General features: G+C 74.5%; 41 protein-coding genes. 20 read left to right on the top strand and 21 right to left on the bottom strand.

Features of this window, described 5'->3' with window-relative positions; genetic code table 11:
• The coding region (locus ACRYR9_RS09975) for an MFS transporter (RefSeq protein ID WP_432540188.1) at positions 1-1,191 on the bottom strand (1,191 nt) is incomplete at its 3' end.
• Between the two features lie 95 nt (positions 1,192-1,286).
• Complete coding sequence (locus ACRYR9_RS09970) at positions 1,287-1,670, bottom strand: STAS domain-containing protein (RefSeq protein WP_432499129.1); 384 nt, start codon at positions 1,668-1,670, stop codon at positions 1,287-1,289.
• A 445-nt stretch (positions 1,671-2,115) separates the two neighbouring features.
• On the opposite strand from ACRYR9_RS09970, the gene ACRYR9_RS09965 reads away from it, so the two are divergent.
• The 3 genes from ACRYR9_RS09965 to ACRYR9_RS09955 all read left to right on the top strand — a co-directional run bounded on the left by ACRYR9_RS09965 (position 2,116) and on the right by ACRYR9_RS09955 (position 4,078).
• Positions 2,116-2,310: a hypothetical protein gene (locus ACRYR9_RS09965; protein ID WP_432499132.1), complete on the top strand. Its 195-nt coding sequence runs from the start codon at positions 2,116-2,118 to the stop codon at positions 2,308-2,310.
• Positions 2,311-2,982: 672 nt separating this feature from the next.
• Positions 2,983-3,549 (top strand): dihydrofolate reductase family protein, encoded by a 567-nt coding sequence (locus ACRYR9_RS09960; protein WP_432493920.1) that lies wholly within the window; start codon positions 2,983-2,985, stop codon positions 3,547-3,549.
• A gap of 316 nt (positions 3,550-3,865) precedes the next feature.
• A complete protein-coding gene (locus tag ACRYR9_RS09955; protein ID WP_432493922.1) occupies positions 3,866-4,078 on the top strand; it encodes a hypothetical protein in 213 nt (70 codons plus the stop codon).
• Between the two features lie 17 nt (positions 4,079-4,095).
• On the opposite strand, the gene ACRYR9_RS09950 is transcribed toward ACRYR9_RS09955, so the two are convergent.
• The gene (locus ACRYR9_RS09950) at positions 4,096-5,544 is read right to left on the bottom strand and encodes a phosphotransferase (RefSeq protein ID WP_432493924.1); all 1,449 of its coding nucleotides are present in this window, start codon (positions 5,542-5,544) and stop codon (positions 4,096-4,098) included.
• Positions 5,541-5,750, bottom strand: a complete 210-nt coding sequence (locus ACRYR9_RS09945; protein WP_432493926.1) for a helix-turn-helix domain-containing protein — start codon at positions 5,748-5,750, stop codon at positions 5,541-5,543. Before ACRYR9_RS09945 ends, ACRYR9_RS09950 begins: the two co-directional genes overlap by 4 nt.
• Before the next feature lie 164 nt (positions 5,751-5,914).
• On the opposite strand from ACRYR9_RS09945, the gene ACRYR9_RS09940 reads away from it, so the two are divergent.
• Positions 5,915-6,256, top strand: coding sequence for a hypothetical protein (locus ACRYR9_RS09940; RefSeq protein WP_432493928.1), 342 nt, complete (start codon positions 5,915-5,917; stop codon positions 6,254-6,256).
• On the opposite strand, the gene ACRYR9_RS09935 is transcribed toward ACRYR9_RS09940, so the two are convergent.
• Positions 6,166-6,960, bottom strand: coding sequence for a universal stress protein (locus ACRYR9_RS09935; RefSeq protein ID WP_432493930.1), 795 nt, complete (start codon positions 6,958-6,960; stop codon positions 6,166-6,168). The two genes, ACRYR9_RS09940 and ACRYR9_RS09935, sit on opposite strands and share 91 nt — an antisense overlap.
• A gap of 147 nt (positions 6,961-7,107) precedes the next feature.
• Between ACRYR9_RS09935 and ACRYR9_RS09930 the strand changes: the two genes are divergently transcribed.
• Both ACRYR9_RS09930 and ACRYR9_RS09925 read left to right on the top strand, forming a co-directional pair.
• Complete coding sequence (locus ACRYR9_RS09930) at positions 7,108-8,643, top strand: APC family permease (RefSeq protein ID WP_432493932.1); 1,536 nt, start codon at positions 7,108-7,110, stop codon at positions 8,641-8,643.
• A gap of 20 nt (positions 8,644-8,663) precedes the next feature.
• The gene (locus ACRYR9_RS09925) at positions 8,664-9,755 is read left to right on the top strand and encodes a CDP-glycerol glycerophosphotransferase family protein (protein WP_432493934.1); all 1,092 of its coding nucleotides are present in this window, start codon (positions 8,664-8,666) and stop codon (positions 9,753-9,755) included.
• 35 nt (positions 9,756-9,790) lie between these two features.
• On the opposite strand, the gene ACRYR9_RS09920 is transcribed toward ACRYR9_RS09925, so the two are convergent.
• From ACRYR9_RS09920 to map, 4 genes are all read right to left on the bottom strand, one after another.
• Complete coding sequence (locus ACRYR9_RS09920) at positions 9,791-10,900, bottom strand: calcium:cation antiporter (RefSeq protein ID WP_432493936.1); 1,110 nt, start codon at positions 10,898-10,900, stop codon at positions 9,791-9,793.
• A gap of 15 nt (positions 10,901-10,915) precedes the next feature.
• Positions 10,916-12,058, bottom strand: a complete 1,143-nt coding sequence (locus ACRYR9_RS09915; protein WP_432493938.1) for an N-acetylglucosamine-6-phosphate deacetylase — start codon at positions 12,056-12,058, stop codon at positions 10,916-10,918.
• A complete protein-coding gene (locus ACRYR9_RS09910; RefSeq protein ID WP_432493940.1) occupies positions 12,055-13,098 on the bottom strand; it encodes an SIS domain-containing protein in 1,044 nt (347 codons plus the stop codon). The genes ACRYR9_RS09915 and ACRYR9_RS09910 overlap by 4 nt, the downstream gene beginning before the upstream one ends.
• Before the next feature lie 80 nt (positions 13,099-13,178).
• On the bottom strand, positions 13,179-13,946 hold the full coding sequence (map, locus tag ACRYR9_RS09905) for a type I methionyl aminopeptidase (protein WP_432493990.1): 768 nt from the start codon (positions 13,944-13,946) through the stop codon (positions 13,179-13,181).
• A 64-nt stretch (positions 13,947-14,010) separates the two neighbouring features.
• Here map and ACRYR9_RS09900 point away from each other — a divergent pair, with 64 nt between their 5' ends.
• From ACRYR9_RS09900 to ACRYR9_RS09880, 5 genes are all read left to right on the top strand, one after another.
• Positions 14,011-14,289: a helix-turn-helix domain-containing protein gene (locus ACRYR9_RS09900; RefSeq protein ID WP_432493942.1), complete on the top strand. Its 279-nt coding sequence runs from the start codon at positions 14,011-14,013 to the stop codon at positions 14,287-14,289.
• Between the two features lie 59 nt (positions 14,290-14,348).
• The gene (locus ACRYR9_RS09895; RefSeq protein WP_432493944.1) at positions 14,349-15,599 is read left to right on the top strand and encodes an MFS transporter; all 1,251 of its coding nucleotides are present in this window, start codon (positions 14,349-14,351) and stop codon (positions 15,597-15,599) included.
• A gap of 63 nt (positions 15,600-15,662) precedes the next feature.
• The gene (locus tag ACRYR9_RS09890; RefSeq protein ID WP_432493946.1) at positions 15,663-15,899 is read left to right on the top strand and encodes a hypothetical protein; all 237 of its coding nucleotides are present in this window, start codon (positions 15,663-15,665) and stop codon (positions 15,897-15,899) included.
• Between the two features lie 61 nt (positions 15,900-15,960).
• Entirely contained in the window at positions 15,961-16,653 is a 693-nt protein-coding gene (locus ACRYR9_RS09885) for a GNAT family N-acetyltransferase (protein WP_432493948.1), read from the top strand.
• Positions 16,654-16,774: 121 nt separating this feature from the next.
• Positions 16,775-17,059, top strand: coding sequence for a hypothetical protein (locus tag ACRYR9_RS09880; RefSeq protein ID WP_432493950.1), 285 nt, complete (start codon positions 16,775-16,777; stop codon positions 17,057-17,059).
• A 3-nt stretch (positions 17,060-17,062) separates the two neighbouring features.
• Here the strand turns inward: ACRYR9_RS09880 and ACRYR9_RS09875 are convergent, their stop codons facing one another.
• From ACRYR9_RS09875 to ACRYR9_RS09850, 6 genes are all read right to left on the bottom strand, one after another.
• Positions 17,063-18,352 carry a globin domain-containing protein gene (locus tag ACRYR9_RS09875; RefSeq protein ID WP_432493952.1) on the bottom strand — a complete coding sequence of 430 codons (1,290 nt, stop codon included), beginning with the start codon at positions 18,350-18,352 and terminating at the stop codon, positions 17,063-17,065.
• Positions 18,353-18,501: 149 nt separating this feature from the next.
• Positions 18,502-19,737 (bottom strand): MFS transporter, encoded by a 1,236-nt coding sequence (locus ACRYR9_RS09870; protein ID WP_432493954.1) that lies wholly within the window; start codon positions 19,735-19,737, stop codon positions 18,502-18,504.
• Between the two features lie 39 nt (positions 19,738-19,776).
• Entirely contained in the window at positions 19,777-20,526 is a 750-nt protein-coding gene (narI, locus tag ACRYR9_RS09865; RefSeq protein ID WP_432493956.1) for a respiratory nitrate reductase subunit gamma, read from the bottom strand.
• The gene (narJ, locus tag ACRYR9_RS09860) at positions 20,523-21,239 is read right to left on the bottom strand and encodes a nitrate reductase molybdenum cofactor assembly chaperone (RefSeq protein WP_432493958.1); all 717 of its coding nucleotides are present in this window, start codon (positions 21,237-21,239) and stop codon (positions 20,523-20,525) included. Before narJ (ACRYR9_RS09860) ends, narI (ACRYR9_RS09865) begins: the two co-directional genes overlap by 4 nt.
• Positions 21,236-22,957 carry a nitrate reductase subunit beta gene (narH, locus tag ACRYR9_RS09855; protein ID WP_432493960.1) on the bottom strand — a complete coding sequence of 574 codons (1,722 nt, stop codon included), beginning with the start codon at positions 22,955-22,957 and terminating at the stop codon, positions 21,236-21,238. Before narH (ACRYR9_RS09855) ends, narJ (ACRYR9_RS09860) begins: the two co-directional genes overlap by 4 nt.
• Positions 22,957-26,655, bottom strand: a complete 3,699-nt coding sequence (locus ACRYR9_RS09850; RefSeq protein ID WP_432493962.1) for a nitrate reductase subunit alpha — start codon at positions 26,653-26,655, stop codon at positions 22,957-22,959. Before ACRYR9_RS09850 ends, narH (ACRYR9_RS09855) begins: the two co-directional genes overlap by 1 nt.
• 300 nt (positions 26,656-26,955) lie before the next feature.
• Here ACRYR9_RS09850 and ACRYR9_RS09845 point away from each other — a divergent pair, with 300 nt between their 5' ends.
• On the top strand, positions 26,956-27,450 hold the full coding sequence (locus ACRYR9_RS09845) for a hemerythrin domain-containing protein (RefSeq protein ID WP_432493964.1): 495 nt from the start codon (positions 26,956-26,958) through the stop codon (positions 27,448-27,450).
• 38 nt (positions 27,451-27,488) lie between these two features.
• On the opposite strand, the gene ACRYR9_RS09840 is transcribed toward ACRYR9_RS09845, so the two are convergent.
• A complete protein-coding gene (locus tag ACRYR9_RS09840; RefSeq protein ID WP_432493966.1) occupies positions 27,489-29,189 on the bottom strand; it encodes a sensor histidine kinase in 1,701 nt (566 codons plus the stop codon).
• Between the two features lie 91 nt (positions 29,190-29,280).
• On the opposite strand from ACRYR9_RS09840, the gene ACRYR9_RS09835 reads away from it, so the two are divergent.
• Complete coding sequence (locus ACRYR9_RS09835; protein ID WP_432493968.1) at positions 29,281-29,520, top strand: hypothetical protein; 240 nt, start codon at positions 29,281-29,283, stop codon at positions 29,518-29,520.
• Positions 29,521-29,774: 254 nt separating this feature from the next.
• Here the strand turns inward: ACRYR9_RS09835 and ACRYR9_RS09830 are convergent, their stop codons facing one another.
• Positions 29,775-30,224, bottom strand: coding sequence for a pyridoxamine 5'-phosphate oxidase family protein (locus ACRYR9_RS09830; protein ID WP_432493970.1), 450 nt, complete (start codon positions 30,222-30,224; stop codon positions 29,775-29,777).
• Positions 30,225-30,316: 92 nt separating this feature from the next.
• Between ACRYR9_RS09830 and ACRYR9_RS09825 the strand changes: the two genes are divergently transcribed.
• Entirely contained in the window at positions 30,317-30,955 is a 639-nt protein-coding gene (locus ACRYR9_RS09825; RefSeq protein ID WP_432493972.1) for a response regulator, read from the top strand.
• Positions 30,956-31,016: 61 nt separating this feature from the next.
• On the opposite strand, the gene ACRYR9_RS09820 is transcribed toward ACRYR9_RS09825, so the two are convergent.
• Positions 31,017-32,294, bottom strand: coding sequence for an MFS transporter (locus ACRYR9_RS09820; RefSeq protein ID WP_432493974.1), 1,278 nt, complete (start codon positions 32,292-32,294; stop codon positions 31,017-31,019).
• A 260-nt stretch (positions 32,295-32,554) separates the two neighbouring features.
• Between ACRYR9_RS09820 and ACRYR9_RS09815 the strand changes: the two genes are divergently transcribed.
• The 6 genes from ACRYR9_RS09815 to ACRYR9_RS09790 are packed head-to-tail and all read left to right on the top strand — an operon-like array spanning position 32,555 to position 40,447.
• Positions 32,555-36,259, top strand: a complete 3,705-nt coding sequence (locus ACRYR9_RS09815) for a nitrate reductase subunit alpha (RefSeq protein ID WP_432493976.1) — start codon at positions 32,555-32,557, stop codon at positions 36,257-36,259.
• On the top strand, positions 36,259-37,920 hold the full coding sequence (gene narH, locus ACRYR9_RS09810) for a nitrate reductase subunit beta (RefSeq protein ID WP_432493978.1): 1,662 nt from the start codon (positions 36,259-36,261) through the stop codon (positions 37,918-37,920). Before ACRYR9_RS09815 ends, narH (ACRYR9_RS09810) begins: the two co-directional genes overlap by 1 nt.
• 32 nt (positions 37,921-37,952) lie before the next feature.
• Complete coding sequence (gene narJ, locus ACRYR9_RS09805) at positions 37,953-38,669, top strand: nitrate reductase molybdenum cofactor assembly chaperone (protein WP_432493992.1); 717 nt, start codon at positions 37,953-37,955, stop codon at positions 38,667-38,669.
• On the top strand, positions 38,666-39,412 hold the full coding sequence (narI, locus tag ACRYR9_RS09800) for a respiratory nitrate reductase subunit gamma (protein ID WP_432493980.1): 747 nt from the start codon (positions 38,666-38,668) through the stop codon (positions 39,410-39,412). Before narJ (ACRYR9_RS09805) ends, narI (ACRYR9_RS09800) begins: the two co-directional genes overlap by 4 nt.
• A gap of 39 nt (positions 39,413-39,451) precedes the next feature.
• The gene (locus ACRYR9_RS09795) at positions 39,452-39,808 is read left to right on the top strand and encodes a carboxymuconolactone decarboxylase family protein (protein WP_432493982.1); all 357 of its coding nucleotides are present in this window, start codon (positions 39,452-39,454) and stop codon (positions 39,806-39,808) included.
• A gap of 57 nt (positions 39,809-39,865) precedes the next feature.
• On the top strand, positions 39,866-40,447 hold the full coding sequence (locus tag ACRYR9_RS09790; RefSeq protein ID WP_432493994.1) for an MBL fold metallo-hydrolase: 582 nt from the start codon (positions 39,866-39,868) through the stop codon (positions 40,445-40,447).
• Positions 40,448-40,462: 15 nt separating this feature from the next.
• Here the strand turns inward: ACRYR9_RS09790 and ACRYR9_RS09785 are convergent, their stop codons facing one another.
• From ACRYR9_RS09785 to ACRYR9_RS09775, 3 genes are read right to left on the bottom strand one after another with little or no spacing between them, the layout of a single operon-like run.
• Positions 40,463-41,815: an MFS transporter gene (locus ACRYR9_RS09785; RefSeq protein ID WP_432493984.1), complete on the bottom strand. Its 1,353-nt coding sequence runs from the start codon at positions 41,813-41,815 to the stop codon at positions 40,463-40,465.
• 32 nt (positions 41,816-41,847) lie between these two features.
• Positions 41,848-42,648: an SDR family NAD(P)-dependent oxidoreductase gene (locus tag ACRYR9_RS09780; protein ID WP_432493986.1), complete on the bottom strand. Its 801-nt coding sequence runs from the start codon at positions 42,646-42,648 to the stop codon at positions 41,848-41,850.
• 44 nt (positions 42,649-42,692) lie between these two features.
• The gene (locus tag ACRYR9_RS09775; RefSeq protein ID WP_432493988.1) at positions 42,693-43,463 is read right to left on the bottom strand and encodes an SDR family NAD(P)-dependent oxidoreductase; all 771 of its coding nucleotides are present in this window, start codon (positions 43,461-43,463) and stop codon (positions 42,693-42,695) included.
• Positions 43,464-43,606 lie beyond the last annotated feature (143 nt).

Below are 43,606 nucleotides of genomic sequence, written 5' to 3'. Positions count from 1 at the left end.
CCCACTGCTCCACAGCGGGCGTCCGGCGTCTGCGGGGTGGGGGTTGCCCGCCGCCGCGGGGGGGGGGGGGGGGGGGGCCCGGCCGGCGCCGCCCCCCCCCCCCCCCCGCGGCACCCACGCCGCCAGTCCCGCCGCCGCCGCGAGCGCCAGCACCGCCACCCCGCCGCCGGCCACGGCCAGCGTGGCGGCGCCGGCCAGCGCCCCGACGAGGACGGGCCCGGCGGCCACCCCGGTGTCGGTGACCATCCGCCAGGCGCCGAGGAACCGCGCCCGCTGCCCGGGCGGTGCCGCGTCGGCGCCCAGCGTCATCACCAGCCCGGCCCCCATGCCGTTGCCCAGCCCCATGAGCGCGCCGACGAGCGCCACGCCGGTGCCGGTGTGCGCCAGCGGCAGCAGCGCGTGGGCGCCGCCCAGCACCAGCATCGAGGGCACTGCCGCGACGCGGCGGCCGAAGCGGTCCATCACCGCCCCGGCCGGGTAGAACAGCGCCGTGTCCACCGCCCCGGACAGGCCCACGACCAGGCTCGCGCCCGTGGCGTCCAGGCCGATCTGCTCGCACCACAGCGGCAGGACCGTCTGCCGGGACTGGCGCACCGCCTGCACCGCGAGGGCCGCCGCACCCAGCGTGGACAGCAGCCGGGCGTGCTCGCGCAGCACGGCGAGGGCTCCGGCCCGGGCGGGCGCCGCGGCGCCCGCCCCCGGTGCGGGGGCGGCGGGGTCCGGCAGGACGAGCACGACGACGGCCGCGGCGAGCACCACCAGACCGGCGACCGCGTAGGCGCCGGCGCGGCCGAGCAGGGCGGTGCCGGCGGCCCCGGCGAAGGGTCCGGCGAACAGGCCGATGCGCCCCACCCCGCCCAGGGTGGACAGCGCCCGCGCCCGCAGCCGCACCGGCGCCGCGGCCGTCAGGTACGACTGCCGCGCCAGGCCCCACACCCCCGCGGCCAGGCCCAGCGCCAGCACGCACAGCGCCAGCACGGCCACCGAACCGGCCAGCGCGGCTCCGGCGAGGGCCGCGGCGGAGACGGCGGCGGCCACGAGCATCGCCCGGCGCTCCCCCGCCCGGGCGGTCAGCGCCCCCGCGGGCAGCGCGCCGGCGACCTGCCCGATGCCCAGCAGCGCCACGACGAGCGCGGCGACCGCCACGGGGGCTCCCACGGCGCGCGCCGTGAGCGGCAGCACCGGCAGCACGGCGCCTTGGCTGGTGCTGAACAGCGCCGCGGGCGCGTAGACGGCGACCAGGGCGCGCCGGGAACCGTCCCAGCCGGTGTCAGCCAGCGCGCGCCTCAGCCCTCGACGGCCTCACCGAGGCGCAGCAGGAGGAAGACGTGACGGAGGAAGGGCCGCACCTGCCGCAGGCGCAGCTCACCGCCTGCGGCGAGGAACCGGGCGCGGGCGGTGAGCACCGCGTCGATGCCGCGCACGTCGCAGAAGGTGACGTCGGCGAGGTCGACCTCGAGCTCGAGGCACCCCCGCTGCAGGGCGCTGTCGACGACGCCGAGGAACAGGTCGGCGGTCGCCGCCTCGAGCTCCCCCGAGACCTGCAGCACCGCGTGGCTGGGAGCGAGGTGCAGCGAGAGGCCGAGGTGCGCGACGTCGCAGTCGTCGGCGTGCTGGGTGGTGCGTTCAGCGGTGGTGCGTTCAGCGGTGGCCAGGACGGGAAGACTCACGGGCACCCCCCGGGTGCTGCGGAGACCGGGGCCTCGTCGGCCCGGCGTTCCTGCGGAGGCTGACGGTACAACCGCGGCCACCGTAAGCCGCCGGGCACGCAGGTGTCGAGGGGCGTCCGGAGCTGCGGGCGTGCGAGCAGGCGGTCTGCGTGCAGGTCACCCCCACCGCGATCGACGCCGACCAGGGGTTCCCCACCGGGGGCACCGACCGGGAGGTCACGCGAGTCCTTGCTCGGGCCACGGCGCCCGCTCGCTCCTCAGCACGACCGCACGACCGCACGACCGCACGACCGCACGACCGCACGACCGCACGACCGCACGACCGCACGACCGCACGACCGCACGACCGCACGACCGCACGACCGCACGACCGCACGACGAGCGCGTCACCAGCGGGCGTCGCCGCGAGGAGCCCGCTGTCCGAGGGCGCCCCCACGGTGCCGCCGTGATCGCGAGCGTGGCGTCGAGCTTCCTGCCGGTCCGTGACACCGCCGCTGCTGCAGCCTGGTACCAGGCGCACTCCGGTCTCGACGTCGTGGACGTCCACGAGCACGCCGCGGTGCTGCAGGACCGCCACCAGCGCCGGGTGGCGTTGACGGGCCCGACCAGCGGCACCGCGGTGAAGCCAAGCAGACGCTGACGACGACGTCGTGCCGGACCACGGTCGCGCACTCAACGCGGGACGACCGTGCCGATCGAGGTGCCGTTCCAGTCGGCCTCGGTGGGGGCTCACCGAGGCCTCAGCCGGAGATGGCTCAGTGGTCGTCGTCCAGGGTCGTGGTCAGGTCGTCTCCGCTGGTGGGGATGGGCTCGTGCGGTCCTCCGAAGTCCTGGGCAGGCTCTTCACCGCTGTCAGTACGTCGTGGTTCCGCTTGCTTCAAGCGCCAGATGTCAGCTTCGTCGCTGTGATCGTCGTCGGCGTAGGTAGGGGTGTGGGCGTCGCCAGCCACCAGCGACCGCGCGCACAACGCGGGATGACCGCGCGTTCGGACCCGCGGTGGACAGCGGTGCTGCAGGCGGGAGCGAACACGCCGGGGTGGGCCGTCACCGCTCGGGCGTGTCGGTGGTGGTCTGCAGCGAGACCGTCCGGCAACCTGTGGTGATCTTGCACGGTTGAGCCCTCAATCGTGCAAGATCACCGCGGGAGGGAACGTCACGACATCGGCAAGACCGTGAAAACACCGACCGCGGTGATCGGCCCGGATCGCCGTCGTGGCCGTGCGACGGGATGTTCGGTGACCTCTCCGTCGGCGCCCTTGCCGGTGCTGCCGTGACGCTGCACGCTGGAGCTCCCTTCCGGGTGGAGGAACCCATGGGCAAGCTGATCTACGCGGCCAACACCTCGCTCGACGGTTACCTCGAGGACGAGACCGGCTCCTTCGACTGGTCCGTGCCCGACGACGAGGTGCACGCGTTCTGGAACGAGCACGAGCGGCACATCGGCACCTCGCTCTACGGGCGCCGGATGTACGAGACGATGCGCGTGTGGGAGGACGACGACTGGTTGTCGACCGAACCGGCCGTCGTCCGCGAGTACGCGGGGATCTGGCGCGACGCCGACAAGGTCGTCTACTCCTCGACGCTGGAGGATGTGTCGACGGCGCGGACGAGGATCGAGCGGCGGTTCGATCCCGAGGCGGTGCGGCGGCTCAAGCAGGCGTCCACCTCGGACCTGAGCATCGGCGGCGCGGCCATCGGGGCCGAGGCGTTCCGGCACGGGCTGGTCGACGAGTGCGTCCTGCTGCTGTGCCCCGCGCTCGTGGGCGGCGGCAAGCCGGCGCTGCCTCGAGGCGTCCGGATCGACCTGGAACTGCTGGAGCACCGGCGATTCGGCAACGGCGTGATCCACGTGCGCCACGCGGTGCGGAACGCGACCTGACCACCTGACCCAGCGCGCTCACCGGGAGCCACGAGCGGTGGATCGTCGTCGCGTGCCGGCATCGGCTCGTGCCGTGGAGTCCGCCGCCGTTCGAGGCCGCAGGGTCACCCGTGGTGGCGGCGCTGGTCCGCGCCGTTCCACCTGGTCGACGGTGGTGTGCGGGGAGACGACGAGCTGTCGGCCTCCCGTCAGGAGCACGAGGTCCTGCTCGGGACCGGGCCGTGTGGACGCCGGGTGCGCACCTGCGCGGTCCGCTCCGTGCTCGTGCTCTCGGCTGCTGCACTGGAGCGGTGAAGAGGACCCCCTCCTGATCGCCGTGGCGCTGAGCGCCGCGGCGCTCCCCGCGTGCGGCGGCTCACCGGGAGAAACCCTCGCGCAGGAGCACGCGCAGGCGTTCCTCGTCCCGGTGACCTTCGAGCTGCGCGGGGCGGACACGTCCGTGCCGGACGGCCCGACCGCCCGGGGCTGCGCCCTGGTGCGTGACGGCGAGACCGAAGCGTGGCGCATCGCCGGTGCGGGCAGCGCGTGAGCTGCGCCGGGACGAGGTCAGCCGGCCCGGTCAGAGGCGGAGGCGGTGCTGAACCAGCTCGTCGCCAGCGCCTCCAGGGTGGGTCTGGGCGGCGCCGGCAGCAGGTCGAAGAACGCGGCAGCGTTGCCGAACCGGTGCAGGAGGGTCCACGCGAGCAACCGACGACTGAGGTCGTCGTCGAGCTGTTCGGTTTCGAAGCCGTAGGCGATCAGGCCCTCTCGCAGGACGGCGGGGTCGCCCTCGGCCATGAAGACGGCGACGGCGACGAGTTCGTACTCGTGGCTGCCGCGCATCGCCGGTTCGAAGTCGCACAAGCCGGAGAGGAACCACCGGCCGCTCGCGCCCTGCGTCGCGAGCAGGTTGGCGGGCATGACCTCGGTGTGCAGCAGCACCTCGGGCCGGGTGGTGAGGGGGACCTGGTCCAGGAACGCGTCGACCTGGCTCAACCAGGGTTGCGGGAGCCCCCACCGGTGGTGGCGCTCGACCGCGGTGGCTCGCTGGTCGGCCAGGAAGGCCGGCCAGTCCTGCGGCCACCAGTCCTCGATGGTCGGTGGTGCGATCTGGTGGAGCGCCCGGGACAGCGCACCTGCTCGGGCAGCCAGCCGACGGCGCTCGTCACGGGGCAGGTCCTTCCACACCGATGACAGGTCCACCCCGGCGAGCCGGTCCATGAGCACGTACCGCCAGCCGTCGTGGGCTCCGGCGGCGCGCACCACGGGGGTGGGGACGGGCAGCCTCCCGGCCACCGCCGTCAGGACGCCGGCCTCGACGGGGGCCGCGGCGGCGTGGACGGGTGGGAAGAGCTTGAGGACGAGGTGCTCGTCGGCGTAGACGGGCAGCGAGCCGTTCGGGAGCCGTCGCAGCTCCCCGGTGTCCAGGCCCAGGTTCCCGGCGAGGACGTCGACGCCGGGGCGAAGCGCGGACTCGTCACGCACGACGGCGTGCAGGTCGTCCTCCGTGGCGGCGGGCGGGAGTCGCTCGGCTCGGCTCACGACGTGGATGGTGCCGTGGACGTCGACGCCACGACGAGGCGTTTTCCACCGGGCGAGGGTCGCTCCCGCCCCGCCGCTGCTCGGCACCGGCGTCTCGGTCGTCGGCGAGGTCGCGAGGCCGGGGCCCACCGGCGCCAGGAGCACGCAGTCGGAGTCGGAGCACGCGAACCCGCTGCCCGGCGGGGCCGGTGGCCGCTCGAGCGAGGTCAGTGTGTTCAGGGCGTCGTCCTGCGTGGTCCCACCGCTCAGCGCGTGACCGCGCGCCGTCAGCAGGGCGGTGCAGTCGGGCACTCCGCCGGTGCGGTGCAGCAGGTGCTCGAGGTGGGTGCCCTCGGCCCACCCCGGCAGTCGTGGCAGCCGCGCCCCGGCGGGGTCGTCCAGGCTCAGCGCCCCGTCCTGCGCGAGGAGCAGGACGACGGTCGCGATCACCTGCCTCGGGACCGACGCGACGTCGAAGAGCGTCGCGGTGGTCACCGGCGCACCTGAGCGGCGAACTCCTTGTGGACGGCCTGGGCGCTGACACCCGGTGCCTGACCGATCTCGGACCAGGTCCGCCCCTGGGCGGCGGCTTCGGCGACGGCTGCCGCCTCGAGCTGACCGGCGAGGCGGCGCAACGCCACGACCGCGGCGAGAGCGGCCTCGGGGTCCTCCGGCGAGGGGATGTCGATGGACGCCGGCACGCCATCAACCTGAGTTGGTGGCACGGCTCCCGTCAACGCTGGTTGATGCCGCAGCGCTCGACCGGCCGGGGTCGTGAGCACGCGGTCGGCCTCGAGCCCGGACCCCGGCGCACCGCGCGACACGATCGTCGAACACCCGTTCGACGTCGTGCCATCCTGGTCGGGTGCCGGGCGGTCGCTGGAGCCACGCGTACGAGGAGCGGTACCGCGCGGCCCGCGCCCGCGGCGAGCCCTCCCCCTTCGACGACCCCGCACCCGCCCCGCCCGGCACACCTCCCCCGCCCACCCCTCCCGCCCCGCCCGGCGAGCGGACCGCGGTCACGCACTGCTGGGTCCTCACCCCGCGCGACGGCGCCCGGCCAGGGCTGCTGCTGGCGTGGCGGCGCGAGGACGGCGGCTGGCTGGGCCGGGTGGCCTACGTCCTGCTGGACCCGGCGGGGCGGCCCGTCCTCGTCGACAGCTGGGTGCCGGCGGCCGTGCTGCGCCCGGGGGCGCGGCCCGCCTGAACCCCGGCGCCGGCGGTGTCGGGCAGCACGACGGTGCGCGAGGACGGCGGCAGGAACGCGACCGGGGCGCGCAGCGTGCGCAGCGGCAGGGTGCCGGCGTCCGCGGCGGCGGCGACCACGAGGTCACCGACGTGCACGGCGCGGGCCACCGCGGCACCCGAGGTGCCGGTGCGCGCGACGCCGATGCTCCCGATGCCTCCGGCGCCGGCGCCCCCGGCGCCGCGCACGGCGAGCAGGCGCCGCGGGTCGGCCAGGACGGCCTGCGGCCCGACGAGGACGACGGGCGCGGGGCAGTGCGCCAGGCAGCGCGCCAGGACGTCCCCGTCCCCCGTCCCCACCGGCCCGACGCCGCGCCCGCACCCCAGCACGAGCCACCGGCTGCCGGAGGCGGCCACGAGCAGGGCGGTGGCCACGTCGCCGGTGACGACGGAGGTGCTCACCGGCGGGCAGCGCCCGGGCAGCCGTTCCAGCTCCTCGGCCAGCGCCTCGGGCAGGGCGGTGGAGGGCGGGGCGGTGGAGGGCGGGTCGCCGGGTGACGGCGGGTCCACGGCCACGACGTGCACGGCGCGGCCGGAGGCGGCCGCCTCGCGCAGCGCCCAGCGCAGCGCCCGGCGCGAGGCGCCCGAACCCGACCAGCCGACCGCGGTGCGCTCGCGCGCGGAGCCGCCGGGGCGGGTGCCGTCGTCGTTCCGGTCGCCGTTCACGCCACCGCCTCCTCGCGGCCGGGAGCGGGCGCGGCCGTGCGCCCGTGGCCCCGATGGTCCGCCCGGACGGGTGTGCGCACAACAGGACGGAGGTCCTGCGGCGGTTACGCTTGCCGGCTGGATCGGCCCCGGAGCGCGAGGAGCGGCATGGCGGAGCGACAGGGTGCCGACGGCGCCCTCACCCTGGAGGCGGGCAAGGGCCTGCGACCGGCGGCCCTGGGGCTGTGGGGCAACACGGTCATCGGGCTGGGCGCGACGGCCCCGGCGTACAGCCTGGCCGCGACGCTGGGGTACGTGGTGCTGGCGGTGCACGACAAGGCGCCGGCGATGTTCCTGGTGGCGTTCGCGCCGATGCTGCTGGTGGCGTTCGCCTACCGGGAACTGAACCGCGTCGCCCCGGACTGCGGCACCACGTTCACGTGGGGCACCAAGGCCCTGGGCCCGTGGGTGGGCTGGATGGGCGGCTGGGGCGTGGCCGTCTCGGCGATCATCGTCCTGGCGAACGTGGCGGAGATCTCCGCGGTGTACACGCTGCGGTTCCTGGGCGCCGAGGGCCTGGCGGACCAGCCGGTGCTGCGGGTCGGGCTGGGCGTGGCGTTCATCGCGGGGATGACGTGGGTGAGCTACCGCGGCATCAAGATCTCCGAGCAGCTGCAGAACGTCCTGGTGATCGTGCAGTTCGCGGTGCTGGGGCTGCTGGCGATCGCGGCGCTGTACCTGGTGCTCGCCGGGGACGCCGGGCCCCAGGCGGTGGTGCCGCAGTGGGACTGGTTCTCCCCGTTCGGGGTGAGCGCGTCGGCGCTGGCGGAGGCGGTGATCCTCTGCATCTTCATCTACTGGGGCTGGGACGCCTGCCTGGCGGTCACCGAGGAGACGCGGGACTCCGGTTCCACGCCGGGGCGCGCCGCGCTGCTGTCCACGGTGATCCTGCTGGTGACGTACGTGCTGGTGGCGGTCGCGGTGCAGGCGTACGCGGGGTTCGGCACCACCGGCATCGGGCTGCGCAACGAGGCCAACGCCGACGACGTGCTGACCATCCTCGGCGACCCGGTGGGCGGGGCGGTGGCGTCCTCACTGCTGCTGCTGACGGTGGCGGTGTCCGCGGCGGCCTCCACGCAGACCACGATCCTGCCGACCGCGCGCGGGACGCTGTCGATGGCGGTGTACGGCGCGCTGCCGAAGCGCTTCGCGCGGGTCCACCCGCGCTACCGGACGCCGTCGTTCGGCACGCTCGTCATGGGCGCCTCGGCGGTGGGTTTCTACCTGGTGCTGAGCGTGGTGAGCCAGAACGCACTGCAGGACTCCATCGCCTCGCTGGGCCTGGCGGTGGCGTTCTACTACGGGATCACGGCGTTCTCCTGCGTGTGGTTCTTCCGCCGCACCCTGACGCGCTCGGTGCGCGACGCGCTGATGCGAGGGGTGTTCCCCCTGGTGGGCGGCCTGGCGATGCTGTGGGCGTTCGGCCAGAGCGCGGTGGACATGCTGGACCCGGAGTACGGCTACACGCGCTTCGGCTCGGTGGGCGGCGTGTTCGTCATCGGGGTGGGGATGCTGGCGCTGGGGGTTCCGCTGATGCTGCTGTGCGCGGTGCGGCTGCGGGCGTTCTTCCGCGGTGAGACGCTGCGCGAGGACACCCCGGTCCTCGTGCCGGACACGGGGGAACCGCCCGTCGGCGGTCTGTGACGGGTGCGAGGGGGACACCGGTGAAGATCGTCTACAACGCCTTCAACGGCCGGTACGCCGACAACCCGCGAGCGCTGCACGAAGCGCTGCTCGCGCACCGGGGTCCCCTCGGCGGTGCGCGCGGCGGCGAGGTCGAGCACGTCTGGCTCGCCGACCCGCGCCACGCCGCGGCCTTCCCGCCCGGCGCGGCGACCGTGCCGATCGGCACGCCGCAGGCCGTGGCGGAGCTGGAGTCCGCCGACGTCCTCGTGTCCAACACGCACGTCCAGCTCGACCGGTGGCGCAAGCGGCCCGGCACGACGTACCTGCAGACGTGGCACGGCACCCCGCTCAAGCGGATCCACCGGGACGCGGTGTTCCTGCCCCCGGAGGAGGTCATGGCCGCGCTGGACGAGGACATCGCCCGCTGGGACCTGCTCGTCACCCCCGGCGGCGAGGGGACGCGGCTGCTGCGGGCCGCGTTCGGGTACTCGGGCGCGGTGCTGGAGACCGGCTACCCGCGCAACGACGTGCTGCTGGCCCCCGACCGCCACGCCCGCCGGGCCCGCGTGCGCGAGGCGCTCGGCGTGCCGGACGGCGCGACCGCCGTCCTGTACGCCCCCACGTACCGCGACGACGAGGTCGCCGCGGGCGGCGGCGCACCGCTCGGGCTGGACGTCGAGGCGCTCGCGCAGCGCCTCGGCGACGACGCCGTCCTGCTGCTGCGGCTGCACCACTACGCGGGGCGCCGGCACCGTCCCGCGGGTGGCGCGCGGGTGCGCGACGCCTCCGGGCACCCGGACGTCTCCGACCTCTACCTCGCCGCCGACGTCCTGGTCACCGACTACTCCTCCTCGATGTTCGACTTCGCGGTCACCGGGAAGCCGATCGTGGTGTACGCGTACGACCTGGAGCACTACCGCGACCGGCTGCGCGGGTTCACCCTCGACCTGCGGGCCGAGGCGCCGGGGCCGGTCCTGCTCGACCAGGAGTCGCTCACCGGGGCGCTGCTGGACCTGCCCGCGGTGGCCGCGGCGCACGCGGACCGGCACGCCCGCTTCGTGCAGCGCTACTGCGCGCTGGAGGACGGGCGCGCCGGCGAGCGCGTGCTGGCCGCGCTCCGGGACCGCTGAGCGGCGCCCGAGCGCTCAGGCGTCGACCACGGCGCTCACGGGCTGGCGGCCAGGAACAGGAACGCGGCCAGCAGCACCAGGTGCACCCCGCCCTGCAGCCGGGTGGCGCGCCCGGGCACGACCGTCAGCACCCCCACCACGACCGTCAGGGCCAGCAGGACCAGCTGGGTCGAGCCGAGGCCCAGCAGCAGCGGCCCCTCCAGCCAGATGGACGCCACCGCGATCACCGGGATGGTCAGGCCGATGCTGGCCATCGCCGAGCCCAGCGCGAGGTTCAGGCTGATCTGGGTGCGCCCGCGCCGGGCCGCGTTGGCGGCCGCGATCGTCTCGGGCAGCAGGACCAGCAGGGCGATCACGACGCCGACGAAGGACTGCGGCAGGCCCAGGGCCGCCACACCGGCCTCGATCGCGGGGGACTCCACCTTGGCCAGCCCGACCACGGCCACCAGCGACACCAGCAGCAGCGCCAGGCTGGCCACCGCCGCGCGGGTGCTCGGCGGGGCGGCGTGCTCCTCCTCCGCCAGGGGCCCGCCGCCGGGCGCCACCGGCAGGAAGAAGTCCCGGTGGCGCACCGTCTGGGTGACGACGAACATCGCGTACAGCGCCAGGGAGGCCACGGCGGCGAAGGCGAGCTGCGCCGGGGAGAACTCCGGGCCCGGCCGGGCGGTGGTGAAGGTGGGCAGCACCAGGCTGAGGGCGGCCAGGGTGGCCACGGTCGCCAGGGCCGCACCGGTGCCCTCGGCGTTGAAGACGGTGGTGCCGTAGCGCCGCGCCCCCAGCAGCAGCGACAGGCCCAGGATCCCGTTGCAGGTGATCATCACGGCGGCGAAGACGGTGTCGCGGGCCAGCGAGGAGGCCTGCGGCCCGCCGGCGGTCATCAACGTGACGATCAGGGCGACTTCGATCACCGTGACGGCCACGGCCAGGACCAGGGAGCCGTACGGCTCACCCACCCGGTGCGCGACCACCTCGGCGTGGTGCACCGCCGCCAGCACGGCCGCGGCCAGCACCACGGCCACCAGCGCGACCACCACGCCGCCCGGGTACCGCCCCCAGGTGAGGGCCAGCACCACCAGGGCCACCGGCGGGGCCAGCGACGTCCAGCGGGTCAGGTGGGGGCGCAGAGCGGGGGGCACGCCCCCCATCGTGCCCGGTGCCGTTCAGGCCACGACCCGCAGCACGCGCAGCCCCTCGTCGAGCACGACCGCTCCCCCGGTCGCGCCCGGCTCCAGGTGGCCGCGGTCGGCCCGGCCCAGCAGCGCCGCGGGGACGGTGGTGACGGCGGCGAGGGCGTCGTCGAGCGCGATCCCCGCGGCCGTGACGGCGAAGCGCAGCGCCCGGTCCAGGGTCAGGGTGCTGCCGGCGATGGCGCCGCCGCCGGCGGCGAGGCGGGCGACGCCGCCGGTGACGGCGGTGTCCAGGCCGCCGAGGCGGTAGGTGCCGTCACCGGCGCCGGCGGCGGCCATGGCGTCGGTGACCAGGGCGGTGCGCGCCGGGCCGGCGGTGCGGGCGGCGTGGGCGAGGGTCAGCGGGTGCAGGTGCACGCCGTCGGCGATGAGCTCCACGGCGACGCGCTCGTCGTCCAGCAGCGCCAGCACGGGGCCGGGGCGGCGGTGGTGCACCGGCGGCATGGCGTTGAACAGGTGGGTGGCCAGGCGCGCGCCGGCGTCCACGGCGGCGCGGGTGGTGCTCTCGTCGGCGCCGGTGTGCCCGACGGCGGCGAGCGCGCCGTGCCCGGTGACGCGCCGCACGGCGTCCAGCCCGCCGGGCAGCTCGGGGGCGAGGGTGACCACGCGCACGAGACCGGTGCCGAGCAGCCGGTCCACGTCGGCGGGTTCGGGGGTGCGCAGCAGCGCGGCGTCGTGCGCGCCGCGGTGCTGCGGGCTGAGCCAGGGGCCCTCCAGGTGCACGCCGGCGAGCACGCCCTCGGCGACGAGCCCGGCGAGCGCGGCCAGGGTGCCGGCGAGCTCGGCCACGGGCCGGGTGACGAGGCTGGCCAGCAGGGTGGTGGTGCCGTGCGCGCGGTGCGCGGCGGCGACGGTGCGGGCGGCGGCGACGGCCGCGTCGCCGGTGCCGCCGAAGGAGGCACCGGCACCGCCGTGGCAGTGCAGGTCCACGAACCCCGGCACGACGAGGTGCCCGGTGGCGTCGAGGACCTCGGCGCCCGGCGCGTGCGGCGGCTCCCCGGTGCCGGTGGCGACGACCCGCGCGCCGCGCAGCAGGACCCACCCGCCGGGCAGGGCGCGCCGGCCGGTGCGGACGTCACCGCCGCGCAGCAGGACCGTGCCGGCGGGGGCGCTCACCGCGTCCGCGTGACCTTGCGCAGCCCGCGGGGCGCGTCGGGGTCGAGCCCGCGGGCGAGCGCCACCTCCAGCGCCAGGCGCTGCAGGGGCACGATCTGCAGCACCGGTGCGAGGTCCTCGCGCACCCCGGCGGGCACCGCCAGGCGCACGGTGGCGTCGGGGGCCAGACCCTCGGGCGCCACGGCGCACACGTCGGCACCTCGTTCGCGCAGGGCGTGCAGGACGGGGGCCATCGCCTCGCCGCCGGGGCCCTCGGGCACGACGGCGATCACGGGCCGGTCGGCGTCGACCATCGCCAGGGGGCCGTGCACGAGGTCGGCGGCGGAGAACGCCTGGGCGGACAGGTAGGAGGTCTCCATGAGCTTGAGCGCGGCCTCGCGGGCGGTGGGGTGGGAGTAGCCGCGGGCGGTGAGGACGAGGCGGTCGGCGAAGCGGTAGCGGGTGGCGACGGCGGCGACGTCGTCGGCCTCGACGGCCCGCTGCAGGAGCCCGGGCAGGGCGTGCGCGGGGCCGGTGCCGCCGCCGCGCCAGGTGGTCACCAGCAGCCAGAGGGTCAGCAGCTGGGCGGTGTAGCTCTTGGTGGCGGCCACGGCCAGCTCGGGCCCGGCGTGCACGTCCAGGTGCAGCTCCGCGGCGGCGGCGAGCGCCGAGGCGGGGTCGTTGGTGACGGCCAGGGTGAGGGCTCCGGCGCGGCGGGCGGCGGCGGTGGGCTCCACGAGGTCGGGTGAGCCGCCGGACTGGCTGACGGCGATCCACAGCACGCCGGTCAGGTCGGGGCGGGCCCCGTAGACGGTGAGGGTGGAGGGCGAGGTGAGCCCGGCGGGCAGGCCGAGGCCGACCTCGACCAGGTACTTGGCGTACAGGGCGGCGTGGTCGCTGGTGCCGCGGGCGGTGAGCAGCACGGTGCGCGGAGCGCTCTCGCGCAGGCGGGCGGCCACCTGCGCCAGTTCCCCGCCGGCGGCGGCGAGGACCCGTTCGGCGACCGCGGGCTGCTCGGCGATCTCGGAGCGGACCAGGTGGCCGCGGGGCGGGGTGCTCACGGTGCCTCCAGGGGCGGGCCCGACCGGGGCGGGCCGTCGACGCGACGCTACACGCGCGGGGCCCGGTGGCGGGGTGGTCCTCAGGGCAGGGTGAGGACCACCGGGCCGTCCTCGGTGACGGCCACGGTGTGCTCCTCGTGGGCGCCGGGCAGGCCGTGGGCGCTGCGCAGCGTCCAGCCGTCCTCGTCGATCGCGTACTCCCCGCGCCCGCCGGCGAAGAACCACGGCTCGATCGCGACGACGAGGCCGGGGCGCAGGGTGAGCCCGCGCCCGGCCCGCCCGTCGTTGGGCACGGCCGGGTCCTCGTGCATGGTGCGGCCGATGCCGTGCCCGCCGAAGTCGGTGCTCACCCCGCACCCGCGCTCGCGCGCCACGGCACCGATGGCGGCGGAGACGTCGCCGATGCGCGCGCCGGGCACGGCGGCGGCTATCCCGGCGGCGAGGGCGTCGCGGGTGGCGGCGACCAGGTCGGCGTGGCCGGGGCGGGGCTCGCCGACGCTGAACGTGGTGGCGGAGTCCCCGGCCCAGCCGTCGAGCAGCGCACCGCAGTCGACGCTGAGCAGGTCGCCGGCGCGCAGCGCGTACGGGCCGGGGATCCCGTGCAGCACCGCGTCGTCGACGGAGGTGCAGATCACCCCGGGGAACGGGGTGGGGGCGAACCGGGGCCGGTAGCCGAGGAACGGGGAGGTGGCGCCGGCGGCGGCGATCACCTCGCGGGCCACGGCGTCCAGCTCGTCCAGCCGGACCCCGGGGGCGGCGGCGGCGCGCACGGCCGCCAGCGCGTCGGCGACGACCTTCCCCGCCGCGCGCACCGCCTGCACCTCACCGGGCGTCTTGAGCTCCACCACCGCTGCCTCCGAGGTTCGTGGTGTTCCCACCTTGGTATTCCTATCCCGGTATTACTATCACGACATGGTGCGTCCCCCGTTGACCGAGGAGGCGCGCGAGCGCGGTCGCCGGCTCGGCGAGCTGCTGCGCCGCGCGCGCGGCGAGCTGAGCGTCGCGCAGGTCTCCGCGCGCTCCGGCGTGCCCACCGAGACGCTGCGCAAGATCGAGGCGGGCCGCGTGCCCACCCCCGCGTTCTTCACCGTCGCCGCGCTCGCCACCGCGCTCGAGGTCCCCCTGGAGGAGCTGGTCGCCGCCTGCCTCGAACCGGTGCCCCGCGCCGGGCTCGGGAGCCTGAGCGCCTGACGGCCGCGCCGGCGGGGGAACCGGCGGGGCCGGGCCTGGCCCCGTGGCAGGGTGTCGCGGTGCCCCGCCTCCTGGAAACCCTGGTCCCCGCGCGCCTGGGCACGGGTTTCCGCTGGCTGCTGGCCTCCAGCTGGTCCAGCAACCTCGGCGACGGCATCGCGCTGGCAGCCGGTCCCCTGCTGGTCGCCTCCACGACCGACGACGCGTTCCTCGTCGCGCTGGCCGCGACCGTGCAGTGGCTGCCGCCGCTGCTGTTCGGCCTGTGGGCCGGGGTGCTCTCCGACCGCCTGGACCGCCGCCTGCTCGTCGTCGCCGTCGACGCCGCACGGTCCGGGGTGCTGGTGCTGCTGGCCCTGGCGCTGCTCACCGGCAGGGCGCCGGTCGCGGTCGTGCTGACGGCCCTGTTCCTCGTCGCCACCGCCGAGGTGTTCGCGGACAACACCACCGGCACGCTGCTGCCGGTGCTGGTCGACCGCGACGACCTCGCCCCCGCGAACGCCCGCCTGCAGACGGGTTTCATCACCGTCAACCAGCTCGCCGGCCCGCCCCTGGGGGCGGTGCTGTTCACCGCCGGGACGTTCCTGCCGTTCGCCACCCAGGCGGCGCTGGTGGGGGCGGGGGCGGTGCTCGTCAGCCGGCTGCGGTTGCCCTCCCGCGAGCGGGTTCGTGCGCGGACGCGGGTGCGGCACGACGTCGCCGAGGGTTTGCGCTGGGTCGCGGGCCACGCCGCCGTGCGCACGCTGGTGCTGACCATCTTCGTCTTCAACATCACCTTCGGCGCGGCCTGGTCGGTGCTGGTGCTGTACGCCACCGAGCGCCTCGGCCTCGGCGAGGTCGGGTACGGGCTGGTCACCACCACCAGCGCCGTCGGCGGCCTGCTCGGGACCCTGGCGTACGGGGCGATCACCCGGCGCGTCAGCCTGGGGAACCTCATGCGGATCGGCCTGGTCGTGGAGACCCTCACCCACGCCGCGCTGGCCACCACCACCTCGCCCCTGGTGGCGTTGCCGGTGTTCTTCGTCTTCGGCGCGCACGCGTTCGTCTGGGGCACCACCTCGATCACCGTGCGGCAGCGCGCCGTGCCCGCCGGGCTGCAGGGCCGCGTCGGCGCGGTGAACGCCGTGGGGACGTTCGGCGGCCTGGTCGCCGGTTCCGGGATCGGCGGGGTCCTGGCGCAGCACCTCGGCGTCGCCGCGCCGTTCTGGTTCGCGTTCGCCGGCTCGGCGGTGTTCCTCGTGCTGATCTGGTCCCAGCTGCGGCACGTGGCCCACACCGACGGGGAACCCGCCGCCGGCGCCCCGCTCACCTGACCCGTTCGGGCGGCCGCGGAAAAGCCGCACGCCGCCGCACCGCCGGTGGCAGGATCCGGCGCCGTGAAGCAGTCGCCCGCCGCCCTGGCCGCCACCGCCCTCGCGACCCTGACCCTGACCGCCTGCAGCGGGACCAGCCCGTGCGCCGAACTGCCGGCACCGAGCGCCGAGCAGCTCGCCGCCGCGTCCCAGCAGGTCCGCGGGCTCGCCGTGGAGGTGGAGGTGGAGCACGAGGGCGTCGACTGCTTCGTCGACCCCAGCACCGGCCGCTGGACCGAGGAGCTGGAGGAGGGTTCCTGACCCGGGCCCCGGACCGGGAACCCGCTCACCGCCCCGGGGCGCCGCGGCCCGGTGGGGCAGGATGGGCGCCGTGCCGCACGAACCAGCGCCGGGAGCGCTCCCGGGGGGGCAGCCCTCCACCGAGCTCCGCCTGCGCCCGTTCGACCCCGCGTCCCCGGCGGACCTGAGCGGCTTGTACGACGTGTGCCTGCGCACCGGGTTCCACGGCGAGGACGCCACGGACCGCTGCGCGGACCCGCTGCTGCTGGGCGACGTGTACGCCGGCCCCTACGCCGCGCACGACCCCGCGCTGGTCACCGTCCTCGACGACGGCGCGGGGGTGGCCGGGTACGTCATCGGCTGCGCCGACACCCTGGCGTTCGAGCAGTGGGCCCGGGAGCGGTGGTGGGCCGGGGTGCGCCGGCGCCACCGCGAGCTCGTGGCCGGCGGCGTGCGGCCCACCGAGCTGGACGCCGCGCTGCTGCGCTCGCTGGACCGGCCGACGGGGCCTCGGCCGTACCTGCACGGGCGCACCGCGCACCCGGCGCACCTGCACATCGACCTGCTGCCGCACGCACAGGGGCGCGGGCTGGGCCGCCGGCTCGTGGAGCACCTGCTGGTCCAGCTCGGTGCGCGCGGGGTGCCGGGCGTGCACCTGGGGGTCTCCACCCGGAACCCCGGCGCGGTGGCGTTCTACCGGCGGCTGGGGTTCCGCGAGCTCGTGGAGCCCGAAGCGGGTGCGACGGGGCTGACGATGGGCCTGCGGCTGCGCTGAGCGCACCACCTCCCCCACGGGGAGCAAGCTTGCGTCACCGTCCGTGTTTCACCGTGGGCCGTGACGGTCGTCCGCCACGCACCGGCGGGCGGATCGGCGCGAGAGGGGCCACCATCGTCGGGTGGCCGTCTGGACGTCGTTCATGGACCTCGTGCACGTCGTGGGCGCTGTCGGTTCCGCCGCCCTGGTGGCGGGGTTCGCCGCCGACGGCGAGGCCGCCCGCGCCGTGTTCTACGCCGTCGTGGCCCTGGCGTTCGCCGCGGCCCTCGTGCACCGGCGCGCGCAGCGCCGCGCCGCGGCCCCGGCCGGTCCCACCGTGGTGGACCTGCGGGCGGGGACGACCGTGCGCACCGCGCGGGCCGGGTTCGGCGACGCGGAACCCGGCCCGCAGCGGCCCGCCGCCTGAGGGTCAGACGGCCACGCGCTCCTGGCGGGCCTCCTGGCGCGGCACCGGCTGCGCCTGCTGCGCCGGCTCGGGCGCGGCGCCCCACAGGTCGGGGCCGAAGACCTCGTAGCGGATGGCGGAGGCGGGCACCCCGCGCGCCAGCAGGGTGGCGCGCACCTGCCGCATGAACGGCAGCGGCCCGCAGGTGAACACCTGCACGCCCTCCGGCAGCGGGACCTCGGACAGGTCCATGAACCCCTGCCGGGAGGTGGTGTCGCCCGGTTCGGGCTGCTCGTACCAGGCCAGTGCCGTGAAGTCGTCCAGCTCGGCGCCGGCGCGCAGCACCGTCTCGCGCAGGGCGTGGTCGGCGGCGGTGCGGTCGGCGTGGGCGACGACCACCTGCCGGTGCGGCCGGGTGCGGGCGACGTGCTCGACGATCGAGAGGACCGGGGTGATGCCGGCGCCGGCGCTGGCGAGCAGCAGCGGCGCGTCGGTGTCGTCCAGGACGACGTCACCGGCGGGGGTGCTGACGTCCAGCAGGTCGCCGACGGCTACGTGGTCGTGCAGGAACGAGGAGACCTGCCCGTCGGGGGCGCCGTCGCGACCGCGCACCCGGCGCACGGTGATCTGCAGGCGGGTGCCGCCGCGGGCGGAGGAGACGGTGTACTGCCGCGGCTGGCGGGCGCCGTCCGGGAGGTCGGCGAACACCGACACGTACTGGCCGGGCTGGACCGCCGGGAGGGGCTCGCCGTCCGCGGGTTCCAGCACGAACGAGACGACCTCCGCCGTCTCCTGCACGCGGCGCACCACCCGGTACGGGCGCACCGGCACGGCCGGGTCCACACCGGCCAGGTGGTAGAGGCGCGCCTCCTCGGCGATGAGCTGGGTGGCGAACAGCCAGTACACCTCGTCCCAGGCGGCCCCCACCTCGGGCGTGACCGCGTCGCCGAGGACCTCGCCGACGGCGGCCAGCAGGTGGCGCCCGACGATCGTGTACTGGTCGGGGCGGATGCCCAGGGAGATGTGCTTGTGGGCGATGCGGCGCAGGACGTGGTCGAACGGCGGCGCGTCGGGGTCGATGAGCTGCACGGCGTAGGCGACCACGGCCGCGGCCAGCGCCTTGCTCTGCTCCCCGGTCGCCTGGTTGCCCGTGTTGAAGACCCGCCGCAGCTCCGGGTGGGCGGTCAGCATGCTCGGGTAGAAGCGGGCCGTGATGGCCTCGGCGTTCGCGGCGACGGCGGCTGCCGTCGCGCGGACCACCTCCTGCGAGCCCTCCGACAGCAGCGGGGTGCGGTGCGGGGCGGTGGTGGACACGGGACCTCCAGGGACGTGCGGGTGCGAGACGCAGCGCCGCACCACGGGGGCACGGCGGTTGCCCCAGCGTAAGAAGACCCGGCGCCCGATCCGGGGGGACCTTGGTCCCGGGACCGGGGACGCTGGTCCCGCAGGAGCGCTCCGCCCGGTCAGCCCCGACCGACGTCGGCGGTCACCGAGCGCATCGCCAGGGCCGTGTACAGGGCGGCGGCGAGGGCGACGACGGCGAGCAGCGCCAGCCCGGGCTTGTAGTTGCCCACGTACCCGTAGATCGCGCCCATCACCAGGGGTGGGGCGAAACCGCCCAGCCCGCCCGCGGCACCGACGATGCCGGTCACCGAGCCGACCGTGCCGGGTGGGGCGACGACCGCCAGCAGGGCGAACACGGCACCCGAGGAGGCCCCCAGCGCCGCGGCCATGGTGAGGAACGCGACCGTGCCGACGGGTTCCAGCGGGGGCTCCAGGGCGCAGACGGTCGCGAAGACCGCCACCACGGCGAAGCAGGCGACCAGGACGGGCACGGGGCGCAGGCGGTCGGACAGCCAGCCACCCACCGGGCGCATCGCCACGGCGAGCACCACGAAACCCGCCGTGCGGACCGCCGCGTCACCGGGTTCGAGCCCGAAGGCGTCGCGCAGGTAGGTGGGCAGGTACACGCTGAAGGCGACGAACCCGCCGAAACCCACCGCGTACAGGAACGCCAGCTGCAGCGTCACCGGCATCCGGAACGTCGTCCACGCCCGCCGCAGCGCGCTGCCGGTCGGCACCTGCCGTCCGGGTGCGTCGCGCAGCACCACGGCCGCGACGACGGCGTAGACGGCCAGCAGGACGGCGACCAGCACGAAGGGGAACGTCAACCCCTGCGCGTCCTTCAGCGCCACCGTGGTGAACGAGGACACGGCGGTGCCGCCCATGCCGATGCCGAAGATCCCCAGCGCCGCACCACGCCGGGCCGGGGGGAACCACGCGTTGACCAGCGGGACGCCCACGGCGAACGTGGTGCCGCCCAGGCCCAGGAACGTGCCGCCCAGGAGCATCAGCGCCAGCGAGCCGGTCGCCACGAACCCGACGAACAGCACCGGCACGATGGTCAGGGCGGACATCACCGGGAACATCACCCGGGCGCCGAACCGGTCGGTGAGCGCACCCACGGGGATGCGCCCCAGCGAGCCGACCACGACGGGAACGGCGACGAGCAGCGACTTCTCCAGCGCCGACAGCTCCAGCTCCCCGGCGAAGTAGCTGCCCAGCGGGCTGATGAGCGCCCACGCCCAGAAGTTGACGGCGAAGCCGACGGTGGCGGTGGCCAGGACGATCCACGCCTGGCGGGGGACGGCGGGGGCCTGGGCCCCCGGGACGGGGCTCGCAGCGGATCCGGTGACCACGGTGGTGCGTCCCTCCTTCGGGTGGGCCGAGGGCTGCGCTCAGCGCCGGGACTTCTGGTCCACCCGGTCCCAGCCCCGCGCGGTGGCGCGGTTGCCGAGCTGCGGCGTGCGGCTGCGGTAGACGATGTAGGGGCGGGTGAAGTACCCCAGCGGTGCGCTGAAGACGTGCACGAGACGCGTGAACGGCCAGATCGCGAACAGCAGGAACGCCGACAGGGCGTGCAGCTGGTAACCGATGCCGGCCTGGGCCATCAGCTCCGGCTGGGGCTGGAAGTAGAAGATGCTGCGGAACCACGGCGAGACGGTCGTGCGGTAGTCGGAGGCCTGGCCGATGACGTTGCCCAGAACGGTGTTGCTGATGCCGAACAGGATGGTCGCCGTCAGGACGACGTACATGAACTTGTCGTTGCGCGTGGTCGCGGAGAACACCGGACCCACGGTGCGGCGCCGGTAGATGAGGATGGCCAAGCCCGCCAGGGTGCAGAAACCCGCGACGGCGCCGATGGAGACGGCCACGAAGTGGTAGGCGTGCTCGGTGATGCCGACGGCCTCGGTCCACGACGCCGGGATGCCCAGGCCGATGACGTGCCCGCCGAGGGCGGCCAGGATGCCGAAGTGGAACAGCGGGCTCCCCCAGCGCAGCAGCCGGCGCTCGTACAGCTGGCTGGAGCGGGTGGTCCAGCCGAACTTGTCGTACCGGTAGCGCCAGTAGTGCCCGACGACGAAGACCGCCAGGCACAGGTAGGGGACGATGAGCCAGAGGACCAGGTCGGTGGCGCTGACGTTCACGGGGTCGCTCCTGAGGTGACGGGCAGCATCTTCGCCCCGGGGGGGATGCTGGGGACGGGCATGTGTTCCGGCGGGGCGAAGGACGCCTCCCCGTACGGGTCCAGCCCCACGTCCTCGCTCGGCGGGCCCTGCGCCGCCAGGCGCAGCACGGCCTCACGGTCCTCCGCGCGCACCGCCGGCAGCGTCGCGCACACCGCCTGCAGGACGTGCGCGTACGGCGAGCGGCGGTCCTGCAGGGACAGCCGGATCAGCTCCAGCCCCGCCCGGTGCTCGGTGAGCAGCCGCTCCCCGCGGCGGGCGTCACCCAGCGCGGTGAACTCCAGCACCACGGCGAGGTGGTCGGGCAGCTCACCGTCGTCGAGCACCATCCCGGCCCGGGAGTACAGGTGCTTGAACTTCAGCAGGGCCATCCCCCGCTTCCGGGTGTCCCCGTGGGCGTAGTACGTCAGGTACAGGCAGCAGCGGCGGCGCAGGTCGAAGACCTCCACGTACTCGGCCTGCTGCTGCTCCAGCGGCGTGGTCTCGACGTGGTCGAGGAAGCGGCCCAGCGGGCCAGCCAGCGCCGCGGGCAGCGGGGCGACGACCGCGCGCAGCAGCGGCAGGCGTTCCAGCAGCTCCTGCTCGGGGTAGCCGAGCAGGAGGGAGGCCGCCTGGCGGGCCGTGGCCGCCTCGGTCGGCCGCACCTGTGCCGCCGCGGCCGGGCCGCGCCTCACGGCTTGGGCTCCGTCACACCCGGGTCACCGGGTTCCTCACCGGTGCCCGCTTCCGAGGGCGCGCCGCGCGAGGCGTCCCGCGACGGGAACAGGCCCGCAGGGGCCCCCTTGCCGTCCCAGTTGAGGAGGTTGACCCGCCCCGACTCCGACGGCCTGGTCACGGAGTCGGCGTTCTGCCGCTCCTTGAGCATGTGGAAGTTCTCCACGGCGATGGGGGTGGTACCGCCGGAGCTCTCCCCGAAGGGCCCCCACCCGCCCATGCCCGGGCCGCCGTCGTAGTCGAGGCTGCACTCGGTGGCGAGCTCCTCCAGCTTGTGGGCCTGCTCGGCGTGCGCGGTGGGGATGACGTAGCGCTCGTCGTACTTGGCGATGGCGAGCAGCCGGTACATCTCCTGCACCTCGGCACCGGTCATGCCGACCCGACGGGCGGTCTCCTCGTCCGCCGGCCGGCCCAGGTTGAGGTCGCGCATGTAGGCGCGCATCGCCGCCAGGCGGTGCAGCACGGCGTTGACCGGGCCGACGTCCCCGGCGGTGAACAGCTCGGCGAGGTACTCCACGGGGATGCGCAGGGCTTCGATGGCCGCGAAGAGGTTCCCCTCGTCCTCCGCGTCGTGGCCGGTGTCGCGCACGACGTCCACCACCGGCGAGAGCGGCGGGATGTACCAGACCATGGGCATGGTCCGGTACTCCGGGTGCAGGGGCAGCGCCACCTTGAACTCGTTGATGAGCCGGTAGACGGGAGAGCGCTGCGCCGCGGTGATCCAGTCGCGCGGGATGCCGGCGCGTTCCGCCTCGCGGATCACCTCCGGGTCGTTCGGGTCGAGGAACACCTGCCGCTGGGCCTCGTAGAGGTCCTGGTCGCCGGGCGTGGAGGCGGCCTCCAGCACCCGGTCGGCGTCGTAGAGCACCAGGCCGATGTACCTCAGCCGGCCCACGCAGGTCTCCGAGCAGACGGTCGGGATTCCCACCTCCACCCGGGGGAAGCAGAACGTGCACTTCTCGGCCTTGCCGGTCCGGTGGTTGAAGTAGATCTTCTTGTACGGGCAGCCCGTCACGCACATCCGCCAGCCGCGGCACCGGTCCTGGTCGACCAGGACGATGCCGTCCTCGGAGCGCTTGTAGATCGCACCGGAGGGGCAGGACGCCGCGCACGAGGGGTTCAGGCAGTGCTCGCAGATGCGCGGCAGGTAGAACATGAACGTCTTCTCGAAGTCGAGCTTCACCTTGTCGGCGATCTGCTGGAGCATGACGTCCTTGTCCCCGAGCTGGGGGGAGCCGCCGAGGTTGTCGTCCCAGTTGGACGACCACTCGATCTTCATGTCCTCGCCGGTCAGCATGGACTTCGGCCGCGCGACGGGCGTGTGCTCCTGGAGCGGGGCGTCGGTCAGCGTCTCGTAGTCGTACGTCCAGGGTTCGTAGTAGTCGTCGATGGAGGGCTGGATCGGGTTGGAGAAGATGGTCAGCAGCTTCTTCGCCCGACCACCGGCCTTGAGCTTGAGCCGGCCGCGCCGGTTGAGCTCCCAGCCGCCCTTCCACTTCTCCTGGTCCTCGTAGCGCCGCGGGTAGCCCTGCCCGGGGCGGGTCTCGACGTTGTTGAACCAGACGTACTCGACCCCCGTGCGGTTGGTCCACGCCTGCTTGCAGGTGACCGAACAGGTGTGGCACCCGATGCACTTGTCCAGGTTCATCACCATGGACATCTGCGCCATGACACGCATCAGTACTGCACCTCCTGGCTGCGGCGGCGGATGACGGTCACTTCGTCCCGCTGGTTCCCGGTGGGCCCGAGGTAGTTGAAGGCGAAGGTCAGCTGGGAGTACCCGCCGATGAGGTGGCTGGGCTTCATGAGCAGCCGCGTCAGCGAGTTGTGGATGCCGCCACGCTTGCCGGACGCCTCCGCCAGCGGGACGTCGATGAGGCGGTCCTGAGCGTGGTGCATGTACACCGTCCCCTCGGGCATGCGGTGCGAGACGATGGCGCGGGCCACGACCACGCCGTTGCGGTTCACCGCCTCGATCCAGTCGTTGTCGCTGACACCGACCTTCGCGGCGTCCACGTCGGACATCCAGATGGTCTGCCCGCCGCGGGAGAGGCTGAGCATCAGCAGGTTGTCCTGGTACTCGGAGTGGATGGACCACTTGTTGTGCGGGGTGAGGTACCGCAGCGTGATGCCCAGTTCCCCCTGCTCCCCCAGGGCCGGCTCACCGAAGAGGGCCTGCATGTTCAGCGGTGGCCGGAAGACGGGCAGGTTCTCGCCCAGTTCCGACATCCAGTCGTGGTCGAGGTAGAAGTGCTGCCGCCCGGTGAGCGTGTGCCAGGGCTTGAGCCGCTCGACGTTGATCGTGAACGGGGAGTACCGCCGGCCGCCGTGCTCGCTGCCGGACCACTCCGGTGAGGTGATGACCGGTACGGGGCGGGACTGCGTGTCGGCGAAGGTGATGAGCTTGCCCTCGTGCTCGGCGGACAGGTCCGCCAGGCGCATCCCGGTGCGCTCCTCGACCTTCTCGAAGCCGCGGGTGGCCAGCCGCCCGTTCGTGGTGCCGGACAGCGCGAGGATGGTCTCGCACATGTCCACGTCGCGGGCCAGCGACGGGCGCCCCTCCCCTGCACCGCTGCGGACGGTGCCGTTCTTGTGCCGCAGGTACTCCACCTCCTGGTCGGGGATGGAGGACAGGCCCTTCACCGGCATCCCGAGCTCCTCCACGAGGGGGCCTAGGGACGTCATCTTCTCGGCGACGGCCCCGTAGTCGCGTTCCACCACGACCAGCTTGGGCATCGTCTTGCCCGGCACGGGCTCGCACTCCCCGAGCTTCCAGTCGCGCACCACCCCGTGCGGGTTGGCCATCTCGTCGGGTGAGTCGTGCAGCAGTGGCGCGGCCACCAGGTCCTTGCGGACCCCGAGGTGCTGCGCCGCCAGGCGGCTGAACTCCTTCGCGATGGTGTTGAAGGCGTCGAAGTCCGTGCGGCTCTGCCAGGGCGGCGCGATGGCGGGGTTGAAGGAGTGGACGTAGGGGTGCATGTCCGTGGTGTTGAGGTCGTACTTCTCGTACCACGTGGCCGCGGGGAGCACGACGTCGGAGAAGACCGTGGTGCTGGTCATGCGGAAGTCGAGGGTCAGGAGCAGGTCGAGCTTCCCGGTGGGCGCCTCCTCGTGCCACTCGACGTCGCGCGGGCGGTCGTGCGGCTCGGCCTCGGTGGCCCGCACCGAGGCGTCCGTGCCGAGCAGGTGCTTGAGGAAGTACTCGTTGCCCTTCCCCGAGGACCCCAGGAGGTTGGCGCGCCAGATCGTCAGGACGCGGGGGAAGTTCTCCGGGGAGTCGGGGTCCTCGGCCGCGAAGCGCAACCGCCCCGACTTCAGCTCCTCCACGACGTGGTCCTGCACCGGGACCCCGGCCCGTTCGGCGTCGTCGCAGATGTCCAGCGGGTTGCGGTCGAACGTGGGGTACGAGGGCATCCAGCCCATGCGCGCCGACTTGGCGACGACGTCGGCGGTGGTCATCCCCGACAGCAGGCCGCCGGTGGCGGCGGAGGACAGGGTGTCGGCCTTGAAGTGGTCGTAGCGGAACTGGTCGGTGTGCAGGTACCAGTACGCCGTCTGGATCATCTGCCGCGGGGGGCGCTGCCAGTCCAGCCCGAACGCGAGCGTGGACCACCCGGTCACCGGCCGGCACTTCTCCTGCCCGACGTAGTGCGCCCAGCCCCCGCCGTTGACCCCCTGGCAGCCGGTGAGCGTGGTCAGGACGAGGAACGCCCGGTAGATCGTGTCGGAGTGGAACCAGTGGTTGGTGCCCGCCCCCATGATGATCATGGAGCGGCCGCCGGACTCCTCGGCGTTCTGGGCGAACTCGCGGCCGATCTTGGCGGCGGCGGCGGCCGGGACCCCGGTGAACTGCTCCTGCCAGGCCGGCGTGCACGGCGAGGAGGCGTCGTCGTAGGACTCCGGCCACTCACCGGGCAGGCCGGGCCGGCCGACGCCGTACTGCGCGAGCAGCAGGTCGTAGACGGTGGTGACGAGCTTGCCGCCGGCCTCGCGCACCGGGATGCCGCGGCGCACCACGCCCGCCTGACCGTCAGCGGTGTCGAAGCGCGGGAGCTCCACCACCCTGGCGACACCGCCGGGCTCGTCCAGGGTGAGCAGCGGGTCGACGCCGCCGAGGTCGAGGTTCCAGCGGCCCTTGCCCGCCTCGCTGAAGCGGTCGCCGAGCGTGCCGTTCGGGACGGTGGCGCGCCCGGTGGCGGCGTCGACGAGGACGGTCTTGAAGTGCCCCTCCTCCGACTCGTCGCCGAGGTCGGCGGCGGTGAGGAACTTCCCCGGCACCACCGTGTCGCCCCGCTCCTCCAGGGTGACCAGGAACGGCAGGTCGGAGTACTTCTTGACGTAGTCGCTGAAGCGCGGCACCTGCCGGTCGACGAAGAACTCCTTGAGGACGACGTGCCCCATCGCCATCGCGAGGGCACCGTCCGTCCCCGGGTGCGGGGCCAGCCAGTCGTCGGCGAACTTCGTGGCGTCGGAGTAGTCCGGGCTCATGACGACGACCTTCTGGCCGCGGTAGCGGGCCTCGGTCATCCAGTGGGCGTCCGGGGTGCGGGTCACGGGGACGTTGGAGCCCCACAGGATCAGGTAGGAGGCGTCCCACCAGTCCCCCGACTCCGGCACGTCCGTCTGATCGCCGAACACCTGCGGCGAGGCGACGGGCAGGTCCGCGTACCAGTCGTAGAAGGACAGCATCGAACCGCCGACGAGCGAGGTGAACCGCGACCCCGCGGCGTGCGAGACCATCGACATCGCCGGGATCGGGGAGAACCCGGCGACCCGGTCGGGACCGTGCTGCTTGATGGTGCGGACGTAGGCGGCGGCGACCATCTCGGTCGCCTCCTCCCAGCCGGCGCGCACCAGGCCGCCCTTGCCGCGCTGGGACTTGTAGGTGCGGGCACGCTCGGGGTCGGAGACGACGTCCGCCCACGCCAGGACGGGGTCACCCAACCGCTTCTTGGCCTCGCGGTACATCTGCAGCAGGGAACCGCGCACGTACGGGTAACGGACGCGCGTGGGCGAGTAGGTGTACCAGGAGAACGCGGCTCCGCGGGGGCAGCCGCGCGGCTCGTACTCGGGGCGGTCCGGGCCGACCGAGGGGTAGTCGGTCTGCTGCGCCTCCCAGGTGATGATGCCGTCCTTGACGTACACCTTCCACGAGCACGAACCCGTGCAGTTCACGCCGTGGGTGGAGCGCACGACCTTGTCGTGGGACCAGCGGTCGCGGTAGAAGGCGTCCGCATCACGGCCGCCCACCTGGTGCAGCGAGCGCAGGTCGTCGCTGACGGAGCCCTTCCGGAAGAACCTCGATGTTCGGACCAGCGCCTCGGACAGTCCGTTGTCGAGGCCGGCGGCCCCGCTGCGGTCGTGGGTGGCGGTCACGGTGGAACTCCCTCAGCCCGCGGTCGATGGACGCCCGCGCGGCCGTGGCTGGACCACCGGGTACGCCGGCAGCACGCACCCTCCGTCATGGAGAGTGAACTCCCGACACGCTCAGCAACATATTGCTTCCCTGCACATCTGTCACCACAGGTGCGCCTCACCTCAGCCAACACTGCAGCGGGGTCGTGGACCAGGGACCTCCGTCCCTGGTCCACGAGCCCGCGGTCCCGCCCAGACTGGTTGCCCGCAGACCGATCCGTACGGCGACGAACCACCCCGAGCGACCAGGAGGAACTCCTCGTGTGCAGCTACTGCGGATGCCGCGACATCACGCTCATCGGCCAGCTCAACGCCGAGCACGACGCGATCGTCAACGCCAGCGGCCCGCTGCAGCGCGCCGTCGACGCCGGCGACAGCACCGCCGCGCTGGAGCTGCTCGACGTCCTGGAGGGGCTGCTGCACCCGCACACGGCCCTGGAGGAGCGCGGCCTGTTCACCGAGCTGCGCCGGGACCCCGACTTCAGCGACCACGTCGACGCCCTGTGCCGCGAGCACGACGACCTCGACGCCGGTTTCGCGGCCTGCCGCGGCGGGGACTGGTCCGGGCTGCAGGACCTGCTGTTCATGCTGCGCGAGCACATCGAGAAGGAGGAGAACGGCCTCTTCCCCGCCGCCCTGACCGCCCTGGACGGCGACCAGTGGGAGCGCCTGCACGCCGACCCCGCGGTCGGCGCCCCCCACGGGCACGAGCACCCCCACGACCACGACCACCTGCACGCGCACGCGCACGGGTGAGCGCGCCCGGGCGCTGACCGCGGGTCAGGAGCGCCGGCTCAGGCCAGCGGGACCCTCCAGCGCAGCTCCGCGCCGCCGCGCTCACGCGGGCGCAGCGCGCACCGCCCGCCCAGCCGCTCGGCGCGCGCGGACATGTTCCGGGTGCCGTGCCCGGGGGACGCTTCCGGGTCCGGGCCGACGCCGTCGTCGGCGACCCGCAGAAGCAGCTCGCGCCCGGCGGCGTCCACGGACACGTGCACGTCCACGCGGGAGGCGCGGGCGTGGCGGGCGACGTTCGCCAGCGCCTCCCCCATCACCGCCAGCAGGTCCGCCCGCACGTCGTCGGGCACCGCGGAGTCCAGCGGTCCCTCCAGCGCCAGGTGCGGTTCGAAGCCGAGCGGCCCGGTGGCCCCGGAGGCGACCCGCAGCAGCTCCCCCCGCAGCCCGGTGGGGCCCTCGTCGGGTTCCTGCAGCGAGAAGATCGTGCGCCGCACCTCCCGGATCGTCTCGTCGAGGTCGTCGACGAAGGCGGCCAGGCGGTCCTCGGTCCCCGTGCCGCGCAACCGGGGACCCAGCGACTGCAGCCCCAGGCCGACGGCGAACAGGCGCTGGATGACGAGGTCGTGCAGGTCGCGGGCGATGCGGTCGCGGTCCTCGTACACGGCCAGGCGCTGGCGGTCGGCCTGCGCGCGCTCGAACTCCACGGCGAGCGCCGCGTGCCCGGCGAAGGAGCTCACCATGCCCACCTCCGCCCCGGTGAACTCCAGCGCACCGCTGCGGCGGGCGAGCGCCAGCACGCCCAGGGCGGCGCGGTCGGGCACGGACAGCGGGGCGAGCGCGGTGGGCCCGCCCGCCGCGTCCAGCCCGGGCAGGTGCTCACCGGCCGCCGGCAGCGGGCGCGGCGCCCCGTCCGCCAGGACCTCCAGCGCGGGGCCGTCCTGCACGCGCCGGCCCACGAGGTCCTGCGCCGCGGGGCCGGCGACCGCCGCCACCCGCAGCCCCGGCCCGGTGTCCGCGAGCAGCAGGACCCCGGCTTCGGCGTCGGCGGCGACGCACGCCTGCGCGACCACCCGGTCCAGGGCGCGCGCACCGCCGGATCCGCTGAGCAGGGCGGCGGTGACCTCGGTGGACGCCTCCAGCCAGCGCTCGCGGGTGCGGGTCTGCTCGAACAGGTCGGCGTTCTTGATGGCGATGCCGGCGGCCGCGGCCAGCGCGACGACGACGTCCTCGTCCTCCTGGGTGAAGTCGCCGCCGCCCTTCTCGGTGAGGTAGAGGTTGCCGAAGACCTCCTCGCCGACGCGGACGGGCACCCCGAGGAAGTTCGCCATGGGCGGGTGGTTCGGCGGGACGCCGTACGACCTGGCGTGCTCGGCGATGTCGTGCAGGCGCACGGGGCGCGGGTCGTCGATGAGGACGCCGAGGACGCCGTGGCCGCGCGGCGGGGGCCCGATGCGCAGCCGCGTCTCCTCGTCCACGCCGACGGTGACGAACTGCGACAGCCGCCGGTCGGGCCCGACGACGCCGAGGGCGCCGTAGCGGGCACCGGACAGCTCGGTGGCGACCTCGGTGATGCGCCGCAGCGTGTCCGGCAGGCTCAGGTCGCTGGCGATGGACACCACCCCCTCCAGGAGGCGGTGCAGGCGGCCCTCGGTGGCGATCACCTCCTCGGCGCGCTCGACCAGCTCGCGCAGCAGGACGTCCAGGCGCAACCGGCTCAGGGGGGCGTCGCCGTCCGGGAGGGGGGTGTCGGTGCTCACCACGCACGTGAGGCTAGGTCATGCGCCGCGACGGACCCTGCTCGAAGCCCGTCCGCGTTGCGCGCACCGAGCCGCAGCGGTGACAGTGCCGGGCATGGGCGCGGACGAGGACACCGAGCGGGAGCGGTACGAGCGGCTGCGGCGCGAGGCCGGGGCGAAGGGGTGGACGCTGGAGGCGCCCACGAACCGGCACCCCGGCTACCTGCTGACCAGCGGCGAGCCCGGCGCGAAGGACGCGCGCATCGCGTTCGGTGCGACCGGGCCGGTGCTGACCCTGGAGGAGGCCGAGGCCTACGTGCGGGACCTGCCCCGCGGCCGGGCGAAGGGACGCTGAGCCCTGCCCTGCCCTGCCCTGCCCTGCCTTGCAGATCGTGTGCGGCGGACAGCGGTGCTGCAGACGAGGGCGGACGCACCGGGGCAGGCCGTCACTGCGCGGGAGCGTCGGCGGTGGTGCGCAGCGAGACCGCCCAGAAAGCCGTGGTGGTCTTGCACGGTTGAGCCCTCAAGCGTGCAAGATCACCACGGGAGGAGACGCCGCGACATCGGCACGACCGCGAAGTCGCCCCTCCGTGATCCGCAGCACTCGGCCTAGGCGCCGACGGCCCCGGGCAGCACGGGCACCTGCGCCAGCCGGCGGCCGGTCAGCTGCTCCAGGCCGATGCGCACGACGTGGTCGCGCTCACCGCCCGCCCAGGCGGCCAGGCCGTCCAGCGCCCGCTGCCGCACCTCGTCGCCGACCACGTCGGCGCGGCCCACGGCCGTCACGCTCCACCCGGTGCGGGTGGCCGCGTCGATGTCGTCGGCCTGGAAGGCGACGACCGTGCCGCCGGCCGCGGTGGCCAGCGCCGAGCGGGGCTGCACCCGCAGCAGCACGGCGCCGTCGTCGAGCAGGAAGTTCACCGGCAGCACCGCCGGCAGGGCCCGGTGGGTGAAGACCACGCGCCCGAAGGGGCGGGTGGCCAGCAGCGCCAGGCACTCCTCGGGCGCCAGCGGCAGCAGGACGCCCGCTGCGGCGGGCACGGTCGCGGAGAGCATCATGCTCCCAGGATCGGTGCCGCGAGCCCGCCGGGACAGGACCGAAGGTCCCGCGGGGAGGGACCGCGCCACGGCGCGGGGGCTACGGTGGCGGGGTGACGGTGCGCGTCTTCCTCCTCGACGACCACGAGATCGTCCGCCGCGGCCTGCGGGAGCTGCTGGAGTCCGAGGGCGACCTGGAGGTCGTGGGCGAGGCGTCCACGGCCGCGGAGGCGCTGCGGCGCATCCCCGCCGCCCGCCCGGACGTGGCGGTCCTGGACGCCCGGCTGCCCGACGGCTCCGGGATCGACGTGTGCCGGCAGGTGCGCTCGGACTCCCCGGAGATCAAGGCCCTGGTGCTGACGTCGTTCGACGACGACGAGGCCCTCTTCGCCGCGATCATGGCGGGGGCGGCGGGGTACCTGCTCAAGCAGGTGCGTTCGGCGGACCTGCTGCAGGCCGTGCGGGCGGTGGCGGCGGGGCAGTCGCTGCTGGACCCGGCGGTGACGGCGCGCGTGCTGGACCGGATGCGCGCCGGTGAGCGCACCGACCCCCGCATCGCCTCGCTGACCCCCACCGAGCGCACCGTGCTGGAGCACATCGCCGAGGGTCTGACGAACCGGCAGATCGGCGAGCGGATGTTCCTGGCCGAGAAGACCATCAAGAACCACGTGACGAGCCTGCTGGCGAAGCTGGGCATGGAGCGGCGCACCCAGGCCGCGGTGTTCGCCAGCAAGCTGGACGCGGAACGCTGAGGGGCGGCCCACCCCCTCGGGTGGACCGCCCATCGCGCACCGGCCCCGGGCCGGTGGTCGTTCAGGCCAGAGCGGTGCCCCGGCCGCGCTCCTCGGAGCGCTTCGGGCTCCTCGAGCGGCCTGCGCCCCCGGACCCGCCGGCGCGGCGGCCGATCGTCGCGTCCAGCGCCAGCGCACCCACGGCCACGCCGGCCAGCAGCAGCAGCGCCAGCGTGTAGGAGCCGTACACCTCGTACAGCGAGCCCATGAGCAGCGGCGGGACGAACCCGCCCAGGCCGCCGGCGGCGCCGACGACACCGGTGACCGAGCCGACCTTGTTCGCCGGGGCCAGCAGGGCGACCAGGGCGAAGGTGGCACCGCTGGCGGCGCCCAGGGACGCGGCCATCGCCAGGAACGCGACGGTGCCGACCGGGGCGAGGCTCGGGGTGGCCGACTGCACGGTCGCGGCGACCGCCACGACGGCGAACGCCCACATCATCACCTTCGTGGGGTGCAGGCGGTCGGAGAGCCAGCCGCCGACCGGGCGCATGATCACCGCGAGGACGACGAAGCCGGCCATCCGGTTCGCGGCGTCGGCCTGGCCCAGGTCGTACCCGGTCTTCAGGTACGCGGGCAGGTACACGCTGAAGGCGACGTAGGCGCCGAAGCCCACCGCGTACAGCGCGGCGGCCTGCCAGGTGATGGGCAGCGCGACGGTGGCGCGCATGCGCCGGGCGAAGCTCTCGGTGGGCACCTGGCGCCCGGGGGCGTCACGCATCACGACCGCGGCGAGGACGCCGTAGGCGGCCAGGGCGATCGCGGTGATGAGGAACGGGGTGGTGATGCTGCCGGCGTCCACCAGCTTCACGGTGGTCAGGGCGCTGATCGCGGTGCCGCCCATGCCGGCGCCGAAGACGCCGATGGCGAAGCCGCGCCGGTTCGGCGGGAACCAGGAGTTGACCAGGGGCACGCCGACGGCGAAGGCGGTGCCGCCGATGCCGAGGAAGAAGCCGCCCACGAGCAGGCCGGTCAGGGACGTGCTGCCCCACAGGCCGAGGTAGAGGACGGGGACGATCGTGGCGAACGAGACGGCCGGGAACATGACCCGGGCGCCGTAGCGGTCCGTGAGGGCGCCCACGGGGATGCGGCCGAGCGAGCCGACCACGACGGGCACCGCGACGATCAGCGCCTGCTGGAACGCGGTGAGGTCCAGCGCCTCCTTGAACCGGGGGGCCAGCGGGCTCAGCAGGGCCCACGCCCAGAAGTTCAGGGAGAAACCGACGGTCGCCAGGGCGAGCACGGCGCCGGGCCGGCCCGCTCGCGCGGTGGGTTCGGGGCTGGGGGTTGTCTCTCGGGTCACGGGAGGTCCTCGGGTCGGGCGGGGCGCACCGGTGGTGCGCGGGCTCGCCGGGTCGGCCCCGGCGTTCACCTGAAGCTACGGCCGGCGTGGCGGGGGCGGGACGGGCGGGACGTCCCGGCTGTCAGGACCATGGTCCTGCACGCGCCCCGTCGGGGACCTTGGTCCTGGCGGACAGGGACGTTCCGCGACGATCACGGGACCGGCCGCACCCGAAGGTGGAGGGGAACACCCGGCAGCCCCCCCACCCCAGGAGCACCACCGTGCGAACCGCGGACAGTCCCGAGCACCCTCCCGCCGGCGTCGTCGACACCGTGCCGGGCACCGGTCCGCTGCTGGCGGCGCGCCGCTTCCTCAAGCACGAGACGGTCGGTGACTCCGGCCGCACGCTGCACCAGATCAGCTCCTCGTCGTGGGACTCCTTCTACCGGGACCGCTGGAGCTACGACAAGGTCGTGCGCTCCACGCACGGGGTGAACTGCACCGGTTCGTGCTCGTGGAACGTCTTCGTCAAGGACGACCTCATCACGTGGGAGCACCAGGCCACCGACTACCCCACCACCGGTGAGGAGTCCCCGGACTACGAGCCGCGCGGCTGCCCGCGCGGCGCGTCGTTCTCCTGGTACGAGTACTCCCCCTCCCGGGTGCGCCACCCCTACGTGCGCGGCGTCCTGGCCGAGATGTTCCGCGAGAACCTCGCCCGCCTCGGCGACCCCGTGCTGGCGTGGGCGGACATCGTCGAGACGCCGCTGAAGGCGCTGGCGTACAAGAGCGCCCGCGGCCGCGGCGGCTTCGTGCGCGCCACCTGGGACGAGGTCACCACCATGGTGGCCGCCGCGCACGTGCACACCACCAAGACGCACGGACCCGACCGCGTCGTCGGGTTCTCGCCCATCCCGGCGATGTCGATGGCCTCCTTCGCCGCGGGAACCCGCTACCACGCGCTGCTGGGCGGCACGCTGCTGAGCTTCTACGACTGGTACGCGGACCTGCCGGTGGCCTCCCCGCAGATCTGGGGCGACCAGACCGACGTCCCGGAGGCCGGGGACTGGTGGAACTCCACCTACCTGGTGATGTGGGGTTCCAACATCCCCGTCACCCGAACCCCGGACGCGCACTTCATGGCCGAGGCCCGCTACCGCGGCACGAAGGTCGTGGCCGTCAGCCCCGACTACGCCGACAACGTGAAGTTCGCCGACGACTGGCTGGCCCCGCACCCCGGCACCGACGGGGCGCTGGCGTTCGCCATGGGCCACGTCGTCCTCAAGGAGTTCTTCGTCGACCGGCAGGTCCCCTACTTCACCGACTACGTCCGCCGGTTCACCGACCTGCCGTTCCTGGTGACCTTGCGCGAGCGCGAGGGCGCCTACGCCGCCGACCGGTTCCTGACCGCCGCCGACCTGGGCGACACGACCGCCGGCGCCCAGCACAAGACCGTCCTGGTGGACGAGCGCACCGGGGCACCCGCCGTGCCCAACGGCTCCCTCGGCTTCCGCTGGCACGAGTCCGGCGCGGGGCGCTGGAACCTCGACCTGGGCGAGGTGCAGCCGGCCCTCGGCCTGCTCGAGCAGGCCGAGGCGACGGTGGAGGTGGACCTGGCCCGCTTCGACGAGGGCCCCACCGAGGGCGGCACCACGGTGCGCCGCGGGGTTCCCGTCCGGCGCGTCGGCGGCCACCTGGTCACCACCGTGTTCGACCTGGTGATGGCGCAGTACGGGGTGCACCGCGAGGGCATGCCCGGCACCTGGCCCACCGGCTACGACGACGCCACCCAGCCGGGCACCCCGGCGTGGCAGGAGGCCATCACCTCGGTGCCGGCCGCGCTGGCCGCGCGGATCGGGCGCGAGTTCGCCCGCAACGCCGAGCGCAGCCGGGGCCGCTCCCTCATCGCCCTGGGCGCCGGCGCCAACCAGTGGTTCCACTCGGACATGACGTACCGGGCGTTCATCGCCCTGGTCACCCTCACCGGCTGCCAGGGCGTCAACGGCGGCGGGTGGGCGCACTACGTCGGCCAGGAGAAGGCCCGCCCGCTCACCGGTCAGCAGCACATGTCGTTCGCGTTCGACTGGCACCGCCCGATGCGGCACCAGGCGGCCACGCCGTTCTGGTACCTGCACACCGACCAGTGGCGCTACGAGCGCGTCGCGGCCGACGAGCTGGCCTCCCCGCTGGGCACCGGCCGCCTGGCGGGCATGACGTTCGCCGACACCGTCGCCGCCGCGCAGCGCATGGGCTGGAGCCCGGGGCACCCGGCGTTCGACCGCAACCCGCTGGACCTGACCGACGAGGCGCGCGCGGCGGGCAAGTCGGTGCAGCAGCACGTCGTGGACGAACTGGTCGCCGGCCGACTGCGCAGCGCCGCCGAGGACCCGGACGACCCGGCGAACTTCCCGCGCTGCCTGACGCTGTGGCGGGCGAACCTGCTCGGTTCCTCCGGCAAGGGCAACGAGTACTTCATGCGCCACCTGCTGGGCGTGCCGTCGCTGGCGAGCGCGCAGGAGTGCGGGCCCGGCGAGCGGCCGCGGGACGTGGCGTGGCGCGATCAGGCGCCCGTCGGCAAGCTGGACCTGCTGACCACGATCGACTTCCGCATGACGAACACCGGCCTGCACTCCGACGTGGTGCTGCCGGCTGCCACCTGGTACGAGAAGCACGACATCTCCACCACGGACATGCACCCGTTCGTGCACTCCTTCTCCCCCGCCGTGGCCCCGCCCGCCGACGCGCACACCGACTACGACGCGTTCCTGGACATCGCCGACAAGGTCAGCGAGCTGGCCCGCACCCACCTGGGCACCCGCCGGGACGTGCTGGCGGCCCCGCTGCAGCACGACACCGCGGACGAGCTGGCCACCCCCGGCGGGCGGGTGCGCGACTGGAAGCGCGGCGACTGCCCGCCGGTGCCCGGCCTGACGATGCCGAAGCTCATCGAGGTCGAGCGCGACTACACGCTCCTCGGCGCCAAGATGCGCGCCGTCGGGCCGCTGCTGGACACCCTGGGCACGACGACGAAGGGCTTCACCGTCGACGTCACCCCGGAGGTCGAGCGGTTGCGGAAGACCAACGGCGTGGTCGCCGACGGCCCGTTCGCCGGGCGGCCCTCGCTGGCGACCGCCGACCGCATGTGCGAGGCGATCCTGACGCTGTCGGGAACCACGAACGGCCGCGTCGCCGCCGAGGGGTTCCGCCGCCTGGAGGAGCAGACCGGTCACCGCCTGGCCGACCTCGTCGCCGGCCACGAGGACCACGTGGTCACCTTCGCCGACACGCAGCGCGCGCCGCAGCCGGTGCTGACCAGCCCGGAGTGGTCCGGCTCGGAGAAGGACGGGCGGCGGTACTCCCCGTTCACGATCAACGTCGAGCGCTCCAAGCCGTGGCACACCCTGACCGGCCGGCAGCACTTCTTCGTCGAGCACGACTGGGTCGCCGAGCTGGGTGAGCAGCTGCCGGCGTTCCGCCCGCCGCTGAACATGGCCCGGCACTTCGGCCCGCCCGGTGAGCTCGCCGACGGCGGGGTGACGGTGCGGTTCCTCACCCCGCACGCGAAGTGGTCGATCCACTCGATGTACCACGACAACGAGCTGATGCTCGCCCTCTCGCGCGGCGGCCCGGTGATCTGGATGAGCGTGCAGGACGCCGAGAAGATCGGCGTGGCCGACAACGACTGGATCGAGGCGCACAACCGCAACGGCGTCGTCGTCGCCAGGGCCGTGGTCAGCCACCGCATGCCCGAGGGCACGGTGTTCCAGTACCACTCCCCCGAGCGCACGGTGAACGTGCCCAAGGCGGAGGGCAGCGGCCGCCGCGGCGGCTACCACAACTCGATGGTGCGCCTGCTGGTCAAGCCCACCCACCTGGCGGGGGGTCACGCCCAGCTGACCTACGCCTTCAACTACTACGGCCCGATCGGCAGCCAGCGCGACGAGATCACCGTGATCCGCCGCCGCTCGCAGGAGGTGCAGTACTGATGCGGATCCGCGCGCAGGTCGCCATGGTGATGAACCTGGACAAGTGCATCGGGTGCCACACGTGCTCGGTGACGTGCAAGCAGACGTGGACGAACCGCGAGGGCACCGAGTACGTCTGGTTCAACAACGTCGAGACGAAGCCGGGCATCGGCTACCCGAAGCACTACGAGGACCAGGAACGCTGGAAGGGCGGCTGGGTGCTCGACGGCAAGGGCCGGCTGAAGCTGCGCTCCGGCGGCCGGGTGAAGCGGCTGACGGGCATCTTCGCCAACCCCGACCTGCCCTCCCTCGACGACTACTACGAGCCCGCGACGTTCGACAAGGACGTGCTGGTCTCCGCTCCCGCCGGCCTGACCGACACCCCGGTGAAGCAGCCGCGCTCAGCGCTGACGGGTGAGCCGATGGCGATCGAGTGGGGCGCGAACTGGGAGGACGGTCTCGGCGGGGCGCACGAGCGCGCCGGCAGCGACCCGAACATCGTCCGGATGCCCCCGGAGGCGGCGGCGAAGGTGAAGTTCGAGTTCGAGAAGACCTTCATGTTCCACCTGCCGCGCATCTGCGAGCACTGCCTGAACCCCGCGTGCGTCTCGGCGTGCCCGTCGGGCGCGATGTACAAGCGCGAGGAGGACGGCATCGTCCTGGTGGACCAGGACAAGTGCCGCGGCTGGCGCATGTGCGTGTCGGCGTGCCCGTACAAGAAGGTGTACGTCAACCACGCCACCGGCAAGGCGGAGAAGTGCACGTTCTGCTTCCCGCGCATCGAGGCCGGTCTGCCGACCATCTGCTCGGAGACGTGCGTGGGCCGGCTGCGCTACCTGGGCATCGTGCTCTACGACGAGGACGCGGTGCTGGCCGCGGCCTCCGTGCCGGACGAGCGCGACCTGCTGGACGCCCAGCGCGACGCGTTCTGCGACCCGCACGACCCGCTGGTGCAGCAGGCCGCCCGGGAGGCCGGCATGCCGGAGGAGTGGATCACCGCGGCGGCGAACTCCCCCGTGCACCGGCTCATCAGCGAGTACCGCATCGCGCTGCCGCTGCACCCGGAGTACCGCACGATGCCGATGGTCTGGTACGTCCCGCCGCTCTCGCCCGTGCTGGACGCCGTGGGCCAGGCGGGCCGTGACGACACCGATGCCGACGACGTGTTCCACACCATCCGCGACCTGCGGATCCCCGTGGAGTACCTCGCCGAGCTGTTCAGCGCCGGCGACACCGAGGTGGTCGCGGGCGTGCTGATGAAGCTGGCGGCGATGCGCGCGTACATGCGGGCACGCACCCTCGACGGCACCGTCGCGGCCGAACTGCTGGAGGGGATCGGGATGAGCGCGGACCAGGTGGAGGCCATGTACCGGCTGCTGGCGGTGGCCAAGTACGACGACCGCTACGTCGTCCCGCGCGCCCACGCCGCCGACGCGGCGGCGCTGGAGGCGCAGGCCACCGCCGCGCAGGACACCGGGTGCAGCCTGGACTGCTCGGGCGGCCCGGGCATGGGCGGCGACCCCGTCGGCGCGGCGTCGGCCACCTCCGCCACGGTGGAGCGCTTCCACCTCGTCGGCGAGGGCGAGCAGGTGCGGCCGGGCCGCACCGGCCTGCTGCGCCGGCGCGCCGACGGCCGCCGCGGCCTGAACGTCACCCCTCGCACCCCCCGGGACGGCTCGTGACCGCCGTGACCGGCCCCGCCACGGCCGTCGAGGTGGTGGAGCCCGCCGAGCGGGCCCGGCTGTTCGAGCTGGCCTCGCTGCTGCTGACCTACCCGGACGCCGAGCTGCTCGCCGCCGGCGGCGAGCTCACCGCGGCCGCCGCCAGGCTGGAGCACCCGGACGTCGCCGCGGCGGTGCGCGAGTTCCTCACCTGGCTCACCGGAACCTGCGCCACCGAGGTCCAGCAGCACTACGTGCAGACCTTCGACCTGCGCCGCCGATCCGGGCTGTACCTGACGTACTACCTGCACGGGGACACCCGCAAGCGCGGCATCGCCCTGCTGACGCTGAAGCAGCGCTACCGCGCCCACGGCCTGCGCCTGGCCCCCGGGGAACTGCCGGACCTGCTGCCCGTCGTCCTGGAGTTCGCCGCCGTCACCGGCCCCGGTGACGGGGAGGCCCCGCTGCGCCAGCACCGGCGCGGCGTGGAACTGCTGCGGGAGGCGCTCGTCGCCGCCGGCACCCCGTACCGGCACCTGCTGGACGCGGTGTGCCGGGCGCTGCCGCCGCTCACCGACGCCGACCGGGAAGCCGTGGCGGCGCTCGCCGTGGACGGCCCGCCCGTGGAGTCCGTGGGGCTGTCCACGCCCGGCGCGCTCGACGTCCCCGACGAGCTCGCCGCGATCGGCCTGGCCCCCTACGGGGCGAGCTCCCCCGACCGCTCCTGGTCCCCCCACCCGCCCTGCAGCACCCCGGAGGCCCGGCCGTGAACGCCCTCGACGTCACCCTGTGGATCGTCGTCCCCTACGCGTGCCTGGCGGTGTTCGCCGCTGGCCACGCGTGGCGCTGGCGGCACGACCAGTTCGGCTGGACCACGCACACCAGCCAGCTGCTGGAGAGCCGCATCCTGCGGCTGGGCTCGCCGCTGTTCCACCTCGGCGCGTTCGGCGTCATCGCCGGGCACGCGATGGGCCTGCTGATCCCCGCCTCCGTCACCGAGGCGCTGCACGTGCCCGAGCACGCCTACCACCTCGTGGCCGTCTGGGGCGGCACCGTCACCGGGGTCGCGATGGTGGTGGGGCTGCTGCTGCTGATCGCCCGCCGCTTCGTCGTCGGCGGTCGGGTGCGGCGCACCACCACGGCGATGGACCGGGTGCTGTACCTGGCGCTGGCCGCGATGGTGGTCCTCGGCATGAGCGCGACCGTCGGCGAGAACCTCGTCGGCCCGGGCTACGACTACCGCGAGACGATCGCGGTGTGGTTCCGCGGGGTGTTCCTGCTCTCCCCGGACACCTCCCTGATGGCCGGTGCGCCGCTGGTGTACCAGGCGCACGCCCTGGGCGGGTTCCTGTTCCTGGCGCTGTGGCCGTTCACCCGGCTGGTGCACGTGTGGTCCGCGCCGATGGCGTACCTGTGGCGCCCGTACGTGGTCTACCGCCGCCGCCCCGGTGCCGCACCGCTGCCGCACCCGCGCCCGGACGTGGTCCGCGACCGCGCCCTGCCCCCTCGGTAGGGTCGGCGGTCGGACCACCCCAGCGCACCGGAGGACGCCGTGAGCGACTACCTGCCCTCGATCTACCGCGAGTTCACCGAGCGGTACCCGGACGTCGCCGCCGCGCAGGGCGCGCTCGCCGAGGCGGTGCGGGCGCACACCGGGTTCGACGCCCGCACCGACCGGCTGCTGAAGTTCGCCCTCGCCCTGGGCGCCGAGGCCGACGGCGCCGTGCGCTCCAACGTCCGCAAGGCGCTGGCGGAGGGGTCCTCGCCGGACGAGCTGCGCGCGGTGGCGCTGGCGGCCATCACCACGTGCGGCTTCCCCACCGCCATCGCGGGGCTGCGCTGGATCGAGGAGGTCCTGGCTGCGCAGGACGGCACGGCGGCGCAGGACGACACTGCGGGGCAGGAGTAGGTGGTGGGCGTGGAGCTCACGGCGGACGCCGAGGTGCGCTCGGCGCACGTCGGGCCGATGGACAACGTGGCGTACCTGGTGACGTGCCGGCGCACCCGCGAGCAGGTGCTCGTGGACGCCGCCGCGGAACCCGCCGCCCTGCTGGAGCTGGTGCGCGCCGCCTCGCCCGGCGGTGGGCTGGGCCTGGTGGTCACCACGCACCGCCACCACGACCACGTCGGCGCGCTCGCCGAGGTCGTGGACGCCACCGGGGCCGCGACCGCCGCCGGGGAGGACGACGCCGACCACCTGCCCGTCCCGGTGGATCGCCGGCTGCGCCACGGCGACGTCCTCAGCGTCGGCGACGTGCGCCTGGAGGTGGTGCACCTGCGCGGGCACACCCCCGGCTCGGTGGCGCTGGTGCTGCGCGGCGGTGTTAAGGGCCCGGACCACGTGTTCACCGGGGACTCGCTGTTCCCCGGCGGTGTCGGGAACACCCGCGGCGACGCTGCCGCGTTCACCTCGCTGCTGGACGACGTCACCGCGCGGCTGTTCGCCGTCCTGGACGACAGCACCGTGGTGCACCCCGGGCACGGGGCGCCCACGACGATCGGCGCGCAGCGCCCGCACCTGCAGGAGTGGCGCGAGCGGGGCTGGTGAACCCGTCCGCCGCGCTCAGTCCTCCAGGGCCCGGTCCCTCGTCTCCGGCAGCAGCCAGCTCGCACCCGCCGCCAGGGCGAACGCCGCGCCGAACACCGCGAACACCAGCGTGGTCCCGCCCGAGCCCAGCAGCAGCGGCACGCTGAGCGGGGCGAGGATCGAGGCGATGCGGCCGAACCCGGCGGCCGAGCCCGCACCCCGGCCGCGCACCAGCGTCGGGTACACCTCGGGCGTGAGCGCGTACAGCGCACCCCAGGCGCCGAGGTTGAAGAACGACAGCAGGATCCCGGCGGTGAGGATGGCCGGCTCCGTGTCGGCGGCGGAGTACAGCAGCGCCGCGACCGCCGAGCCCACGAGGAACACCGACAGCGTGCGACGACGCCCCCACGCCTCCACGAGCCAGGCGGACACCGCGTACCCCGGCAGCTGACCGAGGGTGATGATGAGGGTGAACTCCAGCGAGCGCACCACCGTGAACCCGTCCTCGAACAGCAGGCTGGGGATCCAGGTGAACGCCCCGTAGTAGCTGAAGTTCACGAAGAACCACACCAACCACAGGCCGGTGGTGCGCCGGCGCAGGCCCCGGCTCCACACCCCCGGGGCGCTCGCCGCGGTGGCACCGAGGGCTTCGTGCGCGAGCGGGCCCGGTGCGTACCGCACGCCTGCGGACTCCTCGAACTGCCGGACCACCTGCTCGGCCTCGGCGTGCCGGCCCTTCGACATGAGGAACCGCACTGACTCCGGCAGCCCGCGGCGCACCACGATCGCGTACAGGGCGGGCACCGCCCCCAGCACCAGCGCCCAGCGCCAGCCGTCGTCGGAGGCCGGCACCAGCAGGAACCCGACGAGCGCGGCGGCGGTCCAGCCGACCGCCCAGAACGCCTCCAGCAGCACCACGGCGCGACCGCGGATCCGGCGCGGGGCGAACTCGCTGACGAGGGTGGACGCCACCGGCAGCTCCGCACCCAGCCCGAGGCCGACGAGGAACCGGAACACCAGCAGCGCGCCCAGCGACCACGACAGGGCAGCGGCGCCGCTGGCGATCCCGTACACCAGCAGGGTCAGGGCGAACACCTGCCGGCGCCCGAGGCGGTCCGCGAGGAGACCACCCAGGCTGGCGCCGATCGCCATGCCGACGAACCCGATCGAGGCGATCCAGGAGCTCTCCCCCGCGGTCAGGTCCCACTGCACGCGCAGGGCCAGGAGCACGTAGGCGACCAGGCCGACGTCGAACGCGTCCAGCGCCCAGCCGATCCCGGAACCGACGAGCAGGCGACGGTGGCGGCGGGTGAACGGCAGGTCGTCGAGGCGCTCGGCGGCCGTCAGGGTCGCGCCCTGCGGGGCCGGCGGCGGTGCTGCGTCGGGCATGCGCCCCACGCTAGTGCCCGCGGGCGCGACCCTCAGATCGTCGCGACGGAGCCGGAGTCCACCCGGTAGTTGCTGCCGTTGACGAAGCTGGCCCGCTCGGAGACCAGGAACGCGATGACGGAGGCCACCTCGTCCGGGTCGCCGCGGCGCTTGAGCTCCATGAACGGGCGGTCCTCGTCGAGGAAGCTGCTGATGGCCTCCTCGACGCTCGTGCCGTCCTGCTGCGCCCGCTTCTCCATCATGGCGTCGGTCATCGGGGTGGCGATGAACGCCGGGGAGACGGCGTTGACGAGGACGCCCTCGCTCGCGTACGTCTTCGACAGCCCCTTGGTCAGGCTCAGCACGGCGGCCTTGGCGGCGCAGTACGGCAGCTCGTCGGTGTAGGGCTGCACGGCGTCCTCGGAGGCCAGCAGCACCACGCGCCCCCAGCCCTTCGCCCGCATGGGGTCCAGGAACGCGCGCACCACGCGCACGGCGGCGAAGAAGTCGGTCTCCAGGGTGGAGCGCCACCCGTCCTCGTCGATCTCGTGGAACAGCCCCTGCGCGCCGGTCACCCCGGCGCAGTGCACGAGGACGTCGGGGTCGCCCAGGCGCTGCGAGACCTCCCGCCGCAGGCGCTGCACGTCCTCGGCGCGGGTCAGGTCGGCGGCGACGGCGACGAGCCGGTCCTCGCCCGCGCCCAGCCGCGCGGCGGCGTCCTCCAGGCGGGCGGGATCGATGTCGGTGATCGCGACGCGCGCCCCCTCGGCGAGCAGCAGCCGCGCGGTGTGCCAGCCGATGCCGGAGTCGCCGCCGGTGATCAGGGCGGTGTGCCCGGTGAGCTCCAGGTCCATGCCCGTCACCGTAGGCAGGGCGGGCGCGCCCCGCCCGGCGAGCCTCAGCGCGGGGCGCGCCGCCACACCGCGCGCGGGGTGGCGCGCATCGCGGCGGCCAGGGCGCGCAGCGTCCCCGGGACCCAGACCTCGCCCCGCCCGGTGCCCAGCGCCGCCACGGTCGCGTCGGCCACCTGCGGCGGCGTGCTGGACAGCGGTGCCGGGCGCATGCCGGCGCTCATGCGGCCGATGACGAAACCGGGGCGCACCAGCAGCAGTGAGACGCCGCTGCCGGTCAGGGCGTCGGCCAGGCCCGAGGCGAAGGCGTCCAGACCGGCCTTCGCGGAGCCGTACACGTAGTTCGGTCGCCGCGCCCGCACCCCCGCGATGGAGGAGAACACCACGATCCGCCCGGCGCGCAGCGGGCGCAGCAGCAGCGCGAGGTGGGACAGGACGCTGACCTGCGCGGTGAAGTCGGTGTGGACCACGGCCAGGGCGTGCGCGACGTCGCTCTCGGCGCGCGCCTGGTCCCCCAGCACCCCGAACGCCACGACGGCGTCCAGCGCCCCGTGGCGGGCCACGACGTCCGCGAGCAGCGGGCCGTGCGCGGCGACGTCGTCGGCGTCGAACTCCACCGCCTCCACGTCCGCGGCCCCGGCCGCGCGCAACCGCGCCGTCTCGGCCGCGAGCCGGTCGGCGCCGCGCGCGGCGAGCACGACGGTGCGGGCGCCGGCGCGCACCAGCCGCTCGGCGACCTCCAGGCCGATCTCGCTGCGCCCGCCCAGCAGCAGCACGGTCGGGTTCGGCGGGACGGCACGCGGCGGGGAGGCGTTCACACCCCCACCCCACCACACCCACCCCTCCCCCACGGATCCCCTCCCCGGGGGGGGGGGGGGGGGGGGGGGGGGGGGGGGGGGGGGGGGGGGGGGGGGGGGGGGGGGGGGGGGGGGGGGGGGGGGGGGGGGGGGGGGGGGGGGGG

The organism is Kineococcus auxinigenes, assembly GCF_050871525.1.
GTDB lineage: Bacteria > Actinomycetota > Actinomycetes > Actinomycetales > Kineococcaceae > Kineococcus.
This window is presented reverse-complemented; position numbering and strand designations above follow the sequence as displayed.

Coding starts and splice junctions, on each gene's coding strand:
- ACRYR9_RS09900 (WP_432493942.1), top strand. CDS start 14,011: ATGGTGCGTCCCCCGTTGACCGAGGAGGCGCGCGAGCGCGGTCGCCGG.
- narH (WP_432493978.1), top strand. CDS start 36,259: ATGCGGATCCGCGCGCAGGTCGCCATGGTGATGAACCTGGACAAGTGC.
- ACRYR9_RS09835 (WP_432493968.1), top strand. CDS start 29,281: ATGGGCGCGGACGAGGACACCGAGCGGGAGCGGTACGAGCGGCTGCGG.
- ACRYR9_RS09790 (WP_432493994.1), top strand. CDS start 39,866: ATGGACAACGTGGCGTACCTGGTGACGTGCCGGCGCACCCGCGAGCAG.
- ACRYR9_RS09960 (WP_432493920.1), top strand. CDS start 2,983: ATGGGCAAGCTGATCTACGCGGCCAACACCTCGCTCGACGGTTACCTC.
- ACRYR9_RS09930 (WP_432493932.1), top strand. CDS start 7,108: ATGGCGGAGCGACAGGGTGCCGACGGCGCCCTCACCCTGGAGGCGGGC.
- ACRYR9_RS09780 (WP_432493986.1), bottom strand. CDS start 42,648: ATGGACCTGGAGCTCACCGGGCACACCGCCCTGATCACCGGCGGCGAC.
- narH (WP_432493960.1), bottom strand. CDS start 22,957: ATGCGTGTCATGGCGCAGATGTCCATGGTGATGAACCTGGACAAGTGC.
- ACRYR9_RS09785 (WP_432493984.1), bottom strand. CDS start 41,815: ATGCCCGACGCAGCACCGCCGCCGGCCCCGCAGGGCGCGACCCTGACG.
- ACRYR9_RS09885 (WP_432493948.1), top strand. CDS start 15,961: ATGGGCGCCGTGCCGCACGAACCAGCGCCGGGAGCGCTCCCGGGGGGG.
- ACRYR9_RS09830 (WP_432493970.1), bottom strand. CDS start 30,224: ATGATGCTCTCCGCGACCGTGCCCGCCGCAGCGGGCGTCCTGCTGCCG.
- ACRYR9_RS09920 (WP_432493936.1), bottom strand. CDS start 10,900: ATGGGGGGCGTGCCCCCCGCTCTGCGCCCCCACCTGACCCGCTGGACG.